Source organism: Yersinia sp. LJYL362, assembly GCF_048323875.1.
In genome coordinates this window covers 1-42,085 of record NZ_JBLWEX010000298.1, presented here as the reverse complement: position 1 = coordinate 42,085, position 42,085 = coordinate 1, and the positions used below count along the sequence as shown (strand labels likewise).

The following is a 42,085-nucleotide window of genomic DNA, read 5'->3' as shown; positions in this document are numbered from 1 at the left end:
CGTCGTTGTCTGGTTGCTCTTGATTAATTAGGTTTTCCATTTTTTATTCCTTACGGGCCAACAACGATGACATAAAATTCCGGCCAGTCAGTCCAGTCATAACTTACACCACCATCGCGGGCGTTCTGAATGCTAAATGAATTAGGCGTTCTATTCCAAATATTGGCGGAGTGAGCATTTAATGCACCATTTTGCGTGCCGCCATTAATCCCAGCCGTTACCGCATACGCGCCGTTTGACGTTGACATGACAAAGTTATAGCCGCCAACGTTGGTACGGTTTATCGCAGCAAAGCCAAATGAGCTAATAATTGTGCCGTTTCCTTGCACTGCCGCCCACGCCCTGACTCGGTGGTCTGTGCGGTTAGACAAGTAGGTAGATAAGTAACCGCCCCAGAGCGGGCCGTAGATATTACCGTCAGCTCCTAGCCATGCGGCAGTATTACCCGCATAAACAGTACCTTCTGCTATCACTCCTGAGCCTTTTAAGTTACCTGCCGTAGTCAGAGTGCCGGGAAGACTAATAGCGGTACTGGTAGACTGGACTGCATTTACTATCCGGCTATCATCGCCAGCGGCAGCAGTACCGGCAGTTTTTCCGATATCCAGCACTGCCGCCCCTTTAAGCCCTAAATTGGTTCGTGCGGCGGTTTTATCTGCTACATCGTTGAGGTTTTGGTTTTTCTGTAATGCATTGGTGGCAATGGCTGCGGTATCCGTTAAGCCAAGGTTAGCAATGGCGGCAGCTATTGCTTCTGGCCCTGCAGCCGCGATTTCAGCGAGGTTATTAGCCGTCTGCAAATAGGTGCTGGCCCCTTCTTTACGCCACACACCAATATCTAATGTGCCAGTGGGTTCTACGCCGGTGTTTTCTGATAATGCAATATAGCTATTGCCACCGTGGTTCACTCTCGCCCCGGCCTGATAAGGGGCATCAGTAAACCAAATCAGCTGACCGAGGTTTTGCAATTCCTGTAAGGCTAAATCCACCCGGTTATGCCACCAGTTTTCCCACTTGGCCTCGGGCGGATCTTCTGATGCCCCCCCTGCCCAACCACGCGCAATCAGTCCATCGCCGGGGCGTTCAAATTGTGCAGGCACACTGGCCCACGGCTGATTAAAGCTGTCATTTCTGGCCATATATTGGCTCCAATTAGATATAAGCGCCCATGCCGTATGGCTGAGCGTCGAAGGTGCCTTTATAGGCAAAGGGATGATGGTTAACGCGGATCAGGCTGGCTTTGACGCCTTGCGGTCGCGGGATTAAATCAAATAGCTGAATAAGTACTAAGACATTAGCGGGGATCGGTTTATCGACCCAGATAGTTTTCATGGTCATATCCTGCCCATCGATGATGGCGGAATTAACATCCAGAATGTAATCAACGGCAGTTTTGATTTCATCCAAGGTGGCGTTGGTGTTGTTTTTCTGGATCTTGGCTTTGATTAATATGCGATAGAGATAATCCGACACCGGAACTTTGCCGATTTGTTCATGCGGGGCTTTATACGGCGCGACATTAGAGGGCTGTGCGCCGCCGGTACCGTTATAAGCAAATATCGATAAGTAATCGCTGCGAATGAGTGGCCGCTCAGTAAATCCGGCAATGCGGCCACAGATATCCAGTTGATCGCCCTCGGCATTATCAATATCCAACAGGTTATTGATTTTAGTGATCTGCTCTTCCAGTGAAGATTGGCTGATGTCCGGTAAAATACTGATCCATTCAAGCAGTTTCGGCGCATTTTTATATTGCAGGTAAATCCGTGACAACGCTTTTTTACGGTGGTTATACATAAACCACCTCGATATTCTCAGTACTGAACACCCCGAGCTGATTAAAGGCTATTCTCACTGCACTCTCATTGACCTGTTCGACAGCAGTACCAACGGTAATCGCATTCACAAAGCCATTACCGGCCACCAGATAATTGACTGGGGTAAATAAACGGCCCGCGCCAATACTTTCACCAATTTTAAAACCTAACTTAGAAAAGCCATTGGTTTGATCAAAGCCGGTGATGCTGTAATCGACAATCGCCTGTTTTATCTCTTCGTCAATAAATTCGCTATGACTGGCGATCTCAACCCGTACATAAACCGGTATTAGTTGGGGGCGAAAAAAGGTTACGGTGATCGGGTTACCTTTTGGGGTAACAGTATCCAACGAGATTTTATTGGGGAAAGTGTTATAACGGTTTAACCCACAACCGGGGCTTTTATTGATGGCAATACTGTTAATAACATCCTCGATGCTGCCACCATCAACAAATATCGCCATTGAGTGACCGAGCACCCCATTGTCGTCGGCTTGATCTTCAAAATTTTCATAAATCCGCGCCCGTTTAACATCATCAATATTGACCAGCGCCGCATAAATATTATCAATCTGATTGGAGCCAGGTAACGCCACTGATTCATTGCGCCGGATGCGAAATGCGTTATTAGTTTCCTTATCCAACCCCATTGACGCTGCAGTGTTATTTGTCACCGCAGTAATGCCGCCGATCGGTGTGGCGATAATGGTCAGATTATGACTATTGGCCCCCTGCGCGCCTGCCAGCGTACAAGTGACATTTACCGTCGCATTCCCTGCCGCATCAGTAATAACATCACCATCGGTCGCCCATAAGGTATTAGTCGCCCTATTTCTGATTATTGTCCCGCCATTGATCGGCGTAAAAGCGATGCCGCTAAAATTAACGGTGGCGGTTGAATAGGTCGCATTTTTGCGTTTGATTCCAGCGAACGCGGCAATGCGGTCTAATTGTTGGTCAATCGCTGAATTGGGATCGGAGGCGTGATAAGCATTAATAACCGCTTCATCGAGATTGGCTAATGCCTCACACCAGACCGCTATTGCCAGACCATCCGGCGATTCCGGGTTAATATTCCAGCCATCATCAATAGCAAGATAGCGCTGGCGCATAGTATCCAGATATTCACTCAGCGTGGTGCCGCTGGCCCCGTCACGATTAATGGTGGCCATTAGATAAGATCCTCCGTGAACAGGAAATCGAATGCGTCGTTATTAATATCAATCACTGCGACAAATATCGTTATTTTGCGATTCTTCATATCGAGATCCATTTCAAAGCGGTTAATAGTCAGCACGCCTTTGGCCGCCAATAAGCGCTGTTTAATATTGGCTTCGGCAATGTCGCGTGAGGTTTTGCCCAATATGCTTTGGAACCACGGCGTTCCCTCAGTGGCATCAAGAAAATACTCACCAAGAAATAACCGCAGGCAGCAGATCATCGCTTGCCGGGTTTCTTCTTTACCGCTAGCGAACGGGCTGCCGTGGGTAACAATGTCGCCATCTTGGAAATTGCGGATCACAGTGCCTCCGGAAACAAAAAGCCCCGGCATAAGCCAGGGCGATAATAGGTAGGATTCAATCAGGGTAATGAGCTATTGCGGCCCATCAGTGCGATCATTGCCGTGTTGCACGCCGCCGTGGTCGTGGTCGCCAACTTCCAGTTCGCCAACCGCCAAGCCACCTTGAGTGACCTCAGTACGACCATTAAGGGTGGTTTGCCCATTATTGGTAAATTCAGGGCCGCTATAACTCATGCCAGATTCGGTAAGCGCCAATGAGGTACCGCCAGCCATCAAAGTCATTCCGGCATCGGTGAGGTGAATACGTACCCCGCCACTTTTGTTACTTAAACCAATCCCCTCGGTCGGCAAGCCCGCAATCGCGGTTTGTTGTGAGCGGTAGCCAGGAGCAAAGAAAGCATCGGATGGATTAAACATCCGTGCATCCAGTGGTGCTACCGGCCCACCCTGACTAAGCCAATTGTCGATAGAACGCTGGCTAAAATGAATATAGCCCTCGGTACCCGTAGGTAATTCATGAAAAACCGTCCATTCGGCACTGCCAGAAAATTGCACTGGCACATGTTCGATAACGGGGAGTGTCTTAAATTGACCGTCACCGATATGACGCTGAATGCCGCACTCCACCACTGCGCGTTGCAAATCGGCGTTATAACTAATGACTTTACCAGGCATGCCGATCATCAGGTCACGTATCATATCGCGCTTGAGCAGCATCATGGTGCTATACAGCGGGTTGCTCTCAATCATCATTACCTCAGGGCATTCGCCATTGACTGATCAGCGTGGTTTTCCATGTATCACCCCATAAAGTACCTTCGTGGTAGGTACGCAGCACATTAAACTGGCCGGTCTGCTGCTGAATATTCGCCAGATTATTGAGGTCGGTGTTATACATGCCGCTAAAATTAATCGTCCAAAAACTTGAAGTGACATTAATCACATCGGCCGGCTGAATTTGATGATTCATTTTGACGTCAATTTCCATGGTACTGAGATACCAACGTGGGACACTTTCCATACCATTTTTCGCGGTGATCTCATGGGTAGCCCATTTTCTGGCAGCCCCCTCTCTGGCTAATAGCACCCTTGATGGCGTGATCATCCAGTAATATTTCCAGTCATCTTTTACGCTATCGAGAATATCGCGACACAAGCGGCCACCGGAATTATAGGACGTGGCAAAACGCGGTAAGTCGGAAAAGTCACCAATCACTTCAACATCAAGCCCAAAAGCCGCGGCGACATCTTTCAGCATTGCAATAGCAGGCGTATTCGCCCCCCAAGTTTTAAATATCGTGGTATTCCATGCCAGCCCAATCGTGCGGCAATATAACCGCAGGCAGGTATTTACCCCCTCTTTGACCACTTCGACATTGTGAATGCGTCCGCTGAATATCGTGCCGATGTTGTCGCCATAACCGGCTTTTAATACCAGGTTGCCATAACGTTTTTCTTTGTCGTCATAGCGCTGGATCAAGGCGCGGGTGCGTGCTGAAATGCCGTATAGGGTGATTCTGGCAGTAGCATCGACATTCTGCGGGGTATTATCGACAGCAAAACGGATCTCTAATGGCGGCTGATAGGTAAGTTCATCGCCACTCACTGGGGTAATGGTCAGTAAGTAATTGCGGCCAAAATAGCTACTCATTATCGGGATACCATGTCAGGCGATTATTAATGCCAAGATTGCCGATAGTCGGGGTCTCCCCGGCTAATATCAGTAGGCCAATATCGGTATTGAGTCCCGCCAATAAATTAACGCCAATATGCAAAGCACGCCCCAAAACTACCGGTTCGCCCCGCTCATAAATATCGACGCAGAAATAATTAAAACGGGTGAGCCAGTGCAAACGAAAAACCAAATAGTGATTATTTAATTGCACTCGGAAACGCTGCACCGCGTAACCATTATTTAATGGGATAACTTTCATTACGTGGCCTCGACAAAAACTTCACCAAATGAGTATTCACGTTGCCCCTGAGTGGCAGCACTATCGCCATAGGGTAAGTTGTCATTGGTTTCAGCAACGGTGTCGTAAATAATATTGAGCTGCAACAGTTCAACCACAATCTCCAGCCCGCCCTCATTCTCTTTTTTCAATTGGGTGCGGGTATTGGTGATCAGGCAATTTTTATAGGCGGCTCCACGGCTGGCCACTAATTCGAACGGCGTATGTGAACGCTGTAATTCACGCAATTGCTCGAGTAAATTTTGCGAACGTGTTGAGCGCGATTGTGATCCCAAGCTGCCGGAATACAGACTGGTGCCAACCGAAGCAGCCACCCCTGCCAGCGCCGCCGCCCGGCCAGAAAGCAAACTGGCCGCCATACCAGTAGTGATACTGGCTCCGGCCCCCAGTAGTCCGGCAATGCTGCTATCTTGCTGGGCCAGCAGTTCACGAAACCAGTTATCCGACACACCGATAATCATGGTTAGCGCCAGCGCGCGGGTAACCGCGTTATCGTGGGCGGTATTGGCATCTTCCAGCGGAAACTCACTGACATCAGTACGCAGCTCGCTCGACTCTTCCAGTAATGCATCAAAATAGAGATTGCCGATTTTCGGTCGGTTACGGGTAAATAGTCCGGTAATAGCCATCAGTAGTGCTCCGTATGCATCATATCGCGTGCTTGCTGGGCCAGTTGGGTTGTGGCCTGTAGCACCCCGTCACGGATCGATTCACTATCACCGCCCACGGTACCCACATGGATAATGTTGTGTTGTTCCAGTCTGACATCACCACGGGGTGCGGATGCGGTGACTGCTTGCATAGGGGTTGTTTGGCGGTCGCTGTAGCCCTGAATCTCTTCCCATGAACGTTTGGGCTGAGCGTAATTTGATGAAGGTAGCGAGGCCCACACCCCACCAAGCCCGCTGGTGGCATCAGCAAAATTGCCGTTCGTCACATTTTCTAGCTGACCGGCACGTTGAATAAGAAACAACGCGGCGAGATCCTGACTGCGGGGTGAAAAGTCGGTCAAATTGAGCACTTTGGCGGCATCATCCCAAGAACTGCTGGTGAACTGATAGCGCCCGGCAGCCGAGGTTTTATTTTTAGTGCCGTCTGTTTGGGTGAATTCTTTTAATTGCCGTGGGTGATCACTGCTGTCATAGAATTGGTCGCCACCAAACATCGTGTTATAGCCAGAATTGGCATAACTGGCGGTTCCCTCGGCTTTGGATAGCACCTCCAGATACTGGCGAACGTTCGGATCATCAACCAGATTATTAAGGTCGCTGGTATCACTGGGGTAAGGCACTCCGGGGTTATTTTTAGCCCAGTTCTGGCGTTTAAGCGCTTCGGGATTACTCATAGCTTTGGCATCGTCGGCACTGGTGAAAATATTGCCGGGCGTCAATGCCGCCGCCGCGCCGATGGTGACCGGATTGACCAGCAAGCGTGACAACCAGCCGCGCCCACCCGCTGCACCTGCGGGTGGCTTACCACCGCCAGGTAGCATGCCGCCGACAAACTTTAATGCACTGGCGGTACCGGCCAGACCGGCCGCAGTCAAAATCGCTTTTGAGACTTCGGGATTTTCTTTAATAAACTGATTAATACTTTCTAATAACGCATTGATGATTGGCAGTAAGTCGCCCCCCATTGAACGGGCCAGATTGTCAAAGTTAGTCGCCAGATCCGCCATCTCTTTATTAAACTCGTTGGCTGAGTCAATAAGCTTGGGATCGAGCGGTTTATATAACTCTTCAAAATTTTTCAGTGAGCCATTAAGCCCCTTGCTGCCGCCTTCCAGTAAGCGGGTAAAAGGATCATTATCACCGCTGCCAATTCCACTACGCAGATTTCGCCGCTGGTCATTATCCATTTTGCCGTAAGCATCTATAAGATACTTGAGCGAGTCCATACCGGTTTTATTGGCAAATTCCGTCGGGTTAAACGCGCCATTCCAATAGGCTTTATCGCCTAACTCCCCTTGTCTGGCACGCTGTTGCAGGTCAGGGATTTTCTGCACAATCTGATTAGCCGCATCCGGACTAAGACCAAGACTGCGCATCGCATAACGTAGGCCGTCAATCTGCTTAACGGTAAAGTTGGTAATCTTACTCAGCCTGTCCATTTCTAATACTGAGGCAGATAAATCAGCAGTCAGTGCTTTTAACCCAACACCGGTACCGGCTGCGGCGGCCAGTTGCAATATGCCGTCTTTAATCCCTTTAACGGCATCATTGGCTGTTTGAAAGCTCTTTGCATCTGTTTCCAGGCCAAGGGAAACCAATAGAGAATCAATTGTCTCTGACATGGAAACCTCATATTTTAGGTGTAAAAAAACCCGCACAATGGCGGGTCTAGTATGTACTTAAAATGTACTACTTTGGCAGTTAAAAACTGATCAATAATATTTAGATAAAATACTAGGCATGATTTTTTGTCTTTTTCATCATCTTTTCATCTACTGTAGGAATGAACTTATTATGCGTTTCAATTAGATATCTAGTAGCACTTTCTCTATTTGCCTCATAATTAAGTTGTTTTTGGAAGAAGTTCAATCTTGCCCTTGCCATATTAATAAGCTCAGACCAAGTATATATCCATACAGTAATGTTGCCTTTGTCATGTATAAGACCTCGCGCGCGACCATCCTGAGTTGCTTCTTCTACTGCAAATGCATCGAATTCATTTGATACTGCAATGAATGTCCAGCTTGTATTTGCTTTATCAAAACGAGGATCTGTAGCAACAGTAAACGCATAACTTTTTATTTGTGCAATTACTGAAGAATCAATCTTTTTAGAAGAACGTTTTAGTTCTACCACAAGATGGTCAAGTTTCCCTTCACTTGGTTTTCGAGCCTTATTTAACATCAGGTCAACTCTTCCCGAAGAACCATCAGGCCTAAGTACTTTAGAATCATCACTACATCTGGTACCAAGTAGATCCAAATGTTTATTCAACACCTCATTTAAATTCTCTTCACTTCCTGTTAAATGAAAGTCTTCCCGGAATATCCATGCTTCTTTCTCAAGAATTTTATGAAGTTGATCTCTCTCTAAGAGTTTGTCTTTAGTTTCAGTATCAAAAAGTAGCTGTTCTAACCCCTTAATAAAATCTAAACGATTCGCGACTGCTTTAGATGCACTAATGATTGTAGATAGTGTGGTTTTTTCCAGTAGAGAAGCCAATTCATCTTGTTCTTGTTTTTTTAAGCCTAGAACTTCACTAATAATTTTTTGAACCGAATCAGGATTATCCTTAATTGCTTGTTTTAGCAGCTTAAATGTGAATTGTTTTGTCTTTTTGTCTGCTTTTTCAAATTTACTCAAATAGCTTTGTACATTAACAGCTAATATGTCGAATACTTTTCTTTCCGCATCTTCTACAGGATTAAATTGTAACTCATCATTATATGGGTAAATGTCTTCTCTTTTCCACTCTTCAACAATTCTACTTTTATCAATAAGAGTTTTTTGTAGGAAATGTTCTCTTGCTTTATCAATTATAATTTCAACAACATGCCTTGTGTTAACATCTAACTCAGTTGTTTCCAAAACACCGCCATCATTAAGTTCACTAAAATATGAGGACGATGCATAAATAGAAAAATCACAGTTAGGTGCTTTGACTCTTTGAGCTAATTTATATTCACCAAGAGAGAATCCATTTTCATCACAAAAATTAATGACTCTCTCAGCTTTTTTATGCCACTCTATTATAGATATCTTTAATTCCACCTTCTTTCCATTATCTAAAGAGACATCACCAAGATTATATTCTGTAATGTTTTTTTGTGCTAATGAAGGTGATATATCAATGTTATTGATAAATAATTTCTTCTTCGGATACTTTGTTAAAAAGAAACAGAATATTTTTGCCAAGTTTTCTTTTACATCAGGATTTAATAATACTGATGCTTCAGGAATGGGGTTTAAAATTGTAACTATCGTTCCTGATTGTCCTTTTGCGATAATAGGGACTGAAGGTAAAACCTGAGCTATAGAGTTAACATCCCCTTTAATAACATACTCAATAACATTAGAGTTGTTGTTAAACTTCGTTTGCCACTCGACTCGCTCACCAATTGCGTACGCTTTAAATCTCCCCCTCCCTTTCTCTCCATGTAAAATTTTATTACCGAGCTTTTTGGCCTGTTTCTTCCATGATCCCCCTAACCCACCAAAAAAATCTTTTAGCTTCGCTGGATCAATACCTGTACCAGCATCATGTACCTCAATACTTTCTAGAGCACCTAAGCCATTTTCTCTAGTGAATACTTTAACAATATCAGACGACGCATCAAAACCATTCCAGACAATCTCTGCTAATGCATTATAAGGGTTATCTTTAGATACCACTTGTAAGAAATCTGTTTTTGCTTCCACAGTTATGATGCTCATTATTATCCCTATGCATGCATAAATTTTTGTATAGCAACATAATATACGCATGCTCAAAGAATGGTTATCTGGAAATTTGAACAGTTACATTACAATACTGTATTTAAATACAGTATATGCATATAGGTTTACCTGCAAATAGATTCCATCTATCAAATAACCACACAAAAGGTAGATACCTTTAACCTATTGAGTAATTAACTATTCCTGCTTTTATTCGCAGCCTCCATAATCTCATCCAACACATCATGCATCAGTTGCACATCATCAATGGTGTAAGTGCCATCCAGCATATCTGACCACCTTGCCAGTGGCGGGCAGTGTTGCCCGATACCGGCGCAGGGTCGCCATAAAAACCAGTCTACGCGGGAGGGTGCTGCGGATTGTTTTCCGCGCTTTTTCCCTCGCCGCTGAGTTGCCAAAAAGGGCCGATATTTTCCCTCAGTACCTGTCCCAGCAATACCAGGTAATTATGGGCCTCATCTTGGAATAGGTTTTCGCCCACCGGGATGTTATCGGATTGGCGAACGATGCTACCGCTGTTAAAACACAGCTCTTTCAAGCGGTTTAAGCTCATCATATCGACGGAAGCTAAACTGGCCGCCAAACCCATTGCGGTGACATTGGGATTGATCGCCGGTAACAAACCAGACTTAGCGGCGATTTGCAGCATTTCCACCTGATCTCTGGCCGGCGATGTTGCCCCGCGAAAAAGGGTGTCACCGATCACGACTTCAATTTGACGCCCCATAATTAGGTTTCCTCTGAGTCAGCAAATTCAAAAATAAATTGTTCATCCGACACGCCACTTTTCCCGGCGCGGGTGGCTGAGCCACGGTTAGTCATGATGCCGTCGAACCCGGCAAAGCGTTCATCAGTGCCGGTCTGTGAAAAGGTAAAGGTGGCATCAATGCCGGATTTCTCCACCGCCAATAACTGCCGCGCCTGCACCGAACCGGGGATCAGGTTGATGGTCAAGCGTTTGGCGCGGGTTTTATTGTCCAGCCGTACTGACGTGCCGCCGATACCGCGTTTTAGCGCGGCGCGGGGTTCTAAATCTTCAATGGTGATCGGTGGGTCGGTATCACCAAAATCATCAATCGGGATACCAAAGACGGTGAGGTTAGAGCCATCAGCGCCGTATCTGTGCATGGTCATAAGGAATTACTCCACGGTGGCATTGATTTCAGCGATATGACCGGCACGGCCTAAAATCACTAACAGGGTGGTTAACGGGTAAACGCGCTTTTTACGTTGGTCGGAGGTCAGCGCAAGGACATCCTCAGGGCGCGAACGGATGACAAAACCAAAATCAGCCACTTTCGTCACGCCATCGTCAGGATCAACATAAGAGCCGGTACCGAGCACCCCGTTATTGAAAAAGCGTTTGCAGGTTGCGGCAACCGTAGACAGCAATCCGTCATAGTCGCGTGGTGTCAGTGCGCGCTTGGTGCCGACATTGGCAATATAGTTGTAGCCATCCACTTGGATATGATTTTTCAGCACATCCAGATTGACCACATCATCAATAAATTCGCCATAGGACGACATCGATTTACTGTTGATCACCCGGCTGTTATCAATTTGCCCGGCCAGTTCAATTTTAGTGAAAAACACCGCGTTTTTGGCTTTTAAGGCATTGTAAGCACTGGTGGCCATATCATCGCCCATCACACCCGGTAACACCTGATACTCGCCGGTAATAGCAGTGTTTAACCCTGTTGGTCTGAATTTATGGAACGCCGCCGCCAATTGCACCATTGAATAGGCTTGGGTTGGGTCAGTAATGACGGATTCAGCGGTTTTATAGCCTGCAAACACATGGCGGTTACCTTTGCTTTTCAGCAGTGATACCACATCCTCCACCTTGTTCTGGTCAGCAATATCGTTAGCGCTAAATGTCCACCAGACCGGATGACTATTGGCATCAGACCAATCGGCCAACTGGAGAATAATGTCATTGCTGGTTAAATCGCTGGCTTTAAAGAAGTAGTGATAACGCCAAATACGATCAGTGGCGCTATTCACAATTTCCAACAGTGTATTTTCTTCGTTTTTCATCCAGACGGTAATTTGTGGCGGCTTGGGAATTTGCGCAAAGTAGCGGGTGGCAATGTAATAAATCGGGCTGTCAGTTTGGAAATCAGCGCCAAGTTCTGGCAATGATGCATAGTCACGGAATGAATCTGCAGCAAACTCGCCGCCTTCAACTAAATCTGACGGATCAGCAAAAGTGAGTGCACTGGAAAAATCACCGTAGCCCAACCCTGCCGCCGTCAGAATAAGATTGACGGGGATAATATTATCAACCGGATAAGCCATAAGAGCTGTCTCTTTCTCTAATTTGAATGTCAAACCCTGCGGCGCGTAACAGCGCGTAGGATGCGGTTTTTTCGATGAATAGATGGATGTCAGCCTGATAGCGCGGCTGTAGTCCGGCTTGTAACAGTCCGGTGAAATTTCGGAAATTGCTGGAGAAACGCCAGGCGATTTTGTGACGGAACAGATAATCACTGACGGGCGTCAGGAAATTGGCATTGGCTAAATGCATAGCAGCGGTTGCCGCGCCCGTATTGAGCAAATTCACCGACAGCAAAAACTCCATTGAGGTACAGGACGTTTCTTGCAAGTCTTGCCAATCCTCCGCTAGCGCCGGATCAGTTTCAGCAATGGCCGGGATAAATTCGCGCTTGCGCCGTATTTGCCCATAGGCTCGAACCGGCACCGGGTTATAAGTGGCATATAAGCTATTACCAGTCGGTGGGTTACGACCTTGATCGGCTAATACAACACGGTCGAGGGGGACTACAGCGGCGAGTGAAATAAGTTGCTGAAATACCGGATACATCTCTTCAATGGTTTCCATCAGCCAGTACCTCGATAACGTTCAACCAAGGCACGGCAAAAGCTGCGCCAAGGCCGGTTATCGCAAGCTACTACCCGCCATTGCCGCATTGCCAACCCATCGCTGAATTCCAGTAAATCGCTAAATTTCCCCTCGTCATCAGGCCAGAGATAATGCACACCATCGTTAATGTGCACCACTCGCAGATCCTGCGGGTTAGCCGTGCCGCCCATGCCGATCAGCATTTGAATATCTTTCCATTTTGCTGACTGCACATTCACCTTCTGCAATTCGATGACCTGCGGTTCCCCTTGCTGCCAAATACCACCGGGGCCGCTATAGTCACCGGCAGTTGGTCGAATCAACCGAATACCGCCCTCAATAGGCGAATTAAAGGTGGCATCAATATGCCCGTGCATATCCAGACCATTACCGAACATGATTAATCCTCCACGATATGAGTCAGTGCGCCTTTTAAATCACCATGCCTGATAAGCGGTGTTGCCGAGCCTTTAGCTGCAACGGTGGCGTCAGCATTTTTGGGCTGAATACCGGCTTCGATCGCCTCCTGGCAATAACCCACCGCACGCGCACCAATCTGATCCAGCATTTGGAATGCCGTGATTTCGCCACGAGTGACCTGCGCCGTCAGCACACGAAAGGCTTTTTTTATGTTGTCCTGATTTTGTCGCAGTGGAACCCGCAGAAATGAGCGCTCAGGAATACGCCCGTCAGCGGAGCCAAATTCCTGTACCGCACCAATCACCACGATGGGAGCACCATCTTCATACACCCCAGTCCCCTCCGGCAGCCCCACCAGCACCCGACGTTTGGCGGTTGCACGTTGATGGATCTGGCGCAATTTCTGCGCCAGTTTTGTCCCGCCCCGCACTTCGGCCCGAAGTTTCATACCATCATGGCTCCGGTACCGGCTCGGCGGCGCAAGCGCAGGAACTCCACTCCGTAGGTGGTCAGCGGTAAATCACCATTGATATTGAGATCGTCAGCAGTCACCGCCGGAACCGCAAAAGAGGTGGATTCATCACCGACCGATTTTGATGAGATGGCATAAGCCGCCCCAACATCACCACTGATAGCCCTTTTACGCATCACCAGCCGGTGGGCAGCAAAGGCAAACAGGCCACGTTTTTTGATTGATGCCGGACGGGCATGATATTTCAGCCAACGTTGGCCGGTTTCCGAGTCGCCCTCCTCCAATGCCTGAATCACTTCGCGCTCAACCCATAAGGTGGTATCGCTGAACTCCGGGTAATACTCGCGAAAGTCAGCCACTATTTGTGCAGTAATATCCACATCGCCCCCTAAATCAAAAACCCGTCACGCGGACGGGTCATCAATGTTATCGGTATCATCCGCTGAGGTTTCCGGCTCGGTAGTATCGCTCTGCACCAACTCGGCTTTTTTGCTATCAATCGCCTTTTGCAAGGTTGGCGCTTTGGCTGCCGAGGGGGCTTTTTTACCGAATAAGTTTTCATATTCATCGCGCACCGCAGTGATATCCAGCTCACTCTCATCAATATGCCTATTAAGCGGCGCATCGAATTGTTCGGCCCGCATCATGCCTGCCTGAGTAAATAGGTGATCCGCAAAGTCGCCATTCACCGCCGCTGAATTTCCAACAGCAATCGTGATGCGCTGGCCGGTTTCCTCATCGGTCACCGTCAGCGGTGATGTGTGCAAGTTAGTGAGTTCAAACATGATTAAACCCCATCGACATAGTGAGCGGCTTTAGGAATACGCCATTCCGTGCCACCGGTACGTAAAACGGCTGGCACTTTGAAATTAACGTTGTCTGGTGTGGCTGGTGCGAGGAAGCGAAGCGGCATCACATCGTGGCCTTTCACTACTCGCATATCTTTTTTGTACACCACCAGGCGATCTTTCTTCGCTGCCCCGGCTCCGGCCAGCAAGACATCATCATCAAAATCCATATCTTTGAAGTTGGTGCGCAAGAATTCCAGCAAGGTGACATTTGAAGCGTTATGAGTTGATAACAGGGTGCGCATCAATAATTGATGTTGTTCCGAGGGCAGAACAAAACCATTAGGGCGGTGAACCGTGACGGTATTCTTCAGGTACACCTGGTTATAAGCGGCACCAAAGAAATCAAGGATCGGTTGGGTACCCTTGGTAGGGATAGCAGCCACCAACTCGGCCAAGGTCGCCGGAGCCGCCTCAACACCCACATTGGAACTGGTATACAGCCCCTCGCCAATGTCATTGTGACCGAGCAAGTAAATCTTATTCAGACCTTGTTCAACCACATCTCGCACCGCCTGACCGCGCTCCGCATCCAGATTGACGTTATTGAGCATGGCGAAACCAATTTCCTCAATGGAATAGGTGTAACCCAATGCGGCGGTTTTGATCTCATGGAAGCCCTGATTCATGGCGATATCCACCGTCGGCACGTCAGTCGAGTTCGGGCCAAATATCTGTAACTCACCACGGGCATCAATCGAGCGGAACGCCACCACTTTTACCCAGTCGGGCGCACTGTTATCCAGCGGCAGCAATGTGCTGTACTTAAACTGCGGATATTCCAGCCGGTAAATTTCCGATTCAATATGGGCGGCCTGTTGCACCAGAAAAGAGAGCGCCGATACTGGGCTGACGTCAAATACACTTCGTTTCATACATGTTTTCCTTTAATTTTACTCGCCGCTATCGGGCGCTGGAGTAGGAACGCCGGTTGACGCTAAAATGCCATCAACGCGAATTTCGCCCACTTCACCGGCCACGACATCATCAATCCAGCGGACAAAATCTAATTCAACTCCGGTACCGCCTGCGGTTAACCGGCCCTGATTCACCCCTACGGCTGTAATCACGGTTACCGTGTCACCGGCGCTGGCACCATCAACACACAAAGCAAACATCGGCCCACGGCGCAGTATTGACGCCACATGATCGACCTCATAACCCACTTCATAATCTGGGGGATTAGTGGGCACGCTGTTGCTAAATACCGCCATTGAGCGCACGGTAAAACCGATGATCTGCGCGGCGGTAGTGGTCGGCGTGACCGGTGCACAAGAACGCGCGCCCACCCCACGGATCACCGCACGGCCAAATGACACCATTTTGGTTTCCACCCGACGCGAAACCACTTCACAGACATCCGTGGTTGAAATTTGGCCCTCGTAGGCTTTACCGCGCCATTTGGTGAATTCACTCTGAGCAATCGCCATTATTTATTCTCCGCTTGTTTGCCATAACGTTTGTCCAGCCAGCTTTGGCGCACACTGTCACGGGTAGTTTGTGCATCGCCGGTTTTGACTTTCTTCATATCGCGGCCCAAATTGATGATGGAGTCATTAACCTCATTTTTATCATCAGGATCATCGTCATCCTCGTTTTCGCGCCGCTCTTCTTCGGCATCAAAATAAGCCGCTAGATAAGCATCTGGCGCTTTATCCCATGAGGGGTATTTGCGGCATTTGATCCCGGCACTGTCCAGCGCGGCTCGTTTGATTTTCAGCGGGTCTACCGCGTCACAGCTAAATTCTGCACCGGCAATTTTGATAGCAGAGTCACGCGCTGCCACCACATCGGCCAGCCGCTTCGAAATCGCATCCTCAGACGATTTTTCTTTTAATGCCTCGATTTCTTCATCTTTGGCATCGGCTTTGGCTTCGGCTTCCTCTTTTTTCTGTTCAGCTTCATCCTTGGCGGCTTCGGCTTTTTCCTGCCCTTCCTTTGCGTCGCTGACACGTTTTTTTAGCGCATCCATCGATGATTGGATCAGCTGCTGGGTCGCTTCGTCAGCCACCTCTACACGCGCACCGGAATCCAGCACAACTTTATACATGGGGGTTACTCCCTTGGGTTTACGGTCAAATAACCGCGCCAGGTGTCCGGCTCTGGCCTGATCACACAGTGCGATATGGTTGATGGTGATGGTGCATTGAATAAATTCGTAGGCAGTACCGCAGGGCGCGATACCGGGGGCATAACGGTATTCAGAGGTGTAACCGGCGGATAATTCCTCTTTATTTTGGTTGATGGCATCAATGGCGTACTGATCTTTAATCAGCAGATCGACCACCACATAATCAGGGTCATCGCTATCCTGTCGCCCAGACGAAATAGCATGCCCTGCGGTGACTTGCTTAAAGGTTTTGGCATTCACCAAATCATCAGGGTGATCAATGGTGACGTCTTTATTGTCATAACTGGCTAGACTGACCGGATCAAACACCTCAGCCGGTGGCCGGTACACATTGACGATTTGACCGGGTGGCCTGTCTTTTAATCCCAGTTCGGATGCGAGATATTGCTGCACACCGACGCGAGCAACCCGCCCGGGGACTTTTAGATAGCCCTCAGGAGTCATTTCTCGTTGGGAATTAATCGGAAAGGACACGCGGTCACGAACGGTGATCCGCATAATATATCCTGTTAGTAATCAAGCCCCTTGATTTGGGGAATGGCATGGCAGCGGCAGCCAATATGGGCTCTGCCGGGGAATAATCCGCTTTCACCGTGATAAGCCGCGCCCCGCGACCAAAGATAAATACCCACGCCATAACCCACATTGCTGCGAGAAATTTCAAAGCATTTGATTTTAGCTCGTGGGTATTTACCGGCGGGATTACCGGACACTCTTACATCTTGCGAGGTAGACCAGCGGAAACGGTTAATTCCCGCGCCGACCTGCCGAGTGTGAGTAATATCACTGCGGATTTTGGCGGTTTGGTCACGGGAAATAAGATGCGCACGCTGATAGCTGGCACCGGTCACTTGCTGGAGATTTCTGACCATGGTGCTGAGCGAGTCACCGCGCGTGATGCTGTCCATCACTTCGCGCTGAATATCATCGAAATAATCAGTCGACAGTGACTTAATCAGGGCGACATTACTTTCGACCGAGGCATCGAAATAATCCACTAATGATTCATTGACCATTAATGAGGTCATATCAATACCGATAGCGCGATTAATTTGCTCAACAAATGCCGCAGAGCTTTCAGACTCTGCGCGACTCACCACGCGTTGGGCTAATCGGTCAGCCTGACGGCCCATCACCGAGCTATTGAATTTGTCGGCGGCCTGCCTGATTGACTGTTTGATGATATCGACCAGATAACTATCAGCGGTGTAATTACGGCGCAGAACCGGTGTTAATACTTCATCAATCGACTGGGCCATCATCCGAACCATTTCACGTAACTGAGCACGATAATAACGTTCGGTTTCATCTGTCGGTTTAACTGGCCTGAGTTGCGCCCTCCGACGCAACGGCTGGGTTTTTATCATCGCCTGCAGTGTTGCCAAGCCGGAATTGATAATCACCTTGTCGCTCGGCTGACTCATCATCTTCAAGTCGGGTGATGTCATTTTCTTGAATACCATAAACCCCTTGCTCCATCAGCTTACGGGCGACCTGTGACGGCAACACCACTTTTTGCTGGAGACGGATATCATCAGCCTGTGCATCAGCCAGTCGCTGGGCCGATATCTCGCTATCGCTCGGTTGCGACAGTGGCGCAAAAGTAAAATCCAGACCATTTGGCATGGTGCCAAGGGTCGAACGTACCAGCACCTCATCCAGCTTTTTTAGGAACGGGCGGTATTTCGCCTCCTGATCCCCTTTGATAGTGCTGAAATAATTGTTCTGATCGCCTTGCCCGGAATCCCCCATACCTTTGGCCTGTACGCCGAAGATGCGAGTCATCGGAATACCTGATGCGCCCGCCGTCCACTCCATCAGCACCGCCAACACCTCTCCCAAGCCACCGAAAGAGATTTGTTTGCGATCAAGGGTTTCTTTGGAATCCAGTAACGCCAGCCGAAATAGCGATTTCATCATGCCGAAAGTGTTATAGCGTTTGGCTATCGCCTCATCCATATCGCCAGAAGCTAAATCAGTGGCCAGATTTTCTTTACTGATGGTGTCGATATTGGCTTCGAGAATTAGTGAAGAAATCCCCCCTTTGGCGGCAACGGCATCTTTCACATCCTCAAGGCAGCGCCTCAAGCGGCTATCATCCCAGCCGCCGTTAATCATGCGTAAACGCATCGGCAAGGCCGCACCGGGCGCTCGCACAAAATGGCTGAAATGGATTTTCTGCTGACCGCCGTTTACCAGGTAGTAATCCGGCTGCATAAAGTTTTCAGCCAGCGGGTTAGAAACGTTGTATTGCTGCCCATTGATCAACATGCGATCCAACACCAACAAACGCTTAAGTGAGCCTTTCTTGATATTCTTTAATTCCAATTCATGAGACAGGTCTTGGTCGGTCAGCATCAATATCCCCGCCCCGCCATACAATCCGGCCCATTTAAAGGACTCTTGGGTGACCCCCTGAATATTGAACTGGTTTTCAGCATTGCGTAGTGCGGTAGCATCATCTGACGGAAATGAGCGCCATTCGCGGGTGGCGTCATCAACCGGAATATCAATAATCGAACGGGCGATCCAGTTTTCGGTATAAGCGGCCTCTAGCTCAGCAAAATCTTGCATCGCGCCATACATAAAGCGGCTATACATGCGCCGGTCACGGTCGGTACCCATGCCAGTCATCACATTCGACAAACCATCAGCAGTCAGGCGAATGCGGGGTTTACCGCCAAAATCCAGTTTTTCACTCATCGTTAAACCCACTTGTCATAACTGATGCTGCCACCAGCAATTAATTCGATCTCTATCGAATCCATAATTGTATCGAGGATGTCGTCGTTTTTATGGCTGTCATCCGCTGAGAAATCAGCGCATTCCGTCAGTGCAGGCAGCACCCAATCCGTCGAGGCAGCCACCGCCCCATCCCAGTAATAAACCTGCGGGATTTTTTGACCGTCGTCAGTCATCAGCGCCGGAAGATAGACACAACCGGTTTTCATCTGCGGAATAGTATTCAGGCAGCGGATCAGCTTATTTTGGCCTGAGCCGCGCGGGATGGTCAGGATGGGGATACTTTTACGTTTTACCAGCGTGGTAATCAGACCTTGCCCAGCTTGCTTATCCTCGATGCCCATATGGCGTAATGGCGCGGGGCGCTTCGGATTATAAGGCCGCCATTTCTCCCATAAGTCTTGCGCGGTGGTCAGTAAGTCCTCTGGATCCCAGCGACCACGCACACTGTCAATAATGTAGAGATTGCCATCAACCCCCATCCCCACCAGGGTAAAGACGGTGTAATCGTTGTAATCTTCGATTTTGCCGGAGTTGGTATCAACATAAACGGCGCGGTGAGTCAGCGGGGGTAAATGGGTGTAGCGTTTAAACCAGTCGGTATCAATTAACCCGCCAGTCAATGCCCGTGGGCGCTGCATATATTGCGACATGAAAGTGTATTCGTCGCTTTCCCACAGCCGCAGCAAGTCACCGACATATTCGTTTACCGGCCAGTAAGACCAATAACGCACCCCGCCGACCACCACGCTTTCACTATTTTTAACCGAGAACCAGCATTGTGAGCGCCACGGCTCCGGCAACGCATCGATGTATTCTTCACTGACCAGCGCCGGAATAGTGATGTGGTGAAAATCCACCCCCATCTTGCCGGACAGCATAAATCCGGTAGCGTCGTCGGTATGAAGTCTTTGCTGGATAGAAACAAACGGTGTGGGATGCTCTTTGCTCTTATCACCTCGTCGCGAGCGGATGGTGTTCACCAAAATACGGTTAGCACTGGCCCGTTTGGTGGCCGAAAACATATCTTCGGGTTTGTTGTAATCATCCAGCCCAACAAAGCCGGAAAAGTCAGGGCCGGGGAAACCCGCACGACCACCGGTTAATTGCCCACCGCTGGAGCGGGAAACCGTCTGCCCCACCATTCGGCCACGGCTATTAACGATTTCCCACTCTTCCGCCTGATTAATACCAAAGCGGCAAGGCCACAGTGATTGATACTCAGGGCTGGCGATAATATCGCGGGTGCGGCGGCTATTGCGTTTTACCAGTGTGTCAGCAAACGACACATTGAGGTTACGAAAGCGCCGTAATTGGCCGGTCTGCACCAACATATTGATATAGGCTGGCAAATGAACCGAAATAAACTCGGTTTTAGTCCCACCTGGCGGTACGTTCACAATCAGGTTGCGCGGTTGCAGCCGGTTACTGACCAAATCATCCAGCTTTGAGGCCATCATTTTATGATGCCAGTTCACCAGTAACCGGTCACTTTGTAACAGCTCAAACCAAATGCGGGTGAAATTAAGAAAAGACTTTTCCGATCGGGATTTCAGGGCGACACGCGACGGGAAATCCAGATTTTCCCATTCGAGAATATCGCTCATGTGTTGGGCCTTTGGCTTTAGCGGTTGATACGGTTTTTAATGCTATTATTTGAATAGTTTCACGAAAAAAAGCCCACATTATGTGGGCCAAAGATTAAATTAAATATACGATATTTTTCCTGCTCAAAAAATTATCAAAATTTATGAGCGGTCATTTTCCATAGCTAATCTATAGCCATACCATGACTCCATATCCATTTCATCATCACCAACGAAGCGCTCATGTATTGCGTGAAGAAAGGCACTTTTAGCAGTTGATGATGCCAAAAACAAATCTTCTGCATGATGATTAGAACTAACTATCCAAGTATCTTGACGATTTCCCGGTTCACATTTATACAACCCCACGTCTTCTACATCAGAAACAGCTCTGTAAAGAGCCATAACCTCTTCCGTTTCATCATCTACATTGTCTAACCATGCTTCAAAATCAGTAATCGATGCCATGTTTTCCTCAACTATTCGTATATTGAAGACTCATTTTCTGAGCTAGCAGTCCGTTAAGCAAATATATTTTCTTGTTATATGATCTCATCCCTAAAACTAGCATTTGTTATTTTTTTACATACAAAAAATACTAACACATTATATTTATTTAACTTTTTATCGATTTCAATCCAAATCCGGCATTTTGCCCTCTAACATATGCTGGGCTTTCGAATAATCTTCTGGCGTGTAATTCACCTGATTAATAGCCCCTCCATCAGGGCCGCTAATTTCAGTTTTATTTTTCAGCATACCCAAATGCTGCCCGACCATTTTTAGTGCGTCGTCCTGATTACGAGTAATGACCTCTAAGCCAAACTTACCTTGCTTAACACCGGCATAAAGGCGGCGTGCCGAAACTGATAAATCTCGCGAATCATGAAAATGCGCCCTGCCTTGCCCCTCACCATTACAACGTGGGCAATCTGGATTGGGATCGAGCGTACTGTCAAAACCGTAACCGCCATCATCCAGTGGCGCAGGTTTTCCATTATTGGTTCTTTTCTCCGACTCTTCCTGATATTCCTGCTCGTTAATCCACTGGTATTTATTTTCAATCCCCCAGCAATGACGGCAACATAAACGGCGAAATTCTGAAATTTCGTTGGCGTTGGCCGTGGCAATATCCCACCACCAATTTAAAACGGCATCCTGCGTGATATGCGTCCGTTTTTCTCTGGCTTCCATAGCATCGCGGATGGCTTTGTTTACCGATACATGGCGATACAACCGACGGGCAGCGGCAGCACCGGTTAATCCCTCGCATTTATATCCGGCCCGTTTATAAGCAGCCGTCTTATCCAAATCAATTAAATACTCACTGACGAATTTTGCCTGCATATCGTTAAGCCCGTATCTACTGGCGATAGAGCGGCTTTCTTCAATTTGATTTTCAATTTCAGGCAATTCGATATTTTCAATTTTCAAAATTGATTTTTTATCTTTGGTTCGCAGGTTCGCACCGGAATTATGCGAACCTGTTTTGCGAACCTTTTCGGGCTTAGGCCATTCATCAGCTTTAGCCCTCTTCCGTACTGCAGTATCACTGACACCGTACTTTTCAGCTAATGCACGAATTGAAAGTTGTCCGGCACAGTATTCGCGCTTTATCGCCTCCCAATCCGGCTTTTTCATTTTTTACTCACACAATTGGTGTTGAACCATTCCCAGTATATTCTGTTAACTCTCACATCAAAGAACTGGGAGGTTCAACATGTCAGGTTATTCAAACTTATGGTTCAGCATAAAAAATCATATCAACGAAGTTCGTGGTATCAAAAACGTTGGCTACGCAGATGCAAATGACAGCCTAAAAGTCGATAACAGAACAATGCAGATATTTATATTGGATGTTTTCTTACATGAGCACCGTAAAAAATACGGTTCGGGTGTATTCCCTTTACAAGGTAAGAATGCCCTGCACCACAAAATCCTGATGAAATACAAATGGCCACTGTCCGTTATACGGGAAATGAGCCTAAATGATTCCCTTTTTGTTCTTCAGGACGAGCTGATTCTTGCGAACCTACCTGAAGATGCTCAGAGATATTTGTCACATCAGGAAGGGACAGTTCAGATTGCTTTTGATGACCTACAGGAACATGAGTGGAAGCCGACGATTGCCGAAATATTCCTGCAAGTGCAAGAACGCTAACCTCGGGATGCTTATCACTCAATTCGGCAAGCCTTTCGTTCAGAGATGCTTGCTGATTCTCATTTGAAATAAGGTACCCGAGTTCCAATAGTTTCTGAGCTAACCAATTGCTCAACTCTCGATTATTCAGACTTCCGGCATAAATATAAGGCTTATCGTTCATATCATTTTCCTTATGGATGAAATGACAGTAGGTAAATGTTATTGAGGTTTTAAATGCTCCAGCAAGAAAATCATGGCTCGCGTGTCGCCTTTCTTGGCTTTGATAAACAGAGAATTGGATATATCCGCTATCCCTTTGGCTTTTCCCCGGCGCACTGCCAGCCGATAAAGCGAGATTGCTGATTTATCTTTCCTTAAATTATCAATGTCGATTTCCAGTGTGTCGGCTATCTGCTGTTCCGTTAACCCACGCCCTGCCAATGCCTCCACCTTATCGAGCGTCGGCTTATCCATCGTCAGGCCCTCTTGGGATAGGGTTTATGACGTGAAATCAGGATTTTTTTCATTTTCTTGTCGAGGGGCATCAGGTATTTATGCTTTCCTGATGTTTTAAACTCTTGGGCGTTGGGATCTAAATGCTGGCGGATTGATTCAAGGTTTTGCTTTACCCCCTTGGCAGAAACACTGCGCGGGTGGGTTTTCTTACCCTTGATAATGAATGCACCCACCGTTCCGGCCCCAAATAGCCCCTCATATATCCAATTGGTGGCCTGATAAATTCCGCCATGATGATTTTGGTCTTTATCTGCATAGGAGACGATTAGTCGCAGACCGGGGCAAACATCAGCGAGAAATTTAATCGCTTTAGCCAATATCTGGCTAACCGGGGATATATGCTGGCGTAACGCTACGCGGGTAAGTTCGCAAACTTGGTCCTGCTGTAAACTGTATGGCTGCCCGATATGGTTATTAGCCCCGCGGCTAAAAATAACGACACCAATAAATTTCCCATCTTCCCACGCGCCCACTTTTACCAATTTTCCGACCGGAACCGCTTTAGCATAATGCCAGTTAAGGCATGCAAAGCTGGCCGCCTGATGAGTCGCCCAATCCACCGTGAGTGTTGTCATAAAACACCCCCGCAGTGTGGGCAGAGTTTGGCATCCAGGTGATCGAGCTTTCCCTGATCATCTTCGTTACCAGGCAGAAAATCGAGATTCAACATTTGATCGATTTCATCAGACGAAAATCCGGTTAGACCAAGGTCAAAATTTTCTGCCAATAAATCACTTAATTCCAAAGTTAAGAGATCCTGATCCCATACAGCATTCAGCGGCAATTTATTGTCAGCAAGGCGATAGGCTTTTTTCTCCGGTTCCGTTAACCCAGATAGTGTGATGGTAGGAACTTGTTCCATACCCAACTGTTCCGCTGCCAATAAACGACCATGACCCGCAATTACCTCACCCCGTTCATCAATAAGAATTGGATTTGTCCAACCGAACTGTTTAATACTCGCCGCAACTTCATCTATTTGCTCCGCTGAGTGGGTTCTGGCATTTTTTGCGTAAACAATCAACGAACTGAGTGATTTATAGGCTATCTCTAATTTATTCTGATTTTTTACTATGGTCATTTTGCATGTTCCAACTATTATGACCCTGCTCTCGAGAGCAAGTGGGCCTTGGTTCGTACTCATGACCGATCCTGTGGGTATGAATGGCCGTTAGTAGCTACAACTACCAGCGGTCGCCCACCTTCCTAAATAAAAAAACCACCAGCAACCATGCTCAGGGTGAGCGGAAGGTGTTACTGATGGCTTTGCTTGCGCATTATCAATGGCACTCAGTGAATGCTATTGATAATGCTATTTTGAACAAATGATCACAGCATTTAGATACACCGACTCAATACCCCCTAAATCTGGTTTGAACATGTATCCCCCTCATTAGCTGATTTAATAATTTAGGCAATGGAATGATTAACGATTTACTAATAGCTGCAATTAGTCATGAGAGGATGCGTCATAAGTTAAACGACCTTAATTGCTACTTTTATAACCGTAAACATGAAACACAAATACGTGATGAACTAGTGATTATACTCAATAAAATTAGCAATTTAACTGCACTTAGTGAGTATCCTAAATTTGGTTTTGGTGCTGTGGACTTATCACTTTACGATCATTCAATGATGACTTGCGGACATCACGGCAATAATGTAGCAACGATAGAGCTAAAGCATCATTACCCAAAAGATTTGTTAATTGGGCAAGTGCAAAAAGACATCATTTCTGATATTTCAAGAAAGGTAGTATCTCCAACTACGCATTTCATTCATATCATCCAACAAAGGACCATGATCCGTCCTCCCATATTCGGTTCTGTTAAGTACTTAGAAAGAAATGCTGCCGATGTTAACTTTTACGTTGATGCCCTAGAACAAAAACATTCATTTCCGAAGAGTTTTAAGAAAAAAAGTGTATGCATTGAAGCTCATGGTGACCTGATGTCGGCATACACATTTAATATATATGATTTGAGAAAATACTAGTTCAGGACAGCTGGTTATGGATACCCAATAGTTACGGTTTTCTACCAATGTTCTGTCGCCAGCCAATCACTTCATCCAGCCGCCCCTTACAGACCCGCAGCTCACGTTTCAACACCAGCGCATATAACCCGCTATCGCCCCAAGTGGTACCGACGAACTCCGGTACCTCGCATTCAGTTAATGCTGATTCGGGCGGTAGCAATACAGGACAATTAGCTGGTGGGCGTGGTACCGACTTACTCGCGCAGGATGTTAATGCTAGCGTCAGGCATGCGCTGAATAGCACATTTATCATCTGACGACGCCGCCAGAAACCGCTTAAGCCGGTCTTCACTTTCATTGCGTAGTTTCCTTTCTTTCTCTAGCTGGCGGGTTGTGGCTGTGCGGTTGGCGGCTTCATTCACCTGGTATGCATCAATGATATTTCCCAGAATCGTATTCGTGTTTTGCTCATCACTCAGCGCTTTTTCCGCTTTTTGGATATCATTTGAGAGGCGATAACTGTTAAAGAACAGAGCCGACACAACCACCACCAGCACAGCAATAACTATTCCAATGGCCTTATTCATCCAGCCCCCAACAGGTCAGCGCACTTTCCTGTGCACGGCGTTCAATCTGCCCGTAACAGTTATTTGAGCGGATATTGCAATCCTTACCGCCGTCATATATCCAGCGTTTGATTTCAGCGCATGCGCCTTTATGGTCGCCAGCATTAAGTTTGCGGTAAAAGGTGGAGGTGAAACATTTACTCGGGCCGATGTTATAGGGGCAAAACGAAGCGATACCGGCAATCTGTGGTTCAGTCAGCGGTACCCGGACATTTTTCTTTACCCAGCTTATGGCCTTGTCAGCCTCCAGCTGATTCACCGCAGCGCACTTGTCTGCTGATAACTTCATCCCTTTTACTACCGGTTTGCCATCGACTTGAGTCGCACCACGGCAAACAGTCCAAATCCCCTTTCCATCTGGATAAGCTACAAGCCGGTTGCCCTCTTTCTCATCCAAAAGCTGATCAAGAATTATGGTGGCTGGTGCTGTGACCATAATCAGAGCCAGGACAGCCGCGCTTAATTTGCTTTTTGTCGAGGCCATCACTCACCATCCGGTTTATAGCCGTGGCGACGATCCCAAATCTTGATGCCAGCATTAAGCATGAATGTCAGGGCCATAAAGAATAACGAACCAAGCACACCAATCACCGTCCATTCATCAGGGGTGAATCCGGCGATCAGCTCTTTAGCCCAAAAAATAAAACTACCACCCGACGCCAGGTAGGAAGCATTAGAAGCGATATTGCTCATTTTCATAGTCTCCCCCTCCCTGATGGGTTGGGTGTGAAGCGGAAAGAAAATGCACCACAATCACATGATAATCATAGTTATTGCAGATTATTTGGGCGCAAAAACGACAAAACCCCGCAAAAAGCGAGGTTTTTTGAATTGTGTAAGCTACGTGACTAAGTAACCACTCTTATCACAGTACAATCATTTTTGCGTACGCGTTAGCATTTTTGTATCCTTATGTGCCAGAAGGTTTATCTAAGTTCGAAGCTCAGTTGAGTTAAACACTACGAGTGAGTTCAAGGGAGTGACGAAACCAGTTTAGACCGCAGACCAGTTATTTAGTGAGAGAAGTTTTACGTAGGTCGTTAAGCATACAAACCGTTACTGTTATGGAAAATTTAACTTTAATAGGAAAATCGAGTGTTTCTAAATAATACTGTAGTCCAGAGAGCAGTTAGTAGTTTAGAACTAGACCCTGAAAACCCTCGATTGATTGGGTTTATTGAAGATTCTTCATTAAAAAATCAAAAAGATATACTTCTTACATTAACAATTAATTATGATGTCATCGACATTTGCAATTCCATTATGACAAATGGATATTATCCAGAATTCAACATTGTCACAATTCCTAAAGGAAACGATGATAGGAAACTGTTAGTTATTGAGGGAAATAGAAGAACATCTGCATGTAAGATAATATTAAAGCCTGAGTTATTAAAAGGGACAAAATATAATTACATGATTAATAAGATAAAAAGAAATGCAAGTTATGATAAAATAAGTGAAAGTATAAAAAAAATAAATGTTGTTGTTTTAGATAATAGAGCTGATGCAGAAACATATAAGGCATTAAAGCATACTCGACAAAGTATTAAACCTTGGAGTCCTTATACGCAAGGTGGATATTTTGTAAGTAAATTAAGTGTTGGGATGACATTGAGTGGCTTACGAGAAGAGCTTAATTTAACAGAAATGAAGTTAAATCAAATCCAGCGAGTTGTCTTTTTTTACCGGCTTGGCTCTGTCATTTTGAATTTGACTTGTTGGACCGATGCAGAGAGAGATTATCTTAAAAGTCAAAAAGATGAATTAAAAATTGAAGCAATTATTAGATTAATCCAATATTCTGAATTCATTTCAAACATAGGGATGATAAAAATTGATGAATTTGGTAATTTAATCACCCCGCAGATATCCATTAGTCAGTTTTATTATATTCTTGAGATTTTAACGAGAGACTCGCACTTTATTGAAGATAAGGGTAAGAATGATTTTATTTTATCTACACGCCAAGAAAATAAAGAAGAAATTAAAGCTTATATTAATGAATTGAAATTAAAATTAGATCTTGTTAAGGAAGAGTATATTGATCATATAAGTGTGCCAGAAGATCCAACAATAAATGAGCCAGAGGTTACCTCAACTCCTGAGGACGATGAAACTCTAGGCCCGATAAAAAGAAAAGGCAAGAAGTGGATTAGATTACTTCCTTTAGGCACAATTCATCCCTCTTCATGCCAAAAACTTGAATCTCTAGTTATTGAGGCTGTTAAATTAGACATCAAAAAACATCCTTATTGCGCGGCTCTTCTTGCCAGATCTATATTTGAAATCACGCTCAAAGTTTGGATAAAAAGACGTGGGTTTGAAAAAGATCTAACTAGCGAGTACAAAGAAAAAGCATTTGATTTTAATAGTTTGCTTTCATTTTCCAATAAGAATATGGCTTCATTAATAACAGATGATACTGATGCAGTGAAAGCAATAAGGCAAGTTGTTAATAGCCTATTGACGACACATAAAGAGATACTTAACTTAACTAACCATAATGATATGAGTATCTTAAGTGATAGTGAGGTCAATCATATCAAGGATAAACTGAGTACTTTTTGTACTTATTTTTTACCTCGCTTAGTTGTGTAAAGGCTGGCCAGTGTTTCTAAGTTGTGTATAATAGTCAGAACCATTTTATAACCGGTGAATAATAATGCAAACATATGAGAAAATCCGAATAGATACTCTTAAAAAACAGAGTATTAGAAGTAAGTTTGGTCTTCCTCATATCTCAGCCGACGTATCCCCTTTCAGGTACCCTGGTGGGAAAGGGAAACTATCAAAGTTTTTAGCTCTTTTTATTGTAACGAATAAATTAGAAGGTTGTAAGCTTGTCGAACCTTTTTGTGGTGGGGCTGGTGGTACCTTACCTCTTCTTTTGGCTGGTTTAGTAGACAAATTGGTACTAAATGATATTAATCCTGCAGTATCCGCATTCTGGTGGTCGATTAAAAATCAACCGGGACATTTGATAAAAATGATCGAGCAAGAGCCTGTTGATATTAATGCATGGTTGCATTGGAGAAGTATATATTTCAGTACTGATGAAGTGTCAACTTTAGAAAAAGGATTTTCAGCATTTTTCTTAAATAGAACAAATCGCTCAGGTATGCTGCATGCAGGCCCTATAGGCGGAAGGGATCAGTCAGGTGAATATAAAATAGGATGCCGATTCACCCGGGGGACATTGATAAATAGAATTGAGCGGATTGCTGGTGTCTCGTCTAAAATACATGTAACAAGCAAAGATGCAGTGAAGTCTATAAGTCGACTTTCAAGCGACGATTTTATTTATGCTGATCCTCCGTATGTAAAAGAAGGCCGAAATATTTACAATGACTTTTGCTTTATCGATTCTCAGCATATTAAATTTGCCAATGCCTTGAAGCGTAGTAAAGCTCATTGGCTACTATCTTATGATGATCACAAGCTAATACATGAATTATACTCAACCTCTGGCATCAATATAATTGAACTCAGTTACGCCATAAATAAAGCTAGGATAGGCCGTGAACTATTAATTGCCTCATCAGACTTAAGGCAACCTGAGCTAAATTTTCCTAGTCCAGCTGCAACAACTAAACCCCCCTTAGATGAATTAATGATTGCAACCATTTGATAAGTATTGATTATTTTAAGGTGAAGTAATAATTGAGATTAACATAGTTATTTCTTCACTTTAAATCCAAATTTTTGTTTATAGCTTATTAATTAGCATTGCCAAACACCCACCAATAAACCCCTGCGCCGTTTGCATCTCTTTTCTGATTGTCCCATCTGAGCACTTACGCCTTTTCGCTATCATTCGCAGTGAAACACCGTATACATAGTGCAAAATCACCAGCTCATACTCTTCCGGTTTATACTTTTTCAATCGAGCCACACAACCATCAATCATAATGCCGTCATCATCACAGCACTGTGGCCGTGATTTATTGGTATAGGGGAGCAGCCCCTTAAAGCCTGCGGCAATAGGTTGCCAATCTACCTGGCTATTATCATTGGCGGCCCATGCTCCCCAAAGCTCCAATAGATAGTGAATATCCAGCATTGGTTTTTCCTGCTCTGACGGCAGGCTTTGCGGTGCGGCTCTCATAACTTCCCTTCCTTTCGTAAAATATACTGGGTGCGCATAACGCCCTCGGCGTGATACAGACGGGCGGTGTCACTATCAATTAAACGGGTGCGCCGGTCACATTCGTCATGACATGCACCGCATCCCCAAGCCCCCTGCTCATCTGGTGGTTTGATGGCAGTGCCACAGGTTCCCGCTAGCCGGTAATGAGCCAGAACCACGGTTTCAGAGTTGCCATTGCATATGCCGGGGATTCTTATCTGACACTCACGCCCCCTTGCCTCTTTGCGTAAATTAGCCACAAATCCCCCTACGCATAACTTAATAGCTGGCTAGCTGCGTTTTCTGCGGCAGCTGGCGTACTAAAGGTTTTGTTCAAGATGAATTGCCAGAGCACATCAAGAGTGACTTTGTAGAGTTCGGAGAATTCGGTGTCGTCCATCGAGGCAAAAGAGATCGATTTAGGCTCTTTAAATTGCGAGCCATCCGGCATTTGAATAATAGCGTAATAACCAGCTTGAATGGTTGTCCAGCGGCGAAAAGCATCAAAAGATTTAAGCAGGGTTACACGGTCTGCCCGCTGTTCTGCCAGGGTATCGAGGTACTGACGGGCTAATTCTTCCAACGTATCGCTATGCCCGGCATATTCTGCCAAATAGTTTACATAGCCGCGCACCAGTTTCTTTTCTTCAGGCGATATGGTGCCACCGGAGGGTGTCCAGTAATCAAAACCCATATTCAATAAAGAGAAGTATTTACGGTGAAACTTTGGATTGCGGACCTGCTTAAAATCAGCGGTGAGAATAGCCCCCAGCTTGACCTTATAATGCAGAAAATCTCTAACATCGGGCGTGGCCGGTGTCAGTGTCTCATTGCCAGATTTGATAAATGAAAGTTGTGCCATCTTGCCCCCAAGGGTGATGACACAACAACAACTTAGGTTGTCAGTTGTTCAGGCTGACTTGATTATTATACCGTTAAATATCAGGGATTGTAATGATATACCCTGCCCTTTCTGCCATCTCGATAAAGGCTGGCAGCGTTGCTATAAACTGATCCGGTCTTAATTGTGCAAGACTTATTATCTTACCTTTTTCACAATGAATTACAGATCGGCCATCCGTTGGTAAATGTTGAATCAAGTTTTCTATAGTAATCATTAAGCTAACACCTTTATGATCTCAATAACCCCATACAGGGGACCTGGTTCAACCGATTTCATGTGAATGTCAGTTAAGTAAAGTTTCATATTCTAAATAGCGGATATAACCACATAAAAAGTATGAATATCAGCAATTTCTTGTTGATTATGCCGCCATCCTCCAGATACACAGCTCTGGCATATTCTCCCTTACCAATGCCTCGGCAAAGGGTGGCGGCACCGCATTACCACATCTTGCCACCTGTTCATATTTGGGCCAGAGGGTGCCATCAATATCCCGGTCAATAATGTAATCTGGCGGGAACCCGCTGGCGTTGTAGAGTTCACGGGCAATCAACATTCGCATACAAATATCAACGATGATGTATTCGCCTACCGATAGATATTGTGGCCGTGGCGCGGGGAATAAATGCCAGTCGTCCGGTAAATCGCTGAAATGATCCACCAGCCGCGCACAGTTCCAGGCGTTATAGCGTTGCTCGTCGGTCAGAGGTTCAACATCAAAATTGTTTTCCACCAAGCCAAAGCGCTCTTTGGTCGTCACCGCGTGTATTGGTTCTGAGAGATCTACTGAGCCACCGGTACCGTAATACTTGGTCAGAAAGGCGTTTATTATCCCGACATGATTACCGCCGGCGGTTAAAGTCGGTACCGGTTCAGTGATCGGTTTACCATCGCGACATGTTCCGCGCAGTTGTACCAGGTGCGAGGTGCAAAGCGCGTGGTGATCAACCGTGGTGATGGTGTGCAATGGCTGGTTAATCTCGATGCCTGCACCGGTGTAATTACCGCCATAATGCTTAGCAAGATAAGCGCAGGTTAACTGGCTTTTACCGCCCCCACCCGCCGTCACGGTACCCAAAGGCGTATTGATATCATTTGCCGTACTGTTGCCAAACTGACGCACAATTACCGGCGCAGCGATTGCAAAACCGTGAGTTCTGGTGATGGTCTGTAACGGATCACGTAATGACTGCCCACGGAAGCAATCATATTTGGTCTTGGTGCTGGTGTGGTTGCACTTCACCGCATACGGCTCCAGCAATAAATGCTCAGCCTTGCTGGTGATGGTGGTTAGCGGTTGGTCTAGCGGATACTGCAGGCGGTCACCACCGAAACCGGTTTGGCCCAACCGCACAATAAACGGATCAGGGTTATCGATAACAAAGCGTTGCAGCCCTTTGACGATGCGCCGCAAAGTATTATCAGCCAAATCTTTCTTGCGACCGAAAATAGAGCGAGTTGGCTGGCTCCAGTCGATACACTCGGCCGCCGTTCGCCAGGGTTGCAACATGCCCGAAAGCACATCTGCAGAGTTTGGTGCGCCGTGGCTTGGCTCTGGCCATACAACCGGCTCACCGTCACAACGCCCAACCACAAACAACCGCTTTCTGATGGTGGGGGTTCCGTAATCACAGGCTTTTAGCTCCCGATGATCCACGTTATACCCCAGCCCTGAAACCAGTTTTGCCGCCTCAGGGCCATTGATATCTATCTTCAAAAACTCACACACTTCGGTCAGCGCTGGATGATTCGCATCAATACCGGTACCCAGCATGTCAATAAACGCCTTGAACGTTTCGCCTTTACGGGCTGGATCAGGTCGGTGATTACCCTGACTATCCGTCAATAATGGCCCCCAGCCGCGAAACTCTTCGACGTTCTCCAACATCAGAAAGCGTGGACGTACTGCCAGCGCCCAGCGCAACACTACCCAGGCTAAACCACGAATTTCTTTCTTAACCGGAGTGCCACCCTTGGCTTTGGAGAAGTGGCGGCAATCAGGACTGAACCAACCCAGCAATACTGGTAAACCGCCCGTTGAGATAAGCGGGTCAACACTGAAAATATCCTCAGGGTAATGCAGTGTTCGCGGGTGATTGATGGAATGCATCGCCATCGCCACTGGGTTATGGTTCATGGCAATATGTGGCTCATAGCCCAATGCTTGCTTAATGCCCTCGCAGCTGCCACCGCCACCAGCGAACCCCACAACCACCAAACCATCCTGCAAATCAGGCCGCGCTACCGTGATTTCTTTACGTCGCGCGCATGCATGGGCCGCCTGTTGGATATGCTGCGGATTATCTCGATTTAAAAACATCTGATTCATTTGGAGCAAAAGCTGTTGCTGGTGGTCGGGACTCAAAGCATGTGCCGGTATAACCGATGAGGCACATTGATTTACTTCAGTCGGCCAGATCATTGAGCACCCCCGCCTTTTGTTTTGGCCCTGAGCATCGAATCCGCATAAAAACGCTCACTGACACTGTGCAAGGTAAATTCCGCTACCGGTTTTTCATGGCGGGTGATATCAACATGTGGCGATTTCATCAAACCAATCATACGCATCTGCAACATGCGCAGCGTAATGCCGTGATCCGGATAGGCTTTATCAAGCGCGGCAAGAATGCCGGTATAGGTCAATGTTTTACCCAGCATCACTGCCACCAACTCACTAGCCTTTAGCCGCAGTGCTGATGATGTGTTAGATTTTTTGGCCACTTTAAGCTTCTCTGATTTCGTTGCTGCCGATGTAGGAATTACTACTTTTTTCGGCTTGACCGGCGGCGTATAAGGCGCACGGCATCTGGCGCGAGCCGCCATTCCCCAGGCATCAATGATGCAAGATGAATGATCACATTTGTCGTCAATCACTGGCCGATTATCATTGATAAAATTATTACAGTTATTAATTTCCATTGGTCATACCTCGCTCACTACAGGGAATTCTTGTAATTCGTTGCTAACTTTTGCACCCGCCGACATTGGTCTAAATCAAACATGCCGATATGGCATTGAGACATTGAAATCTCTAACTGTCCGGCCAACCATTCATATGCTTCTGGCCGCTTCATGCCAAACTCTTGCCACAGCGGATCAAATGCGGCATGTGCCAACCGCTTCGCCGCTCGTAACTGAGCGTTAGCCAGACGGCCAAGGGGATAAGCATCACTATTTTTGTGACAGCCCACATAGGCCCCACAAGGCGCACATGACCAAAAGAACTGTGAAGCTAAGTCTTGCCGCTGAGGGTAAATTTCATGTCCCCGCACCAGCTTCGCCCCTTTGCCGCAGTAATCGCAAAAGACCGCTCGGTTGATATTGATCGTTTCCACTTTTTAATCTCCGCTATAGGGCTGTTCACCACTTTCGGTGTAAGCCTGTTTGAGATAACCCCGCCAGGCGTTATGAGCTATCGTTTCGTTTTTCATACGTAAATTGGCATTTTGGGCTTGTTTCAATGCCCTGCGTTCGGCTGAGTTTTTTGGCTCATTCCCCTTGAGTACCAGCCGCCGGAATGCGCCTTCAAAATCAATATTCAAATGCCCTGCATGGGACTGGCTGGCTTTCGGCTCAAACAATCCCTGCCACTCATTGGCAATGCTTTGAGCAATGACCACCGCTGGTGCATGGCCGTTCTCCTTGAATATCGCCAGCTGATTGATTGCGCCCATTGCCCCCTGTTTGGTTTTAATTGGTTTTTTCAAATCACAACGAAATTGAACCCACTCTTCCCACAACTCGGTCAGTAACCATTCCGGCAGTTCGATATTTAACGGATCAAATGTCTTACCTTCCCTTTTCCCCTTGGGGGGTACAGGGGGGTTTTCTTTTAGTTCTTTCTCTTCCTCTAACTCTTCCTCTGGTAACGCTTTTTGATCCGGTGGTGTAACGCCGCCAGCGTTACCTTTGTTGTTACCTTTTGATTTCGAATCTCTGAATTCTGTAACGCGCCGACTGGTAACTGCCCGTTTTTTAGAGCCTTTTCCGTTATGGCGTTCAAAATGTGGGAAATACATTTTTGTGCCATCATGTTTTAACCATCCAACGGCAAGCAGTGCGTCAGCGAAGCCCGACATAAAAGTGATACGGTCAATGCCAATTCGGGTAACGCTAACGGCGTTACAATCTGCGTTACCGTCGATGGTCTGCTGATCAGCCCAGACCCAAACACGGATTAACTTCCCGAGTACGGTATCTGGGTCAACATTCAGGATTTCAGCCAGTTGGAAGATCTCCGGTTTATCTGGAGTAATCACTTCGACTTTTATCCAACTTGATGCCATACCTACCCCGATTCAGTGCTGCTCTGTAACGCTGATAACGTTACATTTGGCGTGACTAGTATTAAAAAGAGCGTTAAATGCTCTCCGTTGCCCTTGCATGGCTTCACGGGTAAATTGCCGTAAAATCACCCGCGCCATATTTGCTGTAATTGGCATATTTCCGTAACGGTAACCATTGCGGTAAGTCAGTTTTTTAGCCATGTGGCACCCGCCACGGCTTTTTAGCTTTAACGACTTTCGCTACCGGTTTATCCCGCATCCGCTTATAAGGCTTGGCGTATGTCTTAGCCCAAACTAACGCGCTGGAAAATGTAGAGTTCGGTGTATCGGTGTAATGCTTACCGCCTTGAATAGCCGCCGATCTAGCGACTGTCTCGCTAAAACCGGCACGTTGCAGTTCATCTCGTAATTGTTGCTCGACTTGTTCTCTGGAAAATCTGGCCATTGGTCATACCTCGTTATGCAATCAACTGCTGTGTCACCGGAATAAGTGCATGTATCGCCTCAGTGGCTTTAATTAATTTCTGTGACATATCAGAGCAGCCCAACAACACCGCACTCATCGCCAGCGAGAAATCGCGCAATGCTTGTGCCGCCAAATAATTCACTGAATTGGGGTTTTCCAATCTGGCACGCCGCTCTCCTGGCAATGCCTGAAGAATGGCTGGAGTAAGTTCGGCGATTTTTGCTCTGGCCTTGTCAGTGTCACTATCAACCCAGCGGAACAAGCGCTGTTTGTTGTTGTGGGTGGCGTGTTCATCCTCAATGGGCGTGAGTGGAAGCTCATCACCACCGAGATCGAAATAAGCCTGTGCTACTTCTGCCGCGACAATTTCTTGTTTGGTTTCTGCTGCCCAGCTCCGCAATTCTGCGCAGATGGCATCATGTTTTAATTTCACAGTGACCTCCTTATGAAAGCTGATTTTTAAAAATCAGCGTTTACTGTGCTGGTGCTATAGGCTTGTCATAATCAATAGGGTCGTAATGCAATTCGCCATTAGAGGCTTTCTCTAATCGAACGGCCCTTTTCTCTGGGACTAAATCACCCCAAGCAGAAACCGATGGCGGCTTAACCCCCGCAGCTTTTGCCAGAGCACTCTTGGTTCCGAAATATTGAATGGCATCTTTTTTTAACACGTCGCCTCTCCTGTTGTTAGATTTAGTTAACAAGTTATTTGTTCAGGAAATTTAAGTCAAGAGAATTTAGAATTACCTAACTATGAAAAATCCCGGTGAACGCATCAGAGAGCGGCGAAATGAGCTGCAACTAACCCAACGCAGCCTTGCAAAGGCGGTGAAAGTGTCCCATGTCACCATTTCACAATGGGAAAGCAACGACAGTTCACCTTCTGGCAAAAATCTATTTGCCCTGAGTACCGCATTGCAGTGCTCACCAACGTGGATTTTATACGGGGATACTGATCAATCCCCCTCACCCGCAGTAAAGATCCCACCTGAACTTGATGAGAGAGAAGCTGAACTAATTCAATTGTTTGCGTCTCTTCCTGAATCAGAAAAAGAGCGGCACTTAACAGACCTTCGGCTTAAAGTTGATGAGTTAAACCGACTTTTTGAAGAGCTGTTACAAACCAGAAAAAAACTCGCCAAATAAATATCCATACTTTTCAAATTCTTACCGCTAATTCCGCCCTTATTGTTAAGTTTATTTAAATTTACGATTGAATTTATTGTTAGTTTAAATTAACTTTAACCCATCAACGGCACAACAGCCGCTTAGGTAAGCAAGTTCTGACAATCTGAAAGCAGATAAAAAGGGATAGACAATGGGAAAGCTATTGGATGACCACAGTAAATATGTTGCACAAGCTAAAGCCAAGGGGGTGAATTTCATCACTCTTCGCTGCCCAATATGCAATAAAGAAATTGAAACACGCAGAGGAATAGATAACGCAGTTTGGGATTCACTGGCGACTTGCCCTTATTGCGAATCTATTTATCTAAAAATTACTGATGGTGGGAAAGCAACTGCCGAGATAATTTAACACTTAATATTCAGGAAATTTATGGAGCAACTATTATTCGCTTTAGTTGTATCGGTATGCCCTGCTCATGAAATTTGTAGAGATATTGTCTATGAAGTTTATGACACCCAACAAGAATGTGAAAAAGTCATTTTCGAAAATAGGTTATTCAACGGCAACTGCTACCCAGTCGATGCCATTATTCATCAACAATAACGAGGTATGACCAATGAAATTTAAAGAAATTAAATTATCTATTAAACCGCTTCATAATGACGTTGCTCAGTTATCCGCAGAAAATGAAGTAATCGGCTATGCCGTTAAAAATAAAGAGGCTAATTTACCGCTGGCTTCTATTGTTTTGCCTAGTGGTGAAACTTTAGGGGATTATCACTGTATGGGCTGTGCAATTAAAGCCGCCGCTCAGCATTATATTGGTATTGGCGAAGATGAAGTCATTGAGGCCAATTTCAGCTTCGGTAATAACAACGTCCGTAACTTATTATTAGCTGCTTTGTTATCAAGTGTTGTTGATGATTTAACCACTCAATCCAGACATTAATAATTACCGCCAACACCAGTGAAACGGTCGTAAAACTCAGCTTATTAAAGTAGACATATCGACGCCGAAAACGTAACCGGCATTAAAACAGACGTAAAAAAGCCCACACAAGGTGGGCAATCTTACCAGCTTAACGTCCCGGTGACGGCAGAGTCAGCGACCAAACCGACTCTAGCGAGGTATGACCAATGGCTTCCACCACTGGAAGCCGAAATTATATAGGGATCTTTATGCAAAAGACAACACTTAGAATCCTGGCTGATTGTATCGTCATCGCTAATGCTGCTAAATCCCCCGCATTAGTCGAAGTTGGAGCGAGTCCAGACGCGATAATGGGCACTGTTTCAGATCTAATAGAATCCGGCATTGTAGATGTACGTGATTTAATTTCTCTGGCTTTAGAGCAAATTAAAAAATGTGATTCTACGTCGTTAGATCATGTATTACCCACAGATGAATTAATAGCACTGACCGATTGTTATTATCAGATTAAAAATAATTAGCGAGGAATGACCAATGAGCTTATTTGTATGTGGGTTTCTACCCAAAAAATCAGCTATGGCAAATGGTGCCGTAGCCATGGCGATTACTGTTGATGCCAAAAATCAAAAAATGGCAACAATGAAATCCACCATGTTATTAGAAGGGGAATTCCCCGGATCAAGTAGTCATTTCTTTGCCCCTAAAGTTTGTGCTGATCGTGTGGGTTCCCCTCGACCTCCGGTACATGATGATGCTGAAGATAATGCTATATTCAGCACTGAATGGATGGAACATAATCAATGGAATGATGAAACTAAAGAATTTGAACCTATCATCATTGCTAATACTGACGAAATTGACAATGTTAAAAACATCTTCGATTTACCAATTAACGTAAGAATTGCATATGTTTTATTATATGGCGTAGAGCCTGAAATTGTTGATAGCCATCTATTATCTAATGCATACGATTTAATTAATGATGATGAATCAGAGCCGTTATATCGTGCAGTTATTGATGGCTTGCCACGCTTACCACAAGTTAAGCACATGTACATCACTACATTGGCACAACTCATTGATGATGTTCAGGCCCACACTCCGGTATTTAAATCATGGCCGGACGTTAACAAGTTTGCTGAAAAGTGGATCAACTCCCGTCCGGATGAGCGTGAACACCCTGGCAATCAAGCTAATGAACAAGCCAATTCATCGCCTACGTCAGCGGGTCATCGTGAACGCGATTATAAGCATGATTACGCCTCTCTCGATCTTGAAGTCGCCTGCGCCCTGTTCCCCGGTGATTATGATGTTTGGGAAGTGCCATCATCCATTTATCGTGGCGCTAAAGAAAAAGTAGAAAAAGGTGATGAGGCTTGGCGGCGCTGGTCAACAGCTTTACGGATTATCCCTGCCATTTTAGCGGTTTCCCGTGATGATCTGTTTGCAATGATCCGCAGTGCTGAATTGGATATTCATAAAGACCCAGCCAAGCTGAAAGCCTATATCAATCAGTGTTTACAGCTTGATGTAATCAAAGCCGATGATGTGAAAGTAGCAAACCTTGGCGATGGCAAATTTAGCGTTGATGGCTTGACCGGCGCAGCCAACGATTCAGCGGCGAATACCAGCACAATCGAAAAACCAAAAACTGATACAAAAGTGCCAAAAGGCGCAACAGAACAGCCCAATCATGTATCAAACATTGCCAATAGCGCCATTAATGATGAAATGGCGACCATTAACGCCGAGACCCATACCAATGAGCTGATAGAGCCTGAATCACTGCCTCCTACCGCAGATGAGTTCCAACAACGGGCATCACAAATCGATCAGGATATCTCTAAGTTACCAAAAGAGTCTCAGGATAATTTAAGTATCTGGAAATCAGTACAGCGCACCGATCCCGCGCGTACCAAGCGAAAAGACACGACCAAAAATGGCAAAGTCATTCGCTCTGTAACCAGCATCAACCCTACCTATCAGACGATGAGAGCCACGGAAATTTTTGGCCCCTTTGGTAGCGGCTGGGGCGTAGATATTATCAGTGAGGAATTTATACCCGGCATCCCATTTATGGAGCCGGTCTATGATGCTAATAACCGTGAAGTTGGGCGCAAACCCATGCGTGATGGTGATGGCACCATTCTACGGACATCCAACCACACAATGCGGATTGAACTGTGGTACCAACACGCAGGAGGTCGGGGCCGCTTCCCTGCTTTTGGTCATACCAAGCATATTTATCAGAGTACCAACGGTTTCATTTGTGACGATGAAGTCAGCAAAAAAAGCCTAACGGACGCCACGACCAAAGCATTAGCACAGCTTGGTTTCAGCGCTGATGTGTTTATGGGGCTGTTTGATGATGCTGAATACACCGCCGACAATAATATTGAGTTCGGTATTAAAAATGCCAGCACTAAAGCTGATGATGTGGTTCGTCTACGTAAAGAGTTAGACGACAAATTCAAAGCCAATACCGAGACGATGAAAACAGCAGTCACGGCGAATGAAGTGACAAAAATCAGCACCTCACTAACACGCACCATCGGGGTTCATCTCAAGAATGCCGAATCATCCCATGATGATGAACACGTCAAATATCTGACCGGCCGTCTAACCCGTTTGAATCAAATCAAAGATGAGTGCCTGGCAAAATTTGTCACTGAGGGAGAGAAAGCATGAGCACAAGCGCCATATCATTAGCCACTGATTACCGAAAATTACAGGAAATGGCCGATAGCGGTGATGAACTCACCCCCGAAATGGTCGCTGACACACTCTCTGGTATTGAGGGCATGCTGGAAGATAAGTTCGATGCCTTGATGGCGTTGGTTCGTAACACGCTGGGTCAGGCAGAGATATGTGCCAACGAAGCCAAACGGATGAGTGCACGCAAGAAAAGTTTTGATAATCAGGCTGAAATCTACCGTAAATATATATTGGAATGCATGATTCAGGCCGGTAAAGACTCGATCAAAACAGCGGCCAATACCTTCACAGCCCGAAAAGGGATAAAAAAACTCGTCATCACCGATGTGAATTTGTTGCCTGATGAATATGTCGACTCCGTTTCTCAGGTGCAAATTATCACCACCCCAAAAGCCGATGAAATCAAAGCTGCCTTAAATGAGGGCCTATTGATAGCCGGTGCCAAGTTTGAAACCGGCGAACGTTCGTTAGCCGTCCGCTAACTGATTTTTAAAAATCAAAACCGAACCGGTCAGCACGTTACTATGCTGGCCGGTCATATCGAGGTATGACCAATGGCTAAATTAATGACATTAACCGAATGGTGTGATGAAACGTATGCGACTGACAAGCCGACGATTCAAACACTCCAACGCTGGGCCAGAAACGGTAACTTTTACCCTGCGGCAGAAAAACACGGCAGACAGTATAGGGTAAAACCTAATGCTATTTATATCGATCCGAAGGATTTCAATCTCGGTAAAAAAATCAAAGATGCCAAAAGCGCGGCCCCTGCGCGGAATGCGTTTATGGAGAAAGTGATCAATGACTCGGCGGAAAAAGTACGATGCGAACTTACCGCGCAATCTCACCTATCGCCATCGCTATAAATCATACTATTGGCGCAATCCGCTAACAGGGAAAGAAATCCCGTTAGGCCAAATCTCCCGCAGAGAAGCCGTTTCACAATCTATCGAGGCCAATAATTATGTTGAGCAAAACTACTCTCCTGTATTACTACTGGAAAAATTGAAAGGCACACAAGAGTACACAATGACCTCCTGGCTTGAACGTTACGATGTCATATACAAGCGCAGAGAATTGGCAGTGAACACTTACAAAGTTCGCAAGGGGCAAATAGCCATGATCAGCGAAAAGATGGGCAATATGGTTCTGGCTAAAATCACCACTCGTCACGTTGCTGAATTTCTAGAGTTTTGGGTGGCACAGGACAAAAAAACTATGGCCGCTACTATGCGGTCAGTGTTGTCTGATATTTTCCGAGAAGCGATTGTCGAGGGCCATATAGATAATAATCCAGTGACACCGACACGCTCAGCTAAACCGGTGGTGAAACGTGAGCGCCTGGAACTGGACCAGTATCTCGCTATTCGTGAGGTCGCTGACACATTACCGGCGTGGTTTGGGCTATCAATGGATCTGGCGCTAGTCACTGGCCAACGGCGTGAGGATTTATCTCTGATGCGCTTTGACCAGA

57 protein-coding genes and 1 pseudogene are annotated in these 42,085 nt (G+C 46.2%); 13 read left to right on the top strand and 45 right to left on the bottom strand.

Annotation, left to right across the window (positions count from 1 at the left end; translation table 11 throughout):
• Positions 1–50 precede the first annotated feature (50 nt).
• The 26 genes from ACNSO8_RS21640 to ACNSO8_RS21515 all read right to left on the bottom strand — a co-directional run bounded on the left by ACNSO8_RS21640 (position 51) and on the right by ACNSO8_RS21515 (position 22,424).
• Positions 51–1,139: a hypothetical protein gene (locus ACNSO8_RS21640; RefSeq protein ID WP_418395839.1), complete on the bottom strand. Its 1,089-nt coding sequence runs from the start codon at positions 1,137–1,139 to the stop codon at positions 51–53.
• 13 nt (positions 1,140–1,152) lie between these two features.
• Positions 1,153–1,797 carry a DUF2612 domain-containing protein gene (locus ACNSO8_RS21635; RefSeq protein WP_418395838.1) on the bottom strand — a complete coding sequence of 215 codons (645 nt, stop codon included), beginning with the start codon at positions 1,795–1,797 and terminating at the stop codon, positions 1,153–1,155.
• The gene (locus ACNSO8_RS21630; protein WP_418395837.1) at positions 1,790–2,989 is read right to left on the bottom strand and encodes a baseplate J/gp47 family protein; all 1,200 of its coding nucleotides are present in this window, start codon (positions 2,987–2,989) and stop codon (positions 1,790–1,792) included. The genes ACNSO8_RS21635 and ACNSO8_RS21630 overlap by 8 nt, the downstream gene beginning before the upstream one ends.
• Complete coding sequence (locus tag ACNSO8_RS21625; protein WP_418395836.1) at positions 2,989–3,339, bottom strand: hypothetical protein; 351 nt, start codon at positions 3,337–3,339, stop codon at positions 2,989–2,991. The genes ACNSO8_RS21630 and ACNSO8_RS21625 overlap by 1 nt, the downstream gene beginning before the upstream one ends.
• A gap of 72 nt (positions 3,340–3,411) precedes the next feature.
• Positions 3,412–4,089: a Gp138 family membrane-puncturing spike protein gene (locus ACNSO8_RS21620; RefSeq protein WP_418395835.1), complete on the bottom strand. Its 678-nt coding sequence runs from the start codon at positions 4,087–4,089 to the stop codon at positions 3,412–3,414.
• Between the two features lie 7 nt (positions 4,090–4,096).
• A complete protein-coding gene (locus ACNSO8_RS21615; protein ID WP_050291212.1) occupies positions 4,097–4,990 on the bottom strand; it encodes a hypothetical protein in 894 nt (297 codons plus the stop codon).
• A complete protein-coding gene (locus ACNSO8_RS21610) occupies positions 4,983–5,273 on the bottom strand; it encodes a phage baseplate plug family protein (protein ID WP_418395834.1) in 291 nt (96 codons plus the stop codon). Before ACNSO8_RS21610 ends, ACNSO8_RS21615 begins: the two co-directional genes overlap by 8 nt.
• Positions 5,273–5,941 (bottom strand): phage baseplate protein, encoded by a 669-nt coding sequence (locus ACNSO8_RS21605; protein WP_019079697.1) that lies wholly within the window; start codon positions 5,939–5,941, stop codon positions 5,273–5,275. Before ACNSO8_RS21605 ends, ACNSO8_RS21610 begins: the two co-directional genes overlap by 1 nt.
• On the bottom strand, positions 5,941–7,605 hold the full coding sequence (locus ACNSO8_RS21600) for a glycoside hydrolase family 104 protein (RefSeq protein WP_418395833.1): 1,665 nt from the start codon (positions 7,603–7,605) through the stop codon (positions 5,941–5,943). The genes ACNSO8_RS21605 and ACNSO8_RS21600 overlap by 1 nt, the downstream gene beginning before the upstream one ends.
• Before the next feature lie 112 nt (positions 7,606–7,717).
• Entirely contained in the window at positions 7,718–9,697 is a 1,980-nt protein-coding gene (locus ACNSO8_RS21595; RefSeq protein ID WP_050535629.1) for an ATP-binding protein, read from the bottom strand.
• A gap of 361 nt (positions 9,698–10,058) precedes the next feature.
• On the bottom strand, positions 10,059–10,448 hold the full coding sequence (locus tag ACNSO8_RS21590) for a hypothetical protein (protein WP_418395832.1): 390 nt from the start codon (positions 10,446–10,448) through the stop codon (positions 10,059–10,061).
• 2 nt (positions 10,449–10,450) lie between these two features.
• The gene (locus ACNSO8_RS21585; protein ID WP_025378479.1) at positions 10,451–10,855 is read right to left on the bottom strand and encodes a hypothetical protein; all 405 of its coding nucleotides are present in this window, start codon (positions 10,853–10,855) and stop codon (positions 10,451–10,453) included.
• Between the two features lie 6 nt (positions 10,856–10,861).
• Positions 10,862–12,019, bottom strand: coding sequence for a DUF3383 family protein (locus ACNSO8_RS21580; RefSeq protein ID WP_418395831.1), 1,158 nt, complete (start codon positions 12,017–12,019; stop codon positions 10,862–10,864).
• Positions 12,003–12,563, bottom strand: coding sequence for an LIC_12616 family protein (locus tag ACNSO8_RS21575; protein ID WP_418395830.1), 561 nt, complete (start codon positions 12,561–12,563; stop codon positions 12,003–12,005). The genes ACNSO8_RS21580 and ACNSO8_RS21575 overlap by 17 nt, the downstream gene beginning before the upstream one ends.
• The gene (locus tag ACNSO8_RS21570) at positions 12,563–12,982 is read right to left on the bottom strand and encodes a hypothetical protein (RefSeq protein ID WP_050535624.1); all 420 of its coding nucleotides are present in this window, start codon (positions 12,980–12,982) and stop codon (positions 12,563–12,565) included. Before ACNSO8_RS21570 ends, ACNSO8_RS21575 begins: the two co-directional genes overlap by 1 nt.
• 2 nt (positions 12,983–12,984) lie before the next feature.
• Entirely contained in the window at positions 12,985–13,452 is a 468-nt protein-coding gene (locus ACNSO8_RS21565) for a hypothetical protein (RefSeq protein ID WP_418395829.1), read from the bottom strand.
• A complete protein-coding gene (locus tag ACNSO8_RS21560) occupies positions 13,449–13,856 on the bottom strand; it encodes a DUF4054 domain-containing protein (RefSeq protein ID WP_418395828.1) in 408 nt (135 codons plus the stop codon). Before ACNSO8_RS21560 ends, ACNSO8_RS21565 begins: the two co-directional genes overlap by 4 nt.
• A gap of 24 nt (positions 13,857–13,880) precedes the next feature.
• A complete protein-coding gene (locus tag ACNSO8_RS21555; RefSeq protein ID WP_418395827.1) occupies positions 13,881–14,261 on the bottom strand; it encodes a hypothetical protein in 381 nt (126 codons plus the stop codon).
• A gap of 2 nt (positions 14,262–14,263) precedes the next feature.
• Positions 14,264–15,199: a DUF2184 domain-containing protein gene (locus ACNSO8_RS21550; protein WP_408574956.1), complete on the bottom strand. Its 936-nt coding sequence runs from the start codon at positions 15,197–15,199 to the stop codon at positions 14,264–14,266.
• Between the two features lie 18 nt (positions 15,200–15,217).
• Positions 15,218–15,754 carry a structural cement protein Gp24 gene (locus ACNSO8_RS21545; protein ID WP_418395826.1) on the bottom strand — a complete coding sequence of 179 codons (537 nt, stop codon included), beginning with the start codon at positions 15,752–15,754 and terminating at the stop codon, positions 15,218–15,220.
• On the bottom strand, positions 15,754–16,953 hold the full coding sequence (locus ACNSO8_RS21540; RefSeq protein WP_418395825.1) for a DUF2213 domain-containing protein: 1,200 nt from the start codon (positions 16,951–16,953) through the stop codon (positions 15,754–15,756). Before ACNSO8_RS21540 ends, ACNSO8_RS21545 begins: the two co-directional genes overlap by 1 nt.
• Positions 16,954–16,964: 11 nt before the next feature.
• On the bottom strand, positions 16,965–17,822 hold the full coding sequence (locus ACNSO8_RS21535; RefSeq protein ID WP_418395824.1) for a phage minor head protein: 858 nt from the start codon (positions 17,820–17,822) through the stop codon (positions 16,965–16,967).
• Complete coding sequence (locus ACNSO8_RS21530; RefSeq protein WP_418395823.1) at positions 17,773–19,158, bottom strand: DUF1073 domain-containing protein; 1,386 nt, start codon at positions 19,156–19,158, stop codon at positions 17,773–17,775. The genes ACNSO8_RS21535 and ACNSO8_RS21530 overlap by 50 nt, the downstream gene beginning before the upstream one ends.
• A 2-nt stretch (positions 19,159–19,160) precedes the next feature.
• On the bottom strand, positions 19,161–20,804 hold the full coding sequence (gene terL / locus ACNSO8_RS21525; protein WP_418395822.1) for a phage terminase large subunit: 1,644 nt from the start codon (positions 20,802–20,804) through the stop codon (positions 19,161–19,163).
• A gap of 141 nt (positions 20,805–20,945) precedes the next feature.
• Positions 20,946–21,251 (bottom strand): hypothetical protein, encoded by a 306-nt coding sequence (locus tag ACNSO8_RS21520; RefSeq protein WP_418395821.1) that lies wholly within the window; start codon positions 21,249–21,251, stop codon positions 20,946–20,948.
• 165 nt (positions 21,252–21,416) lie between these two features.
• Positions 21,417–22,424: a terminase small subunit gene (locus tag ACNSO8_RS21515; protein WP_418395820.1), complete on the bottom strand. Its 1,008-nt coding sequence runs from the start codon at positions 22,422–22,424 to the stop codon at positions 21,417–21,419.
• A 79-nt stretch (positions 22,425–22,503) separates the two neighbouring features.
• Between ACNSO8_RS21515 and ACNSO8_RS21510 the strand changes: the two genes are divergently transcribed.
• Positions 22,504–22,944 (top strand): ECs1072 family phage-associated protein, encoded by a 441-nt coding sequence (locus tag ACNSO8_RS21510; protein ID WP_025378494.1) that lies wholly within the window; start codon positions 22,504–22,506, stop codon positions 22,942–22,944.
• A 201-nt stretch (positions 22,945–23,145) separates the two neighbouring features.
• Here ACNSO8_RS21510 and ACNSO8_RS21505 read toward each other — a convergent pair whose 3' ends face one another.
• The 3 genes from ACNSO8_RS21505 to ACNSO8_RS21495 are packed head-to-tail and all read right to left on the bottom strand — an operon-like array spanning position 23,146 to position 24,586.
• Positions 23,146–23,400 carry a hypothetical protein gene (locus tag ACNSO8_RS21505; protein ID WP_042546137.1) on the bottom strand — a complete coding sequence of 85 codons (255 nt, stop codon included), beginning with the start codon at positions 23,398–23,400 and terminating at the stop codon, positions 23,146–23,148.
• Between the two features lie 2 nt (positions 23,401–23,402).
• On the bottom strand, positions 23,403–24,017 hold the full coding sequence (locus ACNSO8_RS21500; protein ID WP_025378496.1) for a hypothetical protein: 615 nt from the start codon (positions 24,015–24,017) through the stop codon (positions 23,403–23,405).
• Positions 24,014–24,586, bottom strand: coding sequence for a ParB/Srx family N-terminal domain-containing protein (locus ACNSO8_RS21495; RefSeq protein WP_418395819.1), 573 nt, complete (start codon positions 24,584–24,586; stop codon positions 24,014–24,016). The genes ACNSO8_RS21500 and ACNSO8_RS21495 overlap by 4 nt, the downstream gene beginning before the upstream one ends.
• Positions 24,587–24,864: 278 nt before the next feature.
• On the opposite strand from ACNSO8_RS21495, the gene ACNSO8_RS21490 reads away from it, so the two are divergent.
• Complete coding sequence (locus tag ACNSO8_RS21490; protein ID WP_025378498.1) at positions 24,865–25,440, top strand: hypothetical protein; 576 nt, start codon at positions 24,865–24,867, stop codon at positions 25,438–25,440.
• A 31-nt stretch (positions 25,441–25,471) separates the two neighbouring features.
• On the opposite strand, the gene ACNSO8_RS21485 is transcribed toward ACNSO8_RS21490, so the two are convergent.
• The 4 genes from ACNSO8_RS21485 to ACNSO8_RS21470 are packed head-to-tail and all read right to left on the bottom strand — an operon-like array spanning position 25,472 to position 26,747.
• The gene (locus tag ACNSO8_RS21485; protein WP_193588404.1) at positions 25,472–25,642 is read right to left on the bottom strand and encodes a hypothetical protein; all 171 of its coding nucleotides are present in this window, start codon (positions 25,640–25,642) and stop codon (positions 25,472–25,474) included.
• Positions 25,643–25,676: 34 nt separating this feature from the next.
• The gene (locus tag ACNSO8_RS21480) at positions 25,677–26,009 is read right to left on the bottom strand and encodes a DUF2570 domain-containing protein (RefSeq protein ID WP_418395818.1); all 333 of its coding nucleotides are present in this window, start codon (positions 26,007–26,009) and stop codon (positions 25,677–25,679) included.
• Positions 26,002–26,532, bottom strand: coding sequence for a lysozyme (locus tag ACNSO8_RS21475; RefSeq protein ID WP_418395817.1), 531 nt, complete (start codon positions 26,530–26,532; stop codon positions 26,002–26,004). The genes ACNSO8_RS21480 and ACNSO8_RS21475 overlap by 8 nt, the downstream gene beginning before the upstream one ends.
• On the bottom strand, positions 26,532–26,747 hold the full coding sequence (locus ACNSO8_RS21470) for a phage holin (RefSeq protein ID WP_046050627.1): 216 nt from the start codon (positions 26,745–26,747) through the stop codon (positions 26,532–26,534). Before ACNSO8_RS21470 ends, ACNSO8_RS21475 begins: the two co-directional genes overlap by 1 nt.
• Before the next feature lie 396 nt (positions 26,748–27,143).
• Here ACNSO8_RS21470 and ACNSO8_RS21465 point away from each other — a divergent pair, with 396 nt between their 5' ends.
• A complete protein-coding gene (locus ACNSO8_RS21465; protein WP_418395816.1) occupies positions 27,144–28,649 on the top strand; it encodes a hypothetical protein in 1,506 nt (501 codons plus the stop codon).
• A 64-nt stretch (positions 28,650–28,713) separates the two neighbouring features.
• The gene (locus ACNSO8_RS21460; protein ID WP_418395815.1) at positions 28,714–29,679 is read left to right on the top strand and encodes a DNA adenine methylase; all 966 of its coding nucleotides are present in this window, start codon (positions 28,714–28,716) and stop codon (positions 29,677–29,679) included.
• Between the two features lie 78 nt (positions 29,680–29,757).
• On the opposite strand, the gene ACNSO8_RS21455 is transcribed toward ACNSO8_RS21460, so the two are convergent.
• From ACNSO8_RS21455 to ACNSO8_RS21400, 12 genes and pseudogenes are all read right to left on the bottom strand, one after another.
• Positions 29,758–30,111 carry an antiterminator Q family protein gene (locus ACNSO8_RS21455; protein WP_418395840.1) on the bottom strand — a complete coding sequence of 118 codons (354 nt, stop codon included), beginning with the start codon at positions 30,109–30,111 and terminating at the stop codon, positions 29,758–29,760.
• Positions 30,112–30,152: 41 nt separating this feature from the next.
• On the bottom strand, positions 30,153–30,437 hold the full coding sequence (locus ACNSO8_RS21450) for a DUF1364 domain-containing protein (RefSeq protein WP_048615663.1): 285 nt from the start codon (positions 30,435–30,437) through the stop codon (positions 30,153–30,155).
• Positions 30,438–30,445: 8 nt separating this feature from the next.
• On the bottom strand, positions 30,446–31,039 hold the full coding sequence (locus tag ACNSO8_RS21445) for a DUF1367 family protein (RefSeq protein WP_418395814.1): 594 nt from the start codon (positions 31,037–31,039) through the stop codon (positions 30,446–30,448).
• A 73-nt stretch (positions 31,040–31,112) separates the two neighbouring features.
• Positions 31,113–31,295 carry a hypothetical protein gene (locus tag ACNSO8_RS21440; RefSeq protein WP_075338413.1) on the bottom strand — a complete coding sequence of 61 codons (183 nt, stop codon included), beginning with the start codon at positions 31,293–31,295 and terminating at the stop codon, positions 31,113–31,115.
• A gap of 147 nt (positions 31,296–31,442) precedes the next feature.
• Complete coding sequence (locus tag ACNSO8_RS21435) at positions 31,443–33,503, bottom strand: DNA cytosine methyltransferase (RefSeq protein WP_418395813.1); 2,061 nt, start codon at positions 33,501–33,503, stop codon at positions 31,443–31,445.
• Positions 33,500–34,000: a hypothetical protein gene (locus ACNSO8_RS21430; RefSeq protein ID WP_418395812.1), complete on the bottom strand. Its 501-nt coding sequence runs from the start codon at positions 33,998–34,000 to the stop codon at positions 33,500–33,502. The genes ACNSO8_RS21435 and ACNSO8_RS21430 overlap by 4 nt, the downstream gene beginning before the upstream one ends.
• 17 nt (positions 34,001–34,017) lie before the next feature.
• On the bottom strand, positions 34,018–34,416 hold the full coding sequence (locus ACNSO8_RS21425; protein ID WP_235428202.1) for a zinc-finger-containing protein: 399 nt from the start codon (positions 34,414–34,416) through the stop codon (positions 34,018–34,020).
• Positions 34,417–34,647: 231 nt separating this feature from the next.
• Positions 34,648–35,367, bottom strand: a pseudogene (locus tag ACNSO8_RS21420) (hypothetical protein); the annotation flags it as partial.
• A gap of 12 nt (positions 35,368–35,379) precedes the next feature.
• Complete coding sequence (locus tag ACNSO8_RS21415; RefSeq protein ID WP_048615675.1) at positions 35,380–35,568, bottom strand: hypothetical protein; 189 nt, start codon at positions 35,566–35,568, stop codon at positions 35,380–35,382.
• Positions 35,561–35,812, bottom strand: coding sequence for a hypothetical protein (locus ACNSO8_RS21410; RefSeq protein WP_050291239.1), 252 nt, complete (start codon positions 35,810–35,812; stop codon positions 35,561–35,563). The genes ACNSO8_RS21415 and ACNSO8_RS21410 overlap by 8 nt, the downstream gene beginning before the upstream one ends.
• Positions 35,813–35,825: 13 nt before the next feature.
• Positions 35,826–36,266, bottom strand: coding sequence for a toxin YdaT family protein (locus ACNSO8_RS21405; RefSeq protein ID WP_025378514.1), 441 nt, complete (start codon positions 36,264–36,266; stop codon positions 35,826–35,828).
• Positions 36,267–36,306: 40 nt separating this feature from the next.
• The gene (locus ACNSO8_RS21400) at positions 36,307–36,504 is read right to left on the bottom strand and encodes a Cro/CI family transcriptional regulator (RefSeq protein ID WP_042546153.1); all 198 of its coding nucleotides are present in this window, start codon (positions 36,502–36,504) and stop codon (positions 36,307–36,309) included.
• Positions 36,505–36,586: 82 nt separating this feature from the next.
• Between ACNSO8_RS21400 and ACNSO8_RS21395 the strand changes: the two genes are divergently transcribed.
• The 9 genes from ACNSO8_RS21395 to ACNSO8_RS21355 all read left to right on the top strand — a co-directional run.
• Positions 36,587–36,979 (top strand): helix-turn-helix domain-containing protein, encoded by a 393-nt coding sequence (locus ACNSO8_RS21395; protein ID WP_042546154.1) that lies wholly within the window; start codon positions 36,587–36,589, stop codon positions 36,977–36,979.
• A gap of 172 nt (positions 36,980–37,151) precedes the next feature.
• The gene (locus ACNSO8_RS21390; RefSeq protein ID WP_050291241.1) at positions 37,152–37,370 is read left to right on the top strand and encodes a hypothetical protein; all 219 of its coding nucleotides are present in this window, start codon (positions 37,152–37,154) and stop codon (positions 37,368–37,370) included.
• Positions 37,371–37,391: 21 nt separating this feature from the next.
• Complete coding sequence (locus ACNSO8_RS21385; RefSeq protein WP_100273932.1) at positions 37,392–37,565, top strand: DUF1482 family protein; 174 nt, start codon at positions 37,392–37,394, stop codon at positions 37,563–37,565.
• A gap of 13 nt (positions 37,566–37,578) precedes the next feature.
• Complete coding sequence (locus ACNSO8_RS21380; RefSeq protein ID WP_025378517.1) at positions 37,579–37,911, top strand: hypothetical protein; 333 nt, start codon at positions 37,579–37,581, stop codon at positions 37,909–37,911.
• A 230-nt stretch (positions 37,912–38,141) separates the two neighbouring features.
• On the top strand, positions 38,142–38,414 hold the full coding sequence (locus tag ACNSO8_RS21375; protein ID WP_418395811.1) for a hypothetical protein: 273 nt from the start codon (positions 38,142–38,144) through the stop codon (positions 38,412–38,414).
• Positions 38,415–38,427: 13 nt separating this feature from the next.
• Complete coding sequence (locus ACNSO8_RS21370; protein ID WP_418395810.1) at positions 38,428–40,581, top strand: hypothetical protein; 2,154 nt, start codon at positions 38,428–38,430, stop codon at positions 40,579–40,581.
• Positions 40,578–41,090, top strand: coding sequence for a siphovirus Gp157 family protein (locus ACNSO8_RS21365; protein WP_418395809.1), 513 nt, complete (start codon positions 40,578–40,580; stop codon positions 41,088–41,090). The genes ACNSO8_RS21370 and ACNSO8_RS21365 overlap by 4 nt, the downstream gene beginning before the upstream one ends.
• 72 nt (positions 41,091–41,162) lie before the next feature.
• Complete coding sequence (locus ACNSO8_RS21360) at positions 41,163–41,477, top strand: excisionase (protein WP_050291246.1); 315 nt, start codon at positions 41,163–41,165, stop codon at positions 41,475–41,477.
• Positions 41,413–42,085, top strand: a 673-nt coding sequence (locus ACNSO8_RS21355; protein ID WP_418395808.1) for a phage integrase central domain-containing protein, incomplete at its 3' end; no start/stop codon positions are given. The genes ACNSO8_RS21360 and ACNSO8_RS21355, both read left to right, overlap by 65 nt.

Bases quoted from the DNA above. Each gene is read 5' to 3' on its own strand.
- ACNSO8_RS21390 (WP_050291241.1), top strand. From the start codon at position 37,152: ATGGGAAAGCTATTGGATGACCACAGTAAATATGTTGCACAAGCTAAA.
- ACNSO8_RS21550 (WP_408574956.1), bottom strand. From the start codon at position 15,199: ATGAAACGAAGTGTATTTGACGTCAGCCCAGTATCGGCGCTCTCTTTT.
- ACNSO8_RS21460 (WP_418395815.1), top strand. From the start codon at position 28,714: ATGCAAACATATGAGAAAATCCGAATAGATACTCTTAAAAAACAGAGT.
- ACNSO8_RS21630 (WP_418395837.1), bottom strand. From the start codon at position 2,989: ATGGCCACCATTAATCGTGACGGGGCCAGCGGCACCACGCTGAGTGAA.
- ACNSO8_RS21395 (WP_042546154.1), top strand. From the start codon at position 36,587: ATGAAAAATCCCGGTGAACGCATCAGAGAGCGGCGAAATGAGCTGCAA.
- ACNSO8_RS21480 (WP_418395818.1), bottom strand. From the start codon at position 26,009: ATGAATAAGGCCATTGGAATAGTTATTGCTGTGCTGGTGGTGGTTGTG.
- ACNSO8_RS21570 (WP_050535624.1), bottom strand. From the start codon at position 12,982: ATGTTCGGTAATGGTCTGGATATGCACGGGCATATTGATGCCACCTTT.
- ACNSO8_RS21615 (WP_050291212.1), bottom strand. From the start codon at position 4,990: ATGAGTAGCTATTTTGGCCGCAATTACTTACTGACCATTACCCCAGTG.
- terL (WP_418395822.1), bottom strand. From the start codon at position 20,804: ATGAGCGATATTCTCGAATGGGAAAATCTGGATTTCCCGTCGCGTGTC.
- ACNSO8_RS21370 (WP_418395810.1), top strand. From the start codon at position 38,428: ATGAGCTTATTTGTATGTGGGTTTCTACCCAAAAAATCAGCTATGGCA.
- ACNSO8_RS21375 (WP_418395811.1), top strand. From the start codon at position 38,142: ATGCAAAAGACAACACTTAGAATCCTGGCTGATTGTATCGTCATCGCT.
- ACNSO8_RS21580 (WP_418395831.1), bottom strand. From the start codon at position 12,019: ATGGCTTATCCGGTTGATAATATTATCCCCGTCAATCTTATTCTGACG.
- ACNSO8_RS21635 (WP_418395838.1), bottom strand. From the start codon at position 1,797: ATGTATAACCACCGTAAAAAAGCGTTGTCACGGATTTACCTGCAATAT.
- ACNSO8_RS21500 (WP_025378496.1), bottom strand. From the start codon at position 24,017: ATGACAACACTCACGGTGGATTGGGCGACTCATCAGGCGGCCAGCTTT.
- ACNSO8_RS21455 (WP_418395840.1), bottom strand. From the start codon at position 30,111: ATGCTGGATATTCACTATCTATTGGAGCTTTGGGGAGCATGGGCCGCC.
- ACNSO8_RS21585 (WP_025378479.1), bottom strand. From the start codon at position 10,855: ATGACCATGCACAGATACGGCGCTGATGGCTCTAACCTCACCGTCTTT.
- ACNSO8_RS21530 (WP_418395823.1), bottom strand. From the start codon at position 19,158: ATGAGTGAAAAACTGGATTTTGGCGGTAAACCCCGCATTCGCCTGACT.
- ACNSO8_RS21575 (WP_418395830.1), bottom strand. From the start codon at position 12,563: ATGGAAACCATTGAAGAGATGTATCCGGTATTTCAGCAACTTATTTCA.
- ACNSO8_RS21605 (WP_019079697.1), bottom strand. From the start codon at position 5,941: ATGGCTATTACCGGACTATTTACCCGTAACCGACCGAAAATCGGCAAT.
- ACNSO8_RS21540 (WP_418395825.1), bottom strand. From the start codon at position 16,953: ATGCGGATCACCGTTCGTGACCGCGTGTCCTTTCCGATTAATTCCCAA.
- ACNSO8_RS21490 (WP_025378498.1), top strand. From the start codon at position 24,865: ATGATTAACGATTTACTAATAGCTGCAATTAGTCATGAGAGGATGCGT.
- ACNSO8_RS21410 (WP_050291239.1), bottom strand. From the start codon at position 35,812: ATGGCCAGATTTTCCAGAGAACAAGTCGAGCAACAATTACGAGATGAA.
- ACNSO8_RS21475 (WP_418395817.1), bottom strand. From the start codon at position 26,532: ATGGCCTCGACAAAAAGCAAATTAAGCGCGGCTGTCCTGGCTCTGATT.
- ACNSO8_RS21505 (WP_042546137.1), bottom strand. From the start codon at position 23,400: ATGGATAAGCCGACGCTCGATAAGGTGGAGGCATTGGCAGGGCGTGGG.
- ACNSO8_RS21380 (WP_025378517.1), top strand. From the start codon at position 37,579: ATGAAATTTAAAGAAATTAAATTATCTATTAAACCGCTTCATAATGAC.
- ACNSO8_RS21360 (WP_050291246.1), top strand. From the start codon at position 41,163: ATGGCTAAATTAATGACATTAACCGAATGGTGTGATGAAACGTATGCG.
- ACNSO8_RS21600 (WP_418395833.1), bottom strand. From the start codon at position 7,605: ATGTCAGAGACAATTGATTCTCTATTGGTTTCCCTTGGCCTGGAAACA.
- ACNSO8_RS21535 (WP_418395824.1), bottom strand. From the start codon at position 17,822: ATGATAAAAACCCAGCCGTTGCGTCGGAGGGCGCAACTCAGGCCAGTT.
- ACNSO8_RS21365 (WP_418395809.1), top strand. From the start codon at position 40,578: ATGAGCACAAGCGCCATATCATTAGCCACTGATTACCGAAAATTACAG.
- ACNSO8_RS21510 (WP_025378494.1), top strand. From the start codon at position 22,504: ATGTCAGGTTATTCAAACTTATGGTTCAGCATAAAAAATCATATCAAC.
- ACNSO8_RS21440 (WP_075338413.1), bottom strand. From the start codon at position 31,295: ATGATTACTATAGAAAACTTGATTCAACATTTACCAACGGATGGCCGA.
- ACNSO8_RS21555 (WP_418395827.1), bottom strand. From the start codon at position 14,261: ATGTTTGAACTCACTAACTTGCACACATCACCGCTGACGGTGACCGAT.
- ACNSO8_RS21515 (WP_418395820.1), bottom strand. From the start codon at position 22,424: ATGAAAAAGCCGGATTGGGAGGCGATAAAGCGCGAATACTGTGCCGGA.
- ACNSO8_RS21565 (WP_418395829.1), bottom strand. From the start codon at position 13,452: ATGAAACTTCGGGCCGAAGTGCGGGGCGGGACAAAACTGGCGCAGAAA.
- ACNSO8_RS21610 (WP_418395834.1), bottom strand. From the start codon at position 5,273: ATGAAAGTTATCCCATTAAATAATGGTTACGCGGTGCAGCGTTTCCGA.
- ACNSO8_RS21590 (WP_418395832.1), bottom strand. From the start codon at position 10,448: ATGGGGCGTCAAATTGAAGTCGTGATCGGTGACACCCTTTTTCGCGGG.
- ACNSO8_RS21640 (WP_418395839.1), bottom strand. From the start codon at position 1,139: ATGGCCAGAAATGACAGCTTTAATCAGCCGTGGGCCAGTGTGCCTGCA.
- ACNSO8_RS21620 (WP_418395835.1), bottom strand. From the start codon at position 4,089: ATGATTGAGAGCAACCCGCTGTATAGCACCATGATGCTGCTCAAGCGC.
- ACNSO8_RS21385 (WP_100273932.1), top strand. From the start codon at position 37,392: ATGGAGCAACTATTATTCGCTTTAGTTGTATCGGTATGCCCTGCTCAT.
- ACNSO8_RS21520 (WP_418395821.1), bottom strand. From the start codon at position 21,251: ATGGCATCGATTACTGATTTTGAAGCATGGTTAGACAATGTAGATGAT.
- ACNSO8_RS21435 (WP_418395813.1), bottom strand. From the start codon at position 33,503: ATGATCTGGCCGACTGAAGTAAATCAATGTGCCTCATCGGTTATACCG.
- ACNSO8_RS21495 (WP_418395819.1), bottom strand. From the start codon at position 24,586: ATGAGTACGAACCAAGGCCCACTTGCTCTCGAGAGCAGGGTCATAATA.
- ACNSO8_RS21545 (WP_418395826.1), bottom strand. From the start codon at position 15,754: ATGGCGATTGCTCAGAGTGAATTCACCAAATGGCGCGGTAAAGCCTAC.
- ACNSO8_RS21445 (WP_418395814.1), bottom strand. From the start codon at position 31,039: ATGGCACAACTTTCATTTATCAAATCTGGCAATGAGACACTGACACCG.
- ACNSO8_RS21470 (WP_046050627.1), bottom strand. From the start codon at position 26,747: ATGAAAATGAGCAATATCGCTTCTAATGCTTCCTACCTGGCGTCGGGT.
- ACNSO8_RS21415 (WP_048615675.1), bottom strand. From the start codon at position 35,568: ATGGCTAAAAAACTGACTTACCGCAATGGTTACCGTTACGGAAATATG.
- ACNSO8_RS21595 (WP_050535629.1), bottom strand. From the start codon at position 9,697: ATGAGCATCATAACTGTGGAAGCAAAAACAGATTTCTTACAAGTGGTA.
- ACNSO8_RS21430 (WP_418395812.1), bottom strand. From the start codon at position 34,000: ATGGAAATTAATAACTGTAATAATTTTATCAATGATAATCGGCCAGTG.